53 protein-coding genes and 1 pseudogene (1 of these 54 running past the window's edge) are annotated in these 57,671 nt (G+C 69.0%); 50 read left to right on the top strand and 4 right to left on the bottom strand.

All coding sequences use genetic code 11. The annotated features are described in order from the left end of the window. From rpoB to tuf, 6 genes are all read left to right on the top strand, one after another. Nucleotides 1–1,029: the final stretch of a DNA-directed RNA polymerase subunit beta gene (gene rpoB / locus R2S09_RS30195; protein ID WP_306190394.1), read on the top strand. 2,457 nt of this gene lie to the left of the window's left edge; 1,029 of the gene's 3,486 nt are visible here — the last part of the coding sequence; its start codon lies beyond the left edge, outside the window; the stop codon is at nucleotides 1,027–1,029. A 100-nt stretch (nucleotides 1,030–1,129) separates the two neighbouring features. Further along, the gene (locus tag R2S09_RS30190; RefSeq protein WP_306190395.1) at nucleotides 1,130–5,029 is read left to right on the top strand and encodes a DNA-directed RNA polymerase subunit beta'; all 3,900 of its coding nucleotides are present in this window, start codon (nucleotides 1,130–1,132) and stop codon (nucleotides 5,027–5,029) included. Between the two features lie 669 nt (nucleotides 5,030–5,698). Next, nucleotides 5,699–6,070: a 30S ribosomal protein S12 gene (gene rpsL / locus R2S09_RS30185; RefSeq protein ID WP_003948652.1), complete on the top strand. Its 372-nt coding sequence runs from the start codon at nucleotides 5,699–5,701 to the stop codon at nucleotides 6,068–6,070. A 2-nt stretch (nucleotides 6,071–6,072) separates the two neighbouring features. After that, entirely contained in the window at nucleotides 6,073–6,543 is a 471-nt protein-coding gene (rpsG, locus tag R2S09_RS30180) for a 30S ribosomal protein S7 (protein WP_003992340.1), read from the top strand. A gap of 39 nt (nucleotides 6,544–6,582) precedes the next feature. Beyond that, on the top strand, nucleotides 6,583–8,709 hold the full coding sequence (fusA, locus tag R2S09_RS30175; RefSeq protein WP_306190396.1) for an elongation factor G: 2,127 nt from the start codon (nucleotides 6,583–6,585) through the stop codon (nucleotides 8,707–8,709). Nucleotides 8,710–8,874: 165 nt separating this feature from the next. Then, the gene (gene tuf, locus R2S09_RS30170; RefSeq protein WP_086726249.1) at nucleotides 8,875–10,068 is read left to right on the top strand and encodes an elongation factor Tu; all 1,194 of its coding nucleotides are present in this window, start codon (nucleotides 8,875–8,877) and stop codon (nucleotides 10,066–10,068) included. 273 nt (nucleotides 10,069–10,341) lie between these two features. Here the strand turns inward: tuf and R2S09_RS30165 are convergent. After that, nucleotides 10,342–10,635, bottom strand: a pseudogene (locus R2S09_RS30165) (S1 family peptidase); the annotation flags it as partial. A gap of 224 nt (nucleotides 10,636–10,859) precedes the next feature. Here R2S09_RS30165 and R2S09_RS30160 point away from each other — a divergent pair. The 3 genes from R2S09_RS30160 (at nucleotide 10,860) to mycP (ending at nucleotide 17,958) form a co-directional block, all read left to right on the top strand. After that, nucleotides 10,860–14,009 carry a glycosyl hydrolase 115 family protein gene (locus R2S09_RS30160; protein WP_316744449.1) on the top strand — a complete coding sequence of 1,050 codons (3,150 nt, stop codon included), beginning with the start codon at nucleotides 10,860–10,862 and terminating at the stop codon, nucleotides 14,007–14,009. Between the two features lie 229 nt (nucleotides 14,010–14,238). After that, the gene (locus tag R2S09_RS30155) at nucleotides 14,239–14,748 is read left to right on the top strand and encodes a hypothetical protein (protein ID WP_316744448.1); all 510 of its coding nucleotides are present in this window, start codon (nucleotides 14,239–14,241) and stop codon (nucleotides 14,746–14,748) included. A 1,761-nt stretch (nucleotides 14,749–16,509) separates the two neighbouring features. Beyond that, on the top strand, nucleotides 16,510–17,958 hold the full coding sequence (gene mycP / locus R2S09_RS30150) for a type VII secretion-associated serine protease mycosin (RefSeq protein ID WP_316744447.1): 1,449 nt from the start codon (nucleotides 16,510–16,512) through the stop codon (nucleotides 17,956–17,958). A gap of 216 nt (nucleotides 17,959–18,174) precedes the next feature. On the opposite strand, the gene R2S09_RS30145 is transcribed toward mycP, so the two are convergent. Continuing rightward, nucleotides 18,175–19,743: an FG-GAP repeat protein gene (locus R2S09_RS30145; RefSeq protein ID WP_316744445.1), complete on the bottom strand. Its 1,569-nt coding sequence runs from the start codon at nucleotides 19,741–19,743 to the stop codon at nucleotides 18,175–18,177. 442 nt (nucleotides 19,744–20,185) lie between these two features. Here R2S09_RS30145 and R2S09_RS30140 point away from each other — a divergent pair, with 442 nt between their 5' ends. From R2S09_RS30140 to R2S09_RS30125, 4 genes are all read left to right on the top strand, one after another. Further along, entirely contained in the window at nucleotides 20,186–29,404 is a 9,219-nt protein-coding gene (locus R2S09_RS30140; RefSeq protein WP_316744444.1) for a DNRLRE domain-containing protein, read from the top strand. Next, nucleotides 29,401–29,988 (top strand): SMI1/KNR4 family protein, encoded by a 588-nt coding sequence (locus R2S09_RS30135; protein WP_316744443.1) that lies wholly within the window; start codon nucleotides 29,401–29,403, stop codon nucleotides 29,986–29,988. Before R2S09_RS30140 ends, R2S09_RS30135 begins: the two co-directional genes overlap by 4 nt. 130 nt (nucleotides 29,989–30,118) lie before the next feature. Then, a complete protein-coding gene (locus R2S09_RS30130) occupies nucleotides 30,119–30,712 on the top strand; it encodes an SMI1/KNR4 family protein (protein WP_316744441.1) in 594 nt (197 codons plus the stop codon). Nucleotides 30,713–30,980: 268 nt separating this feature from the next. Then, nucleotides 30,981–32,228: a hypothetical protein gene (locus tag R2S09_RS30125; protein ID WP_316744438.1), complete on the top strand. Its 1,248-nt coding sequence runs from the start codon at nucleotides 30,981–30,983 to the stop codon at nucleotides 32,226–32,228. Between the two features lie 113 nt (nucleotides 32,229–32,341). Here the strand turns inward: R2S09_RS30125 and R2S09_RS30120 are convergent, their stop codons facing one another. Beyond that, nucleotides 32,342–32,806 (bottom strand): ATP-binding protein, encoded by a 465-nt coding sequence (locus R2S09_RS30120; protein WP_316744437.1) that lies wholly within the window; start codon nucleotides 32,804–32,806, stop codon nucleotides 32,342–32,344. A gap of 138 nt (nucleotides 32,807–32,944) precedes the next feature. Between R2S09_RS30120 and R2S09_RS30115 the strand changes: the two genes are divergently transcribed. The 34 genes from R2S09_RS30115 to R2S09_RS29950 all read left to right on the top strand — a co-directional run bounded on the left by R2S09_RS30115 (nucleotide 32,945) and on the right by R2S09_RS29950 (nucleotide 53,739). Beyond that, nucleotides 32,945–33,790, top strand: a complete 846-nt coding sequence (locus R2S09_RS30115) for a helix-turn-helix transcriptional regulator (protein WP_316744436.1) — start codon at nucleotides 32,945–32,947, stop codon at nucleotides 33,788–33,790. Continuing rightward, nucleotides 33,787–33,978, top strand: coding sequence for a DUF397 domain-containing protein (locus R2S09_RS30110; RefSeq protein ID WP_316744435.1), 192 nt, complete (start codon nucleotides 33,787–33,789; stop codon nucleotides 33,976–33,978). Before R2S09_RS30115 ends, R2S09_RS30110 begins: the two co-directional genes overlap by 4 nt. A gap of 1,037 nt (nucleotides 33,979–35,015) precedes the next feature. Beyond that, nucleotides 35,016–35,324, top strand: coding sequence for a 30S ribosomal protein S10 (gene rpsJ / locus R2S09_RS30105; RefSeq protein WP_003948644.1), 309 nt, complete (start codon nucleotides 35,016–35,018; stop codon nucleotides 35,322–35,324). 16 nt (nucleotides 35,325–35,340) lie between these two features. After that, nucleotides 35,341–35,985 (top strand): 50S ribosomal protein L3, encoded by a 645-nt coding sequence (rplC, locus tag R2S09_RS30100; RefSeq protein WP_306190413.1) that lies wholly within the window; start codon nucleotides 35,341–35,343, stop codon nucleotides 35,983–35,985. An 8-nt stretch (nucleotides 35,986–35,993) separates the two neighbouring features. Continuing rightward, entirely contained in the window at nucleotides 35,994–36,653 is a 660-nt protein-coding gene (gene rplD / locus R2S09_RS30095) for a 50S ribosomal protein L4 (RefSeq protein WP_306190414.1), read from the top strand. Then, entirely contained in the window at nucleotides 36,653–37,072 is a 420-nt protein-coding gene (gene rplW / locus R2S09_RS30090; protein WP_306190415.1) for a 50S ribosomal protein L23, read from the top strand. The genes rplD and rplW overlap by 1 nt, the downstream gene beginning before the upstream one ends. Nucleotides 37,073–37,112: 40 nt before the next feature. Continuing rightward, a complete protein-coding gene (rplB, locus tag R2S09_RS30085) occupies nucleotides 37,113–37,949 on the top strand; it encodes a 50S ribosomal protein L2 (protein WP_306190416.1) in 837 nt (278 codons plus the stop codon). A 12-nt stretch (nucleotides 37,950–37,961) separates the two neighbouring features. Then, nucleotides 37,962–38,243, top strand: a complete 282-nt coding sequence (gene rpsS / locus R2S09_RS30080) for a 30S ribosomal protein S19 (RefSeq protein WP_030233885.1) — start codon at nucleotides 37,962–37,964, stop codon at nucleotides 38,241–38,243. A gap of 43 nt (nucleotides 38,244–38,286) precedes the next feature. Beyond that, complete coding sequence (rplV, locus tag R2S09_RS30075) at nucleotides 38,287–38,634, top strand: 50S ribosomal protein L22 (RefSeq protein WP_019329637.1); 348 nt, start codon at nucleotides 38,287–38,289, stop codon at nucleotides 38,632–38,634. Continuing rightward, a complete protein-coding gene (rpsC, locus tag R2S09_RS30070) occupies nucleotides 38,634–39,461 on the top strand; it encodes a 30S ribosomal protein S3 (RefSeq protein ID WP_316744431.1) in 828 nt (275 codons plus the stop codon). Before rplV ends, rpsC begins: the two co-directional genes overlap by 1 nt. Before the next feature lie 5 nt (nucleotides 39,462–39,466). Beyond that, complete coding sequence (gene rplP / locus R2S09_RS30065; RefSeq protein ID WP_030174541.1) at nucleotides 39,467–39,886, top strand: 50S ribosomal protein L16; 420 nt, start codon at nucleotides 39,467–39,469, stop codon at nucleotides 39,884–39,886. Next, the gene (gene rpmC / locus R2S09_RS30060; RefSeq protein WP_018564811.1) at nucleotides 39,886–40,110 is read left to right on the top strand and encodes a 50S ribosomal protein L29; all 225 of its coding nucleotides are present in this window, start codon (nucleotides 39,886–39,888) and stop codon (nucleotides 40,108–40,110) included. The genes rplP and rpmC overlap by 1 nt, the downstream gene beginning before the upstream one ends. After that, nucleotides 40,110–40,394 (top strand): 30S ribosomal protein S17, encoded by a 285-nt coding sequence (rpsQ, locus tag R2S09_RS30055; protein ID WP_039656223.1) that lies wholly within the window; start codon nucleotides 40,110–40,112, stop codon nucleotides 40,392–40,394. The genes rpmC and rpsQ overlap by 1 nt, the downstream gene beginning before the upstream one ends. A 100-nt stretch (nucleotides 40,395–40,494) precedes the next feature. Further along, nucleotides 40,495–40,863, top strand: coding sequence for a 50S ribosomal protein L14 (gene rplN / locus R2S09_RS30050; RefSeq protein WP_030174545.1), 369 nt, complete (start codon nucleotides 40,495–40,497; stop codon nucleotides 40,861–40,863). A 2-nt stretch (nucleotides 40,864–40,865) separates the two neighbouring features. Then, nucleotides 40,866–41,189: a 50S ribosomal protein L24 gene (rplX, locus tag R2S09_RS30045; protein ID WP_306190417.1), complete on the top strand. Its 324-nt coding sequence runs from the start codon at nucleotides 40,866–40,868 to the stop codon at nucleotides 41,187–41,189. Next, on the top strand, nucleotides 41,189–41,746 hold the full coding sequence (rplE, locus tag R2S09_RS30040) for a 50S ribosomal protein L5 (RefSeq protein WP_030174550.1): 558 nt from the start codon (nucleotides 41,189–41,191) through the stop codon (nucleotides 41,744–41,746). Before rplX ends, rplE begins: the two co-directional genes overlap by 1 nt. Nucleotides 41,747–41,751: 5 nt before the next feature. After that, nucleotides 41,752–41,937 carry a type Z 30S ribosomal protein S14 gene (locus tag R2S09_RS30035; RefSeq protein WP_003948630.1) on the top strand — a complete coding sequence of 62 codons (186 nt, stop codon included), beginning with the start codon at nucleotides 41,752–41,754 and terminating at the stop codon, nucleotides 41,935–41,937. Nucleotides 41,938–42,150: 213 nt separating this feature from the next. Continuing rightward, nucleotides 42,151–42,549 (top strand): 30S ribosomal protein S8, encoded by a 399-nt coding sequence (gene rpsH / locus R2S09_RS30030; protein ID WP_009190141.1) that lies wholly within the window; start codon nucleotides 42,151–42,153, stop codon nucleotides 42,547–42,549. 24 nt (nucleotides 42,550–42,573) lie between these two features. Continuing rightward, entirely contained in the window at nucleotides 42,574–43,113 is a 540-nt protein-coding gene (rplF, locus tag R2S09_RS30025; protein WP_306190418.1) for a 50S ribosomal protein L6, read from the top strand. A gap of 3 nt (nucleotides 43,114–43,116) precedes the next feature. Next, nucleotides 43,117–43,500 carry a 50S ribosomal protein L18 gene (gene rplR, locus R2S09_RS30020; RefSeq protein WP_030174556.1) on the top strand — a complete coding sequence of 128 codons (384 nt, stop codon included), beginning with the start codon at nucleotides 43,117–43,119 and terminating at the stop codon, nucleotides 43,498–43,500. 40 nt (nucleotides 43,501–43,540) lie between these two features. Beyond that, nucleotides 43,541–44,146, top strand: coding sequence for a 30S ribosomal protein S5 (rpsE, locus tag R2S09_RS30015; RefSeq protein WP_015658456.1), 606 nt, complete (start codon nucleotides 43,541–43,543; stop codon nucleotides 44,144–44,146). Nucleotides 44,147–44,148: 2 nt separating this feature from the next. Beyond that, complete coding sequence (rpmD, locus tag R2S09_RS30010) at nucleotides 44,149–44,331, top strand: 50S ribosomal protein L30 (protein ID WP_009190145.1); 183 nt, start codon at nucleotides 44,149–44,151, stop codon at nucleotides 44,329–44,331. Nucleotides 44,332–44,333: 2 nt separating this feature from the next. Further along, a complete protein-coding gene (gene rplO, locus R2S09_RS30005; RefSeq protein ID WP_030174562.1) occupies nucleotides 44,334–44,789 on the top strand; it encodes a 50S ribosomal protein L15 in 456 nt (151 codons plus the stop codon). Nucleotides 44,790–44,971: 182 nt separating this feature from the next. Further along, entirely contained in the window at nucleotides 44,972–46,285 is a 1,314-nt protein-coding gene (gene secY / locus R2S09_RS30000) for a preprotein translocase subunit SecY (protein WP_306190421.1), read from the top strand. Further along, complete coding sequence (locus R2S09_RS29995) at nucleotides 46,285–46,947, top strand: adenylate kinase (RefSeq protein WP_316744425.1); 663 nt, start codon at nucleotides 46,285–46,287, stop codon at nucleotides 46,945–46,947. The genes secY and R2S09_RS29995 overlap by 1 nt, the downstream gene beginning before the upstream one ends. Before the next feature lie 123 nt (nucleotides 46,948–47,070). Continuing rightward, nucleotides 47,071–47,907, top strand: coding sequence for a type I methionyl aminopeptidase (gene map / locus R2S09_RS29990; RefSeq protein ID WP_306190424.1), 837 nt, complete (start codon nucleotides 47,071–47,073; stop codon nucleotides 47,905–47,907). A 203-nt stretch (nucleotides 47,908–48,110) separates the two neighbouring features. Beyond that, nucleotides 48,111–48,332 carry a translation initiation factor IF-1 gene (gene infA / locus R2S09_RS29985; RefSeq protein WP_003948620.1) on the top strand — a complete coding sequence of 74 codons (222 nt, stop codon included), beginning with the start codon at nucleotides 48,111–48,113 and terminating at the stop codon, nucleotides 48,330–48,332. Between the two features lie 71 nt (nucleotides 48,333–48,403). Further along, entirely contained in the window at nucleotides 48,404–48,517 is a 114-nt protein-coding gene (gene rpmJ, locus R2S09_RS29980; RefSeq protein WP_003998809.1) for a 50S ribosomal protein L36, read from the top strand. A 197-nt stretch (nucleotides 48,518–48,714) separates the two neighbouring features. Then, nucleotides 48,715–49,095 carry a 30S ribosomal protein S13 gene (gene rpsM, locus R2S09_RS29975; RefSeq protein WP_286064073.1) on the top strand — a complete coding sequence of 127 codons (381 nt, stop codon included), beginning with the start codon at nucleotides 48,715–48,717 and terminating at the stop codon, nucleotides 49,093–49,095. Nucleotides 49,096–49,164: 69 nt separating this feature from the next. Beyond that, nucleotides 49,165–49,569, top strand: a complete 405-nt coding sequence (gene rpsK, locus R2S09_RS29970) for a 30S ribosomal protein S11 (protein WP_003956432.1) — start codon at nucleotides 49,165–49,167, stop codon at nucleotides 49,567–49,569. A 146-nt stretch (nucleotides 49,570–49,715) separates the two neighbouring features. After that, complete coding sequence (locus tag R2S09_RS29965) at nucleotides 49,716–50,738, top strand: DNA-directed RNA polymerase subunit alpha (protein ID WP_003966937.1); 1,023 nt, start codon at nucleotides 49,716–49,718, stop codon at nucleotides 50,736–50,738. A gap of 167 nt (nucleotides 50,739–50,905) precedes the next feature. After that, a complete protein-coding gene (gene rplQ, locus R2S09_RS29960) occupies nucleotides 50,906–51,397 on the top strand; it encodes a 50S ribosomal protein L17 (RefSeq protein WP_306190427.1) in 492 nt (163 codons plus the stop codon). 91 nt (nucleotides 51,398–51,488) lie between these two features. After that, entirely contained in the window at nucleotides 51,489–52,343 is an 855-nt protein-coding gene (gene truA, locus R2S09_RS29955; protein ID WP_316744424.1) for a tRNA pseudouridine(38-40) synthase TruA, read from the top strand. A 64-nt stretch (nucleotides 52,344–52,407) separates the two neighbouring features. Next, the gene (locus R2S09_RS29950) at nucleotides 52,408–53,739 is read left to right on the top strand and encodes a UDP-glucose/GDP-mannose dehydrogenase family protein (RefSeq protein ID WP_316744423.1); all 1,332 of its coding nucleotides are present in this window, start codon (nucleotides 52,408–52,410) and stop codon (nucleotides 53,737–53,739) included. A 6-nt stretch (nucleotides 53,740–53,745) separates the two neighbouring features. Here R2S09_RS29950 and R2S09_RS29945 read toward each other — a convergent pair whose 3' ends face one another. Beyond that, complete coding sequence (locus R2S09_RS29945; protein WP_306190430.1) at nucleotides 53,746–54,627, bottom strand: hypothetical protein; 882 nt, start codon at nucleotides 54,625–54,627, stop codon at nucleotides 53,746–53,748. A 402-nt stretch (nucleotides 54,628–55,029) separates the two neighbouring features. On the opposite strand from R2S09_RS29945, the gene rplM reads away from it, so the two are divergent. From rplM to glmM, 3 genes are all read left to right on the top strand, one after another. Next, nucleotides 55,030–55,473 carry a 50S ribosomal protein L13 gene (rplM, locus tag R2S09_RS29940; protein WP_030173943.1) on the top strand — a complete coding sequence of 148 codons (444 nt, stop codon included), beginning with the start codon at nucleotides 55,030–55,032 and terminating at the stop codon, nucleotides 55,471–55,473. Nucleotides 55,474–55,515: 42 nt separating this feature from the next. After that, nucleotides 55,516–56,028 carry a 30S ribosomal protein S9 gene (gene rpsI / locus R2S09_RS29935; RefSeq protein WP_030173946.1) on the top strand — a complete coding sequence of 171 codons (513 nt, stop codon included), beginning with the start codon at nucleotides 55,516–55,518 and terminating at the stop codon, nucleotides 56,026–56,028. 171 nt (nucleotides 56,029–56,199) lie between these two features. After that, nucleotides 56,200–57,558, top strand: coding sequence for a phosphoglucosamine mutase (gene glmM, locus R2S09_RS29930; RefSeq protein WP_306190431.1), 1,359 nt, complete (start codon nucleotides 56,200–56,202; stop codon nucleotides 57,556–57,558). Nucleotides 57,559–57,671 lie beyond the last annotated feature (113 nt).

Below are 57,671 nucleotides of genomic sequence, written 5' to 3'. Positions count from 1 at the left end.
GACACCTCGCTGAAGGTGCCGCACGGCGAGATCGGCAAGATCATCGGCGTGCGCGTCTTCGACCGCGAGGAGGGCGACGAGCTGCCGCCGGGCGTGAACCAGCTGGTCCGCGTCTACGTGGCGCAGAAGCGCAAGATCACTGACGGTGACAAGCTCGCCGGCCGCCACGGCAACAAGGGTGTCATCTCCAAGATCCTGCCGATCGAGGACATGCCGTTCCTGGAGGACGGCACCCCGGTCGACATCATCCTCAACCCGCTGGGTGTCCCGTCCCGAATGAACCCGGGACAGGTCCTGGAGATCCACCTCGGCTGGCTCGCCAGCCAGGGCTGGGATGTCTCCGGCCTGGCGGACGAGTGGGCGCAGCGCCTCCAGGCGATCGGCGCGGACCAGGTCGACCCGCGGACCAACGTGGCGACCCCGGTCTTCGACGGCGCCCGCGAGGACGAGCTGGCCGGTCTGCTGGAGAACACGCTGCCCAACCGCGACGGCGACCGCATGGTCCTCCCGTCCGGCAAGGCCCGGCTGTTCGACGGCCGCTCCGGTGAGCCGTTCCCGGACCCGATCTCGGTCGGCTACATGTACATCCTGAAGCTGCACCACCTGGTCGACGACAAGCTGCACGCCCGCTCGACCGGTCCGTACTCGATGATCACCCAGCAGCCGCTGGGTGGTAAGGCCCAGTTCGGTGGCCAGCGGTTCGGTGAGATGGAGGTGTGGGCACTCGAGGCATACGGTGCCGCCTACGCCCTCCAGGAGCTGCTGACCATCAAGTCCGACGACGTCACCGGCCGTGTGAAGGTCTACGAGGCGATCGTCAAGGGCGAGAACATCCCCGAGCCCGGCATCCCCGAGTCCTTCAAGGTGCTCATCAAGGAGATGCAGTCCCTGTGCCTGAACGTGGAGGTGCTGTCCAGCGACGGTATGTCCATCGAGATGCGCGACACCGACGAGGATGTCTTCCGCGCTGCGGAGGAGCTCGGCATCGACCTGTCCCGGCGCGAGCCGAGCAGCGTCGAAGAGGTCTGACGGGAGTCCGGCCGGGGCCCTGACCCACAAGGGCCCCGCCGACCCCCAGGCCCCCGTTTCAGACCAAAGACTTAACGACCCTGAGAGGGATTGACGCATAGTGCTCGACGTCAACTTCTTCGACGAGCTCCGGATCGGCCTGGCCACCGCTGACGACATCCGTCAGTGGAGCCACGGCGAGGTCAAGAAGCCCGAGACCATCAACTACCGCACCCTCAAGCCCGAGAAGGACGGCCTCTTCTGCGAGAAGATCTTCGGCCCCACCCGGGACTGGGAGTGCTACTGCGGCAAGTACAAGCGCGTCCGCTTCAAGGGCATCATCTGTGAGCGCTGCGGTGTCGAGGTCACCCGCGCCAAGGTGCGCCGTGAGCGGATGGGCCACATCGAGCTGGCCGCGCCCGTCACGCACATCTGGTACTTCAAGGGCGTCCCGTCGCGCCTGGGCTACCTGCTCGACCTGGCTCCGAAGGACCTGGAGAAGGTCATCTACTTCGCGGCGTACATGATCACGTACGTCGACGAGGAGCGCCGCACCCGCGACCTGCCCTCGCTGGAGGCCCATGTCTCCGTCGAGCGCCAGCAGATCGAGCAGCGCCGCGACGCCGACCTGGAGGCCCGCGCCAAGAAGCTCGAGTCCGACCTGGCCGAGCTGGAGGCCGAGGGCGCCAAGGCCGACGTGCGCCGCAAGGTGCGCGAGGGTGCCGAGCGCGAGATGAAGCAGCTGCGCGACCGTGCGCAGCGCGAGATCGACCGCCTCGACGAGGTGTGGACCCGGTTCAAGAACCTCAAGGTCCAGGACCTCGAGGGCGACGAGCTGCTCTACCGCGAGCTGCGTGACCGCTTCGGCACGTACTTCGACGGTTCGATGGGTGCCGCGGCGCTGCAGAAGCGCCTGGAGTCCTTCGACCTGGAGGAGGAGGCGGAGAAGCTCCGCGAGATCATCCGCACCGGCAAGGGCCAGAAGAAGACCCGTGCCCTGAAGCGGCTGAAGGTCGTCTCCGCGTTCCTGCAGACCTCCAACAGCCCCAAGGGCATGGTCCTGGACTGCGTCCCGGTCATCCCGCCGGACCTGCGTCCGATGGTGCAGCTGGACGGTGGCCGCTTCGCGACCTCCGACCTGAACGACCTGTACCGCCGTGTCATCAACCGCAACAACCGCCTGAAGCGGCTTCTCGACCTCGGCGCGCCCGAGATCATCGTGAACAACGAGAAGCGCATGCTCCAGGAGGCCGTCGACGCGCTCTTCGACAACGGCCGCCGCGGCCGCCCGGTCACGGGTCCCGGCAACCGTCCGCTGAAGTCGCTGTCCGACATGCTCAAGGGCAAGCAGGGCCGCTTCCGCCAGAACCTGCTCGGCAAGCGAGTCGACTACTCGGCCCGTTCCGTGATCGTCGTCGGTCCGCAGCTGAAGCTGCACCAGTGCGGTCTGCCGAAGGCGATGGCGCTGGAGCTGTTCAAGCCGTTCGTGATGAAGCGCCTGGTCGACCTGAACCACGCGCAGAACATCAAGAGCGCCAAGCGCATGGTCGAGCGCGGCCGCACGGTCGTGTACGACGTGCTGGAAGAGGTCATCGCGGAGCACCCGGTTCTGCTGAACCGTGCGCCCACGCTGCACCGCCTCGGCATCCAGGCCTTCGAGCCGCAGCTGGTCGAGGGCAAGGCCATCCAGATCCACCCGCTCGTCTGCACCGCGTTCAACGCGGACTTCGACGGTGACCAGATGGCCGTGCACCTGCCGCTGTCCGCGGAGGCGCAGGCCGAGGCCCGCATCCTGATGCTGTCCTCGAACAACATCCTCAAGCCCGCCGACGGCCGTCCGGTGACGATGCCGACCCAGGACATGGTCCTCGGTCTGTTCTTCCTGACCACCGACGGCGAGATGCGGGACGTCAAGGGCGAGGGCCGTTCGTTCGCGTCGGTCGCCGAGGCGATCATGGCGTTCGACGCCGGCGAGCTGTCCCTGCAGTCCAAGGTGGACATCCGCTTCCCGGTGGGCACCATCCCGCCGCGCGGCTGGACCCCGCCGGTGGCCGAGGAGGGCGAGCCGGAGTACCAGACCGGCGACAGCTTCCGTCTGAGGACCACGCTGGGCCGCGCGCTCTTCAACGAGCTGCTGCCCGAGGACTACCCGTTCGTCGACTACGAGGTCGGCAAGAAGCAGCTCTCCGAGATCGTCAACGACCTCGCCGAGCGCTACCCGAAGGTCATCGTGGCGGCGACGCTCGACAACCTGAAGGCGTCCGGCTTCTACTGGGCGACCCGTTCCGGTGTCACCGTGGCCATCTCCGACGTCGTCGTTCCCGAGGCGAAGAAGGAGATCGTCCGCGGCTACGAGGCGCAGGACGAGAAGGTCCAGAAGCAGTACGAGCGCGGTCTGATCACCAAGGACGAGCGCACGCAGGAGCTCATCGCGATCTGGACCAAGGCGACCAACGAGGTCGCCGAGGCGATGAACGACAACTTCCCGAAGACCAACCCGATCTTCATGATGGTGAACTCGGGTGCACGAGGCAACATGATGCAGATGCGTCAGATTGCCGGTATGCGTGGTCTGGTGTCGAACGCGAAGAACGAGACCATCCCGCGTCCGATCAAGGCGTCCTTCCGCGAGGGTCTGTCCGTGCTGGAGTACTTCATCTCCACGCACGGTGCCCGTAAGGGTCTGGCGGACACCGCTCTGCGTACCGCCGATTCGGGTTACCTCACCCGTCGTCTGGTGGACGTCTCGCAGGACGTCATCATCCGCGAGGAGGACTGCGGCACCGACCGCGGTCTCAAGCTCCACATCGCGGAGCGCGGCGCGGACGGCGTGCTGCGCAAGGCGGACAACGTCGAGACGTCCGTGTACGCGCGCTGCCTCGCCGAGGACATCGTGGTCGACGGCCAGGTGCTGGCTCCGGCCGGCACCGACCTGGGCGACGTGCTCATCGAGGAGCTGGTCTCCCGCGGTGTCGAGGAGGTCAAGACCCGCTCGGTCCTGACCTGCGAGTCCGCCGTCGGTACCTGCGCGATGTGCTACGGCCGTTCGCTGGCCACCGGCAAGCTGGTCGACATCGGTGAGGCGGTCGGCATCATCGCCGCCCAGTCCATCGGTGAGCCCGGTACCCAGCTGACGATGCGTACCTTCCACACCGGTGGTGTGGCCGGTGACGACATCACCCAGGGTCTGCCCCGTGTCGTCGAGCTCTTCGAGGCCCGTACCCCGAAGGGTGTCGCCCCGATCTCCGAGGCCTCCGGCCGCGTGCGGATCGAGGAGACCGAGAAGACCAAGAAGCTCGTCGTCACCCCGGACGACGGCAGCGACGAGACGGCGTACCCGATCTCGAAGCGCGCCCGTCTGAAGGTCGAGGAGGGCGACCACGTCGAGGTGGGCCAGCAGCTCACCGTGGGTACCCAGAACCCGCACGACGTGCTGCGCATCCTGGGGCAGCGTGCCGTCCAGGTCCACCTGGTCGGCGAGGTCCAGAAGGTGTACAACTCGCAGGGCGTGTCGATCCACGACAAGCACATCGAGATCATCATCCGGCAGATGCTCCGCCGGGTGACGATCATCGAGTCCGGCGACGCCGAGCTGCTGCCCGGCGAGCTGGTCGAGCGCTCGAAGTTCGAGACCGAGAACCGTCGTGTGGTCCAGGAGGGCGGTCACCCGGCCTCCGGTCGTCCGCAGCTGATGGGTATCACCAAGGCCTCGCTGGCGACGGAGTCCTGGCTGTCGGCCGCCTCCTTCCAGGAGACGACCCGAGTCCTGACGGACGCGGCGATCAACGCCAAGTCCGACAGCCTCATCGGCCTCAAGGAGAACGTCATCATCGGTAAGCTCATCCCGGCCGGTACGGGCCTGTCCCGCTACCGCAACATCCGGGTCGAGCCGACCGAGGAGGCCAAGGCCGCGATGTACTCGGCCGTCGGCTACGACGACATCGACTACTCGCCGTTCGGCACCGGCTCCGGCCAGGCCGTTCCGCTGGAGGACTACGACTACGGTCCGTACAACCAGTAAGCGAGCAGCATGACCGAAGGGCGGCCACCCCGACGGGGTTGCCGCCCTTCGGCCTTTCGGCCGTATGCCGAGCCGTACCGCCGCTCGTAGGCCGTAGGCCATAGGGAGCCGGCCGACGACGGCCGGCCGGCCGACCTGATCCCGGGCCGCCGACGGCCCAGGAGACGGGCGCCGCTCCCTCACGTGCCCCACTGCCTCGGTGCACCCCGCAGACGCCCACAGCGCCCGGTGGGGGCACGGCAGCGCCGCACGGCGCGGCACGCCCCGTACGACGCGAGAACGGGCTCGTGGCCGCCGTACGGCGCGCTCCTGGCTCGCATCGCGCCGTCACCTGTGATAGTGAGGTGAGGATGGGAGCAACCGCAGGCAGGGCGGCGAAGCCGACGCGCGGAGAGTCCCGGCGCGCCGGTGGTGCCGCCTGTGTTCGGGCCGCAGGGCGCTTCTGTTTTGACCGGAGTGAGTGTGCTGGGTACGCTCAGACCTTGTGCCTGGGGTGTGCCCTGGCTTCCGCGCGTGCCTTCAACCGCCAGGGAGCCGTCACCGGCCACCGCAATCTGCGCTTCTTTCTGCCTTGCGGCGGGAGTCCGCGGGATTCGACACACCCGACCGCGTGGGTCGGCGAAGTTCCAGGTTAGCTGTACCCATCGGCACACAGAAACCGGAGAAGTAGTGCCTACGATCCAGCAGCTGGTCCGCAAGGGCCGGCAGGACAAGGTCGAGAAGAACAAGACGCCCGCACTCGAGGGTTCGCCCCAGCGCCGTGGCGTCTGCACGCGTGTGTTCACGACCACCCCGAAGAAGCCGAACTCGGCCCTCCGCAAGGTCGCGCGTGTGCGTCTGACCAGCGGCATCGAGGTCACCGCTTACATTCCGGGTGAGGGACACAACCTGCAGGAGCACTCCATCGTGCTCGTGCGCGGCGGCCGTGTGAAGGACCTGCCGGGTGTTCGCTACAAGATCATCCGCGGCTCGCTCGACACCCAGGGTGTCAAGAACCGCAAGCAGGCTCGCAGCCGTTACGGCGCCAAGAAGGAGAAGTAAGAATGCCTCGTAAGGGCCCCGCCCCGAAGCGCCCGGTCATCATCGACCCGGTCTACGGTTCTCCTCTGGTGACCTCGCTGATCAACAAGGTGCTGCTGAACGGCAAGCGCTCCACCGCCGAGCGCATCGTCTACGGTGCCATGGAGGGTCTGCGTGAGAAGACGGGCAACGACCCGATCATCACGCTGAAGCGCGCGCTGGAGAACATCAAGCCGACCCTCGAGGTCAAGTCCCGCCGTGTCGGTGGCGCCACCTACCAGGTCCCGATCGAGGTCAAGCCCGGTCGTGCCAACACCCTGGCGCTGCGCTGGCTGGTCGGTTACTCCCGCGCCCGTCGCGAGAAGACCATGACCGAGCGTCTGCTCAACGAGCTCCTCGACGCCTCCAACGGCCTCGGTGCCGCTGTGAAGAAGCGCGAGGACACGCACAAGATGGCCGAGTCCAACAAGGCCTTCGCGCACTACCGCTGGTAGTCGCTACCCACATCGAGACCGAGAGAAGACTGAAGCCTTATGGCTACCACTTCACTTGACCTGGCCAAGGTCCGCAACATCGGGATCATGGCCCACATCGACGCGGGCAAGACGACCACCACCGAGCGGATCCTGTTCTACACCGGCGTTTCGTACAAGATCGGTGAGGTCCACGACGGCGCTGCCACCATGGACTGGATGGAGCAGGAGCAGGAGCGTGGCATCACGATCACCTCTGCTGCCACCACCTGCCACTGGCCGCTGGAAGACGTCGACCACACCATCAACATCATCGACACGCCGGGCCACGTCGACTTCACCGTCGAGGTGGAGCGCTCCCTGCGCGTGCTCGACGGTGCCGTGACGGTGTTCGACGGCGTCGCCGGCGTCGAGCCCCAGTCCGAGACGGTGTGGCGTCAGGCGGACCGCTACGGCGTTCCGCGCATCTGCTTCGTCAACAAGCTCGACCGCACCGGTGCCGAGTTCCACCGCTGTGTCGACATGATCTCCGACCGCCTGGGTGCCCAGCCGCTCGTCATGCAGCTGCCGATCGGCGCCGAGGCGGACTTCAAGGGTGTCGTCGACCTGGTGAAGATGAAGGCCCTGGTGTGGTCCGCCGAGGCCACCAAGGGCGAGATGTACGACACCGTCGACATCCCGGCCACGCACACCGAGGCCGCCGAGGAGTGGCGCGGCAAGCTGCTCGAGGCCGTCGCGGAGAACGACGAAGAGCTGATGGAGCTGTACCTGGAGGGCGAGGAGCCCACCGAGGAGCAGCTGTACGCGGCGATCCGTCGTATCACCATCGCCTCCGGCAAGGGCACCGGCACCACGGTCACCCCCGTGTTCTGCGGCACCGCCTTCAAGAACAAGGGTGTCCAGCCGCTGCTCGACGCGGTCGTGCGCTACCTGCCGTCCCCGGTCGACATCGAGGCCATCGAGGGCCACGACGTCAAGGACCCGGAGACGGTCGTCAGGCGCAAGCCGTCCGACGACGAGCCGCTGTCGGCGCTGGCGTTCAAGATCATGAGCGACCCGCACCTCGGCAAGCTCACCTTCGTCCGCGTGTACTCCGGCCGCCTGGAATCCGGCAGCTCCGTGCTGAACTCGGTGAAGGGCAAGAAGGAGCGCATCGGCAAGATCTACCGCATGCACGCCAACAAGCGTGAGGAGATCGACTCGGTGGGCGCCGGCGACATCGTCGCCGTCATGGGCCTGAAGCAGACCACCACCGGTGAGACGCTGTCCGACGACAAGCAGCCGGTGATCCTGGAGTCCATGGACTTCCCGGCGCCGGTCATCCAGGTCGCCATCGAGCCCAAGTCGAAGGGTGACCAGGAGAAGCTGGGCGTCGCGATCCAGCGCCTGGCCGAGGAGGACCCGTCCTTCCAGGTCCACTCGGACGAGGAGACCGGCCAGACCATCATCGGCGGCATGGGCGAGCTGCACCTCGAGGTGCTGGTCGACCGTATGCGCCGTGAGTTCAAGGTCGAGGCCAACGTCGGCAAGCCGCAGGTCGCCTACCGCGAGACGATCCGCAAGTCCGTCGAGAAGGTCGAGTACACCCACAAGAAGCAGACGGGTGGTACCGGCCAGTTCGCCCGCGTCATCATCGCGATCGAGCCGATCGAGGGCGGCGACGCCTCGTACGAGTTCATCAACAAGGTGACCGGTGGCCGTGTGCCGAAGGAGTACATCCCTTCGGTGGACGCCGGTGCGCAGGAGGCCATGCAGTTCGGCATCCTCGCCGGTTACGAGATGACCGGCGTCCGCGTGACGCTGCTCGACGGTGCCTACCACGAGGTCGACTCCTCCGAGCTCGCGTTCAAGATCGCCGGTTCGCAGGCCTTCAAGGAGGCCGCGCGCAAGGCCAGCCCCGTGCTGCTCGAGCCGATGATGGCCGTCGAGGTCACCACGCCCGAGGACTACATGGGTGAGGTCATCGGCGACATCAACTCCCGCCGTGGCCAGATCCAGGCCATGGAGGAGCGGGCGGGTGCCCGCGTCGTGAAGGGCCTCGTGCCCCTCTCGGAGATGTTCGGCTACGTCGGCGACCTGCGCAGCAAGACGTCCGGCCGGGCCAGCTACTCCATGCAGTTCGACTCCTACGCCGAGGTTCCGCGGAACGTCGCCGAGGAGATCATCGCGAAGGCCAAGGGCGAGTAACTCTCCCGAGTTCCAGCCTTTAGGCTTGACTCCGGAGCCTCGTGGGGCATTCCGCCCCTTCCGCAGTGAAGCGGGAGGAATGCCCCGGGGATCCGGGCCATCCAGCAAAGATCACCTGGCGCCGATGAAGTAAGGCGTACAGAACCACTCCACAGGAGGACCCCAGTGGCGAAGGCGAAGTTCGAGCGGACTAAGCCGCACGTCAACATCGGCACCATCGGTCACATCGACCACGGTAAGACGACCCTCACGGCCGCCATTACCAAGGTGCTGCACGACGCGTACCCGGAGCTGAACGAGGCCACCCCGTTCGACAACATCGACAAGGCTCCCGAGGAGCGCCAGCGCGGTATCACCATCTCCATCGCGCACGTCGAGTACCAGACCGAGGCGCGTCACTACGCCCACGTCGACTGCCCGGGTCACGCGGACTACATCAAGAACATGATCACCGGTGCCGCGCAGATGGACGGCGCGATCCTGGTGGTCGCCGCCACCGACGGCCCGATGCCGCAGACCAAGGAGCACGTGCTCCTGGCCCGCCAGGTCGGCGTTCCGTACATCGTGGTCGCCCTCAACAAGTCCGACATGGTGGACGACGAGGAGATCATGGAGCTCGTCGAGCTCGAGGTCCGTGAGCTCCTCTCCGAGTACGAGTTCCCGGGCGACGACCTGCCGGTCGTCCGTGTCTCCGCTCTGAAGGCGCTCGAGGGCGACGAGAAGTGGACCCAGTCCGTGCTCGACCTCATGAACGCCGTCGACACCGCGATCCCGGAGCCGGAGCGCGACGTCGACAAGCCGTTCCTGATGCCGATCGAGGACGTCTTCACCATCACCGGTCGCGGTACGGTCGTCACCGGCCGTATCGAGCGTGGTGTCCTCAAGGTCAACGAGACCGTCGACATCATCGGCATCAAGACCGAGAAGACCTCCACCACGGTCACCGGCATCGAGATGTTCCGCAAGCTGCTCGACGAGGGCCAGGCCGGTGAGAACGTCGGTCTGCTGCTCCGCGGCATCAAGCGCGAGGACGTCGAGCGCGGCCAGGTCATCATCAAGCCGGGCTCGGTCACCCCGCACACCGAGTTCGAGGCGCAGGCCTACATCCTCTCCAAGGACGAGGGTGGCCGCCACACGCCGTTCTTCAACAACTACCGCCCGCAGTTCTACTTCCGTACGACGGACGTGACCGGCGTGGTGACCCTCCCCGAGGGCACCGAGATGGTCATGCCGGGTGACAACACCGAGATGAAGGTGGAGCTCATCCAGCCCGTCGCCATGGAGGAGGGCCTGAAGTTCGCCATCCGTGAGGGTGGCCGGACCGTCGGCGCCGGCCAGGTCACCAAGATCGTCAAGTAACTCCTGACGACCTGACCTGGTAGCTCCTGCGAGCACCCGAGAGGGCCCGTACGACTTCGGTCGTACGGGCCCTTTCGCATGCCTGCGCGATCTTCCGGCCGGGCCGGGCCGCAGCGGGTGACGGCAGCGGCAGGCCCGGGCGGGCCGGTACGGCGGCGGCGGCACGCCCGGGCGGGTCGCAGCGGGGACAGCGGGGACATCGGCGCGCCCGGGTGCCCACCACGGCGCACCCGAGCCCGCCCCCCTGGCGGTCAGCGGCGTATGCCGCGGTTCAAGGTCGTACAGCGGACTGGGCCGCTCGGTGGTCTCCTTCACCCGCACGAGGCCGCGGTCCACCCCGGCGGCCTCCATCAGCGCCCGTGCCGCGGCCGGCCGTACGGCCTCGATCACCACACGGTTGGTGCGCACGTCGACGTACCAGGCCGGGGCGTCGGCGGTCGGGCTGTGCCGGGCCGCCCGGTCCAGGCGGGCCTTGGCGGCGTCCAGTGCGGCCAGGGAGTGCCGTACGACCACGGGCTCGGCACCGCGCGCCCTGATCGCCGGCGCGTCGGTGGCGTCGGTGGTCGCCCGGAGGGTCCTGAGGTGCCGCAACTCCAGCTCCATGGGGGGAGCTTGCTGTGCGGGCGGCGGACGGGCAAGGGGTTGGTCCGGACCATCGGAGGCACGGCGGGCGCGTCCACGCCACCCTTGTTCGAAACTATTCGGCGCGCACGACCCCTGTTCCCCAGGAACCACTCGTCCCACTATTTGTCATGCCGCTAACCAAATTCGAGTGGGAGGGGTGTGGCAGCATGTCTGCGCACGTCAGCCGCAGAGCCGTACTCGGGGCCGGTCTGGCCGCGGTACCGGTGGTGTCGTCGTCGGGAGCCGCCTGGGCGGCGGGAGACGCGGGGAACAAGGACGCGGAGGCGGCCGGCGGCGCAAGCGGCGGGCTGCGGCGGACGGACCCGGGCGAGTACGTCTCCTTCTCGCCCACGCCCCCGGCACCCGGAGCCTTCTCCCTGATCGGCGCCCCCGTCCTGGTCAGCGACGACGACCACCCGGGCGTCGTACGGGCCGCGGCGGACCTGCGCGGCGACATCGAGCGGGTCACGGGCGTACGCCCCGGCAGCACCATCGCCCGCTACGCCGTGCTCGTCGGGACCATCGGCCGCAGCCCGCTGATCGACGGCCTGGTGAAGTCCGGCAAGCTGGACGTCACCGGCGTCCGGGACCGCTGGGAGACCTCCCTCCAGACCGTGGTGGACCACCCGATGCCGGGTGTGGAGCGCGCTCTTGTCATCGCGGGCAGCGACCCGCGCGGCACCATCTTCGGCGCCTACGACGTCTCCTACGGCATCGGAGTCTCCCCCTGGTACTGGTGGGACGACGTGCCGCCGGTGCGCAGGAACCGCGTGTGGATCCTGCCGGGCCGGTTCACGCAGGGCACGCCGACGGTGAAGTACCGGGGCGTGTTCATCAACGACGAGAACCCGGCGCTCGGCACCTGGGCCCCGGAGTACTTCGGACCGGGCAAGGCGGAGGGCTACCCCGGCGGTTTCAACGCCGGCTTCTACGCGAAGGTCTTCGAGCTGCTGCTCCGCCTGAAGGGCAACTACCTCTGGCCGGCGGTGTGGGGCCGTGCCTTCGCCGAGGACGACCCGGACAACCACCGGCGGGCCGCCGAGTACGGCATCGTCATGGGCACCTCCCACGAGGCCCCGATGATGCGCGGCATCGAGGAGTGGAACCGCCACGCGACCGCCGCCGTGCGGGACTCCTCCGGCGCGATCGTCACCCCGGGCCACGACCCCTACGGCGGCACGGGCGAGTGGTCGTACGTACGCAACGCGGAAGCCCTCAAGAAGTACTGGCGGGCCGGCGTCCAGCGCATGGCCGACCAGGGCTTCGAGGGCGTGGTCACCCTCGGGATGCGCGGCAACGGCGACACCAGCCTGCCCGACGGCGACGGCATCGAGCTGATGCGGGAGATCATCGCGGCGCAGCGCCAGATCATCGAGGAGGTCACCGGCAAGGCGGCCGCCGAGACCCCGCAGGTGTGGACGCTGTACAAGGAGGTGCAGCGCTACTGGGACCGCGGACTGAGAGCACCCGACGACGTCACGGTGGTCCTCACGGACGACAACTGGGGCAACATCCGCAAGCACCCGGACCCGGCCGAGGCCGCACGCGGCGGCGGCTACGGCCTGTACTACCACTTCGACTACGTGGGCGCGGGCCGCAACTACAAGTGGGTCGACACGGCCAACATCCGCAACACCTGGGACCAGCTCCACCAGGCCCACGCCTACGGCAACCACGGCCTGTGGGTGGCGAACGTCGGCGACCTGAAGGGCAACGAACTCCCCACGGAGTTCTTCCTCAACTACGCCTGGAACCCGGAGGCCTGGCCGCAGGAACGCCTGCCGGAGTGGGAGCGGCGCTACGCCCGCCAGAACTTCGGCGAGGAGCACTCCGCGGCGATCGCGGACGTACTCGCGGCCTACGGGCGGCTCCAGGCCCGCCGCAAGCCGGAACTGCTCAACCGCCGTATCACGGTCCGGGACGGCAAGCCGGTGAACGACGACCAGCAGACCCCGTACTACTTCGCCCACCGCGAGCTGGAGCGGGTCACCGAGGAGTGGCAGACCCTGGCGAAGAAGGCGGACAGGATCGCCCGCGCGCTGCCCGCCGGCACCCGGGACGCGTGGTTCGAGCTGGTGGGCTACGAGGTGGAGGCCACGGCGAACCTGTACGAGCTGCGTCAGGCGGAGTTCACGAACCTCCTGTACGCGGGACAGGGCCGAGCCGCGACGAACGCCCGCGCGGCGCAGGCGGAGGCCGGCCTCGCCAAGGACCTGTCCCTGGCCGGCCGCTTCAACACGCAGGTGGCGAACGGAAAGTGGAAGGGCTTCCAGACCCAGCCCCACATCGACTACGGAGACGTGGACCGCTACGGCCCGAACGCCCCCTGGCAGCAGCCGGAGAAGGACAACGTCGCGCTCCCGGACGTGCTGTTCCCCGCGGTGAAGCGGATCGACGTGCCGGAGGCGGCCGCGCTGGGCGTGTCGGTGGACGGCGCCGAGGACGCGGGCACGTGGTGGCCGGGCGGTGCGGGCACCGAGGAGGCGAGGCTCCCCGAGTTCAGCCCGTACCAGACCCGCCCGCAGCAGTACGTGGAGATCTTCAACCGGGGCCGTACGTCCTTCGACTACCGCGTCGAGACCTCCGCCCCATGGCTGAAGGCCGACCGCACGAAGGGCCGGGTGGACCAGCAGGTGCGCCTGGAGGTGCGGGCGGACTGGTCGAAGGTCCCGGCCGACGGGGCGACCGGCACACTGACGATCACGGGCGCGGGCAGCACGGTGACCGTCTCCTGCACGGCGAGCAAGCCGTCCACGCGGGTGGCGCGCGGCCTGCGCGGCTTCGTGGAGGCCGGCGGCTACGTCGCGATCGACGCCGAGCACTACGACCGTGCGGTGGGCGAGTGGCGCCGCTTGGACGACATCGGCCGTACGACGTCGGGCATGACTCCGTGGCCGGTGACGGCCCCCCGGCACACCCCCGGCGGCTCCTCCCCCCGCCTGGAGTACGGGGTGACCCTGCTCACCCCGGCCCCGGGCGAGGTGACGGTCTGGGCCGAACTCTCCCCGCGCAACCCCGCACTCGCGGGCGGCCAGGGCGGCCTGCGCTACGCCGTCTCCTTCGACGACCAGACCCCGCAGACGGTCGACATCATCGCGGCCACCGGCTCGGACGACGGCACGATGAACAACCAGTGGGCCAGGAACACCTCGGACAACATCAACCGCACGGCCACCAAGCACACCCTCACGAGCGCGGGCGTCCACCGCCTGAAGTTCTGGATGGTCGACCCGACGGTGGTGGTGCAGCGCCTGCTGATCGACGTGGGCGGGCTGCCGGAGACGTATCTGGGGCCGGTGGAGAGCAGGAGGGCGTGACGCGGGGCGCGTGACGCAGGGCGCCTGACCCCCCTTTTGCCGGAGCCTGTGCCGCTGTGCGGCACAGGCTCCTTTCGCTTCGGGCGCACAGCCCGACTCGGGACTGTCACTGGATGTAGCTAGAGTTGTCCCCAAGGCTTCCGCTTACGAACTCACGGGGGAGGACGTTGTGTTGCCGAGCGATGCCGGTTCCGGGGCGGGCGATGAGCCGTCGCCTTTGCTGTCGGGTATGGCGGGGATGTTCGCGGCGACCGGGGCCGCGGCCGTCGGGGCCGCTGCGGCCCTGGCAGCGGAGTACACCTCGTTCACCGAGTTCAAGAAGAGAGTGGACGCCCTGATCCACGATCTGAAGGGCTCCGAGGCCGGCCCCGGCAAGGTCGGCAAGGGCCGGCTCGCGCGCCACGAGTTCGGCGGTGGAGGAGGGGAGTGGTCGGAGGCGGCCGGCCTCCACACGGCCTACGAGACGGTCATCAGCGAACTCGAGACGCTGTCCAAGCTGCTGTCCGACTCCATGGAGGGCATGGGTATCGCGGTCGTGGCCTCGCACAAGGGCTACCGGAACATCGACATCGACGTCCGCAGGCGGATGGCGGCGATCAGCGCGGAGACGACCGAGCACTACGGCGGGACCTACGACCCCTCCCTGCCCAGGAAGACCCACGGTGGCGGCGATGCCGGGGCGAATCCGGACCACCAGGCCGGCCGGGCGCCGGCGGGCGACTCGGGTGGCACGATCTGATGGCGACGGCTGTCTTGCGTACGGCGACGACGGGGGAGGCCTGATGGCAGGGGCAGGCAAGGGGAACGGCGGCGGTACGTCCTTCGAGAGCATGAGCCACGAGCAGATGCTCGCGTGGCTGGACCAGGCGAACGCCGGAGAGGTGCAGGCCGCGGCCGACCGTCTGACCGCGGCCGCCAAGGAGATCCGCAAGATCGCGGACGAGTTGAAGGTCCGCCCGCAGTGGGTGGCCTGGAAGGGCGACGGCGCGGAGGCGTTCCGCACCTGGGCCGACGACCTCGCCAACTCCACCCATCGGCTGGGCGACTTCAGCGAGGACGCCGGGAAGTGGCTGGGCCACGCCTCGGGCGCGATCGCCACCGCCCAGGCGTCGACGCCCCGCGACACCAAGAGCGCCCAGGCCAACCTCGACGCGGCGAACGCCGCCCACAACGACCCGGACGCCGCCGCCGTCCGCACCAAGTCCGCCGGCGAACTCGCCGCCCTCAAGGCCGACCGCGAGAAGGTCCGCCTGGAGGCGGCGGCCCAGATGCGCAAGCTGGGGCAGTCCTACGATCAGTCCGCGACGCAGATGAACTCGCTGGAACGACCGAAGTTCCCGCCGCCGCCGGAAGCATTGGGCTTTTACGCCCCCGACGAGAGCACTGACCTGGCCCGGCCGCAGGGATCGACTTCCGGCGCAGCGAGCGGGAGCGTGCGCGGTGGTAGCCGTCCCAGCACCGTTGGAACCGAGGGCGCGACGCACGACCGCCTGCTGAGGTCTTCGGATCGTGCCGGAACCCCCTCGCCCGCCGGCCCGGTCTCCACCGCACACCACCTACCGCCCGGCGAACCGCGTCCGACCGCGACCGAGCCGGCGAAGGCGCATGTCGCCATTGACTCAGTGAGTGCCCCGCCCGAGGTTCATCAGCACCCCACGAGCCCAACGGGTGCACCTCCCACGACCGTCCGCCCGGACGTAGAGGCACTGCCGCCGACGAGTGGCCCGGTTGCGCCGGTGTCACGCGGGTCCGTACGCATGCCGACGGCACGCGGCGAAGTCGGGAGGACGACCAGCGAGGGGCGCCTGCCAACCCGGCCCGGGCAAGGCCCCGTCGGACCCGGTTCCGGCCGTGGAGTCACCGGTGCCAACCCTTCGCCGAGTCGAAAGCTGCCTGTTTCCGGTGGTCCAGTCGGCCGTGGCCTCCCAGGCGGTACAGGCCCGGCTCCCGGCCGAGGCTCATCGTCCGGTTCTGGAATCTCCGGTGGGCGCCCGACGACCCCCTCCGCAAGTGGCAGGTCGATGGGACGAGTTCCTGGTGGGGTGTTCGGCGGCGAGCCCGCGGGGACTGGCGGCGCGAGCCGCCGCGTGCCGACCGCAGGACCACGAGAGCAGTCGGCTGCCCATGCAACGGGGCCGACCGCTGGGCGGCCCGGGTCTTCCGGGCGCGACGGCATTGTCGGGGGTACGCCACAGCGGGTAGGCCGTGTGCCGGCGCGCCCTGGTTCACCGGTGCCCTCCGCGCCGTCGCGGGGAGGTATCTCCGGTGGCGTGCCCAGCGATGCCGGTCCTCGGGGCGTGCGGGACGCTCCTCGAGACTCGGCTGCTGCTCGGCAACGACGGGAGAAGCAGCGCAAGGACCGTCGCGAGGAACCCCCGACAGCCGACTGAGGACCGGAGGACACGAAAGCATGCACATGCCCATCAGCAGAACACCGCACGGGGTATTCCGAGCCGCTGCCTCGGCGGCCGTAGCCCTCTTGCTGGTGGGAGGGGCGGCCATGCAAGCTCACGCTGACTCCACCCGCTCCAAGCAGTGGTTTCTGGATGCCATGCACGCCGAGGAGATGTGGCGGACGAGTACCGGCAGGGGCATCACCGTCGCAGTGATCGACACCGGGGTCGATCCGACGAACCCCGATCTCAAAGGCCGGGTCCTCGACGGCAAGGACTTTGCACCCACAAGCCGTGCCGGTGATGAGCACACGGACTACGAGGGGCACGGCACAGGGATGGCCGGGCTCATAGCCGGAACAGGTGCCTACGGGGGCGGGAACGGAGCGTTCGGCCTTGCCCCTGGGGTGAAGATCCTCCCGATACGCATGCCGGGTCCCAACGACGTCAACCCGTTCGCCATCTCGGCATCCTTCGGCAAGGCCATTCGCTACGCAGCCGATTCCGGTGCCAAGGTCATCAACATCTCAATGGGTGGCGCGACCAACTCCCCAGATCTGACCGAAGCAGTCACATATGCCCTACGCAAGGGATCATTGGTCTTCGCGGGCGTAGGAAACAAGGGGGACAAGGGAAACCCTGTCGAGTACCCGGGGGCGACGCCCGGGGTGGTCGGTGTGGCAGCGGTCGGCAAGGACCTCAAGCGAGCTGCCTTTTCTGAGTACGGCCCCCAAGTGGACGTCTCGGCCCCGGGCACGGACATGGTCCATGCGTGCGGCGGCAAGACGGGCCTCTGCAAGACCGGGGGCACCAGTGACGCCACCGCCCTCGCCTCCGCCAGTGCCGCTCTCATCTGGTCCAAGCACCCGGCCTGGACCAACAACCAGGTCCTCCGCGTCATGCTCAACACCATCGGCGCGCCCACCGACGGCGCCAAGCGCAACGACTCCATCGGCTACGGGATCGTGCGGCCGCGGATCGCGCTGCAGGACCCGGGCGATCCGGGGCCGGCGGACGTCTATCCGCTGCCGGACCTGGCGGCGGAGTCGTCGGCGCCGGCCGAGCCCTCGTCCGCACCGTCGGGCAAGGACTCCGGCGCCGCACAGGACCGAGGTGTCGCGGCGGGCGCGTCCTCCGGGGACGACGGCGGCAACGGCATGCTGTGGATCGGGCTGGGTGCCGGCGCGGTCGTGGTCGTGGGAGGAGCCGTGGCGGCCGCCGCTGTCGCCAGGCGCCGGCGTTCCGGCGGGAGGATGAGCAGAAAGGACGCGGTGGCCGCGGCCTCCCGCTATCTGAACACCACCGCGTACCCGGAGAAGGCCGGTTCCGTGGTCGTCTTCCCGGACTCGGGAACCGACTTCGCCTACGGCTGGACGTTCCGCTTCGATTTCAGGGAGCACATGGAGACCGGCGACGCGTCGAAGGCTCCGTTCAGCGCTGTCGTCGTGGTGCCCCACGACTCGACGGCGGTCCACCTCGCTCCCACCTTCCCGGCGACGGAGCAGTACATGGCGATGCGGGCAGCAGGCACTTGGCCTCCGGTCCAAGCACACTGATCGACGCAGCGGTTCTGTTCGATCGGCGTCCACGAGGAGCAGGTCCCGGCCCGGCTCGGTCACCGCGGTGGGGCGTCGCGGTGGAAGGGGCGGCCCCGCGGCGCCCGACCGGAGGCCCGACGGTGAGGCGCCGCCAGCTCGAAGGTGTCCGGGCATCATCCCCGGCACCGTTCTCATGCCTGCGAAGCTGACGGCGTCCGCCCGCACGTTCCCGTCTCAGTGGGCCAGCGCGATACCGAAGGCGTCGCCGTCGCTGCCGGCCGAGAAGCCGAGGTCTCCCTCGGCGAGGGCGGTGGCCGATTCGAGCGTGCCCGGCTTGACCTTGAGGACCGTGACCGTGCCGGCCGCGTTGCCGGGGGCGCCGATCAGGGGTTCGACGCGGCCGTTGCCGTCGGTGTCCAGGGCGCCGACGGTCCAGCCGAAGTGGTCGCCCTCGGCCACTGTGCCGGGCACTCCGGCGGTGTCCTGGTCGATCCACATCGCGCCCTTGGTGGTGAGGCCGCCGGTGGCGTTGCCGAAGAGGATCATGGAGGCGCCGGCGCCCTTGGCCGAGCCGACCGCCTCGCTGCGCATGCCGACGACCAGGTCGTCCACGCCGTCGCCGTCGAAGTCGCCCGCGGCGAGGGAGGCGGCGAAGTAGTCCTCGGTCTCGGGGCCGCCGGAGATGCCGGGGGAGTCCTGGTCGAACAGTTTGACGCGGCTGGTGGCGGACAGGCCCTGGGCGCTGCCGTAGAACACCGCGAACCGGCCGGCGGCTCCCTTGTCGCTCACCTCCTCGTCGGAGACGCCGACGGCCACGTCCGCGTACGCGTCGTCGTTGAAGTGGCCGACGGTCAGCGCGCTGCCCACGAACTCGCCGATGTCGGTGACGTTGCCGGCGTCGACGTATCCGCCGGAGGCCGGGACGCCGTTCTTGATGGGCCCGTACATGATGTGCAGCGAGCCCCGGTCGGAGCTGCCGGGGATCTGCTCGCCGATGGTCGCGGAGATCAGATCGCCTACGCCGTCGCCGTTGACGTCGGCGACGGCGAGCTGTTCGCCGAAGCGGTCCTCGGCCTCGGGACCGCCGGGGACGTTCTGCGTGGACTGGTCGATCTCGATGGTGTCGGCGGCGTTGAGGCCGGTGGGTGTGCCGAACATGATCTTGATGGTGCCGGCGTTGGGCTGGCCGCCCGCGTTGTCGAGGGGCTGGCCGACGGCGAGGTCGCAGTAGCCGTCGCCGTTGACGTCTCCCGTGGCCAGGGAGTAGGCGAAGATCTCGTCCTTGGCGACTGTGCCGGGGTAGTTGGCGGTGTCCTCGTCGAAGCTCTCGGTCGTTGAGTTGTAGATGCCGCCGGAGCTGCCGTAGTGCACGGTGAGCATGCCGGCGCCCTCGGTGGTGCCGATGGCCTCCAGTGGGGAGGAGACCGCGAGGTCGGCGTAGCCGTTGTTGTCGAAGTCGCAGCTGGCCACCGACTGGCCGAAGCTGTCGTCGGTCTCCGGGTCGCCCGGCACGCCGGGTGAGGCCTGGTCGATGCGGACGGCGGTGCTCGCCGGGCCGGTGGAGGTGCCGTTGGCGATGACGACCGAGCCTGCGCGTGCGGCGCCGCTGACGGTGTTGCCGGGCAGGCCGACGGTGAGGTCGGGTATGCCGTCGCCGTTGAAGTCGTAGGGCTTGGCGGCACCTCCGGATCCGGCCACGAGGGCGACCGTGGTCACCACACCCGCGCAGACGAGCAGGGCGATGGCCGCCGGCCATGCCCGCAGACGGCGCTTGGTTGCCTTCTCGGCCTTCTCTTCGGCCATGACTGCCTTTCAATCCTTCGCGGCCGGGGGCGATTCCGTGACGGGAAACCGACATGCCGGCTCCCATGACGGAAGGCGGACCACTGCCGTGGCGACCTTGGTCCGCGTGAACGAGCCGCAGGTTATCCCGCTGATCGTCTCGAAATGATCACGGTCGGCGGGGCCTTTCGGGAGGTTGTCAGGGGGTGGCCGAATTCGTTTGCCCCAGGTCGCATGGGGTAGCAGGCCGGTTGAAGGCTCTGTGGCGACCCTGTGAGCAGTGGACGTATCGGCGCATCTCGTTATCAATCCGTTGTCATGTGCATGGTCTTGGGTGTACTGGATCATTTACCGTGTACGCCGCCCGGGTGCACCCACCGTGCTTGCCGAGTGCATCCGGCTCCCTGCTTCCGGCCGATCGCCCCGCACGCGGGCGATCGGCCTTGTGGTGTGAAGGAGTTCCGTGTCCCGCCGCCTCCGCCTCCGCTCGCTCGCGGGCTTCCGGCGCCCCCGGCCCGGTCGGCCCGGGCGCCCCGCTCGTGCCGTCGCCCTGACGTCAGGCGGTGTGCTCCTGGCGCTGTGCGCGACCCTGCTGCCGGCGCCCGCGCTGACGCCTTTCGTCCAGACCGCCGAGGCCGCGCCCTGGCCGGACGGGAAGGCTCCGGCACAGCGCTCCGGCACCGCGGCGGGCAGGAAGCACGAGGTCGGCGCCGGCCGTACCGACGCCACCGGCCGCAACAAGCTCGATGCCGGTGACCTGAAGGCGGGCAAAGGCGCCCTGCCGCTGCACAAGAGCGGCACCGGCTTCACACCCGTCCAGCCGAAGGTGAGGAAGACGCCCCTGCGGCCGCACACCACGGGCGGCGGGCAGGCGGCACTCAGCGGCTACGATCCCAAGCGCAGCGTCGAGCTCGCCGGCGAACGCACCGCCACGACCAAGGAGTTCCGCAACCCCGACGGGACCCGCACCACCCGCGTCTACACCGAACCGGTGCACTACCGGGGTGCGGACGGCACCTGGAAGGCGATCGACACCTCCCTGGTCCCGGCGGCCGAGGCCAAGGGGGCACCCGGGGCGGCGAAGGACGGCGACCGGCTCGCCGCCGCCTCCGACGACACCGGACTCACCCTGGCCGAGCGCGGCGACGATCCCACGCTGGCCGAACTCGAGGTCGACGACGGCCGGCACCGGGTCGGCTTCGGTGTCGCCGGGGCCACCGGCACCACCGCCGAGGTCCACGACGACGCCGCCCGCTACGACGGCGTGCGCCGCGACTCCGACATCGTCCTGCGGGCCGTGCACGGCGCGGTCAAGGAGACCATCGTCCTCGACTCGGCCCGCGCGCCGCACGAGTGGACGTTCCCCCTCCACCTCGACGGGCTCACCCCGTCCCTCGACACGCACGGCGCCGTCCTGCTGAAGGACGCCAAGGGCGCGGTGCAGGCCGTCATCCCCAAGGGGTGGATGGAGGACTCGGCCCACGATGCGAAGACCGGCGGCCCGGCCCTGTCCGACGACGTGGACTACCAGCTGGTCAGGACCGGCGGGAACTGGTCGCTGAAGGTCCGGCTCGACGACGCCTGGCTGAACTCGCCGGAGCGTGGGTTCCCGGTGCGGGTGGATCCCAGCGTCGACGACATCGACGACAACGGCGACTCCTTCGTCCAGGACACCTACGCCGACACGAACTTCGCCGGCGACGACGAGCTGAAGATCGGCAGCTATGACGCCGGGACCAACAGGGCCATCAGCTACCTGAAGTTCGACAACGTCACCAGCCAGCTGAAGGACCGTTACATCCTCAACGCGGACCTCGGCCTCTACAACGTGTGGTCCTCCAGCTGCTCCGCCCAGGACATGACGGTGCGACAGGTCACCGGCTCGTGGAGCTCCACCACGGTCACCTGGAACAACCGCCCGGCGAGCTACGACGACCTCATCGCCACCGACTCCTTCGCCTACGGCGAGAACTGCGGCGGCTCCAAGTGGCGCGTCATCGATCTGGGCAACAAGGGCGTCGACTTGGTCCAGGGATGGGTCGACGGCTCGGTCAAGAACTACGGACTCGCCCTGTGGGCCGACTTCGCCACCTCCGGCCCCTGGAAGCGCTTCGGCAGCGCCAACTCCGCGAACAAGCCCTATCTGGCCATCACCCACAGCGCCTACGGCGCGAAGTACACCGTCGGCTCCCAGACCGCCCCGCTGACCGGCGGCCAGAGCGGTGAGGTCAGCGTCAACGTCAAGAACCTCGGCGACTTCACCTGGGAACCGCTCGGCTGGAACGAGGTCCGCCTCGGCACCCGCGTGCGCGACTACGACACCGGCGCCCTGATGGGCCAAGAGGCCTTCACCCGCCTCAACGAGCGCCTCACGCCCGGCGACGACGCCACCCTCAGTGCCCGAATACCCCCGCTGCCGCCGGGCAAGTACAAGATCAACTTCGATATGCAGCGGCTGCGGGACCAGAAGTGGTTCTCCAGCGAGAGCGTGCCCGTCGCCACGGTGACCGTCACCTCGCAGGACGTCGGCCCGCGCATCACCGACGTCTACCCCAGCCCGGGCGGCCAGGTCGGCAGCCTCACCCCGGCCCTGTTCATGGACACCGAGTCCATCGACCACTATCCGGCCGGCGCGGCCATCGAGCACTACTTCGAGGTCTGCTCCGGCACGGCCGACGCCCCCACCGGCTGCGTCAACTCCGGCTGGCAGACCAAGCGCACCTGGAACGTTCCGGCGTCCACGCTGACCTGGGGCAAGCAGTACATCTGGCGCGTCAAGGCGCGTGAGAACGGCCTGGAGACCCCACTCAGCTCCTTCTACACCTTCACCACCGCCGTGGAGCAGCCCGCGATCACCTCGCACCTCGGCGGTCAGGGCCCCGGCGCCGACGGCCGCGAGGTCGATCCCGCCGTCGGCAACTACACCACCACCGACACCGACGCGACCGTCGCCACGGCCGGCCCCGGCCTGACCGTCACCCGCACCTACAACAGCCGCGACCCGCGCTCCGACAACGCCTTCGGTGCCGGCTGGTCCACCCGCTACGACATGCGGATCGAGCCCGACGACGACGGCACCGGCAACGTCGTGGCCACCCTGCCCACCGGGCGCCAGGTCCGCTTCGGCAAGAACCCCGACGGCAGCTACGCGCCCCCCTACGGCAGCTTCTCCACGCTGACCGCGGTCACCGGCGGCGGCTGGAAGCTGGCCGACAAGGACCAGACGACGTACGTCTTCGACGGCGGCGGCCGGCTCACCCAGGTCACCGACTACCGGGGCCGCGAGCAGACCCTCTCCTACGACTCCTCCGGCGCGCTCACCACGGTCACCGCCACCGGCGGCCGCGCCCTGCACCTGACCTGGACCGGCGGCCATGTCGCCACCGTCACCACCGATGCCCCCACGTCCGGTGCCACCCCGCTGACCTGGAAGTACACCTACGACGGCGACCGGCTGACCCTGGTCTGCGGGCCCGAGGACGCCCTCGGCCACTGCACGGCGTACGGCTACGGCGACGGCTCGCACCACCGCACCGTCGTCCACGACGCCGGGCCGTTCTCCTACTGGCGTCTGGACGAGAAGGACGGCGCCACCGACGCGGCCAGCGACCTGCCGCTCGACCGCGACGAGCACGCCGGCACCTACAACGACGTCCAGCTCGGCACCGCCGGCGCTCTCGCCGGCAGCCCCGACACGGCGGCGACCTTCAACGGCACCACGTCCTACGTCCAACTGCCGGACCAGCTCATATCCGACACCCCGTACCTGACCGCCGAGCTGTGGTTCCGCACCACAGGCAGCGGCGTCCTCCTCAGCTACCAGGACCACACCCTGGAGGAGGCCACACCCGTCAAGCTGACCCCCGCCCTGTACGTGGGCACGGACGGCAAGCTGCGCGGAGAGTTCTGGAACGGCACCGCCGCCCCCATCACCTCCTCCGCCACCGTCAACGACGGCACCTGGCACCAGGCGGCCCTGACCGCCGCCGGCAACACCCAGACGCTGTACCTGGACGGCGCGGAGGTCGGCAGCCTCTCCGGCGACATCACCCAGTACGACCAGCGCTTCGTCTACCTCGGCGCCGGCTACTGGAACAACTGGCCCGCCACCACGGGCACCACCGGTCACCTCGCCGGTGACATCGACGAGGCCGCCGTCTACACCCGCCCCCTCGGCGCCCGCACGATCGCCGAGCAGCACGCCTCCGCCGCCGTCGCCCAGCAGCTCACCAAGGTGACGCTGCCCAGCGGCCGGGTGCACTCCACGGTCGCCTACGACACCGTGCACGACCGGGTGTCCTCCTACACGGACGCCGACGGCGGCACGTACCGGCTCTCCGACCTCGCCCTGACCGGTACCGAGGCCAAGCCCGCCACCGACGACCAGCCGGCCGTCGCCGGGACCACCACGCTCACCGTCACGGTCACCGACCCCGACCAGCGCACGTCCAGCTACACCTACGACCCGCTGCAGGGCGACCGGCTCATCGGCCAGACCGACGCGGCGGGCAACAGGGGCACCTTCACCTACGACACCGGCGGCTACCTGGCGGCCACCACGGGCCCCGACGGCTCCGTCACCCGCTTCGGCAACGACGTGCGCGGCAACAAGGTCTCGCAGACGACGTGCCGCGACGCGGCGGACGAGAGCACCTGCCACACCTCCTACTACAGCTACTACCTGAACCCGGACGACCCGCTCGACCCGCGCAACGACCAGCTCACCGCCGAACGCGACGCCCGCTCGGCGACCGCGACCGACGACACCTACAAGACGTCCTACGGCTACGACACCCACGGCGACCGGACCTCCACCACCACCCCGGCCACCGCGGACTTCCCCTCCGGCCGCACCGAGTCGTTCACCTACACCGACGGCACGGAGACCGCGGTCGGCGGCGGCACGGTCCCGGCGGGCCTGCTCGCCACCAGCACCGACCCGCGCGGCGCGGTGACCCAGCGGTCCTACACCGCGGCCGGCGACCTGGCGCAGGTCACCGACCCTGCGGGCGTCGTCACCGACTACACCTACGACGCGCTCGGCCGCGAGACCAGCAGCACGGTCACCTCGGACGCGTATCCGGACGGCGTCACCACGACCACCGCCTACGACGGCGAGTCCCGCCCGCTCACGGTCACCGGCCCGGCCACCACCAACAAGGTCACCGGTGCCGGCCACCAGGCGCGCACCACGTACACCTACGACGAGGACGGCAACACCCTGACCGAGTCCGTCGCCGACCTCCTCGGCGGCGACACCACCCGCACCACCACGCGGGCCTACGACACCCACGGCCGCCTGGCCACCCTCACCGACCCCGAGGGCGGCCAGGAGACGTACACCTACGACGTCCACGGCCACCAGACCACCCGCACCATGCCCGGCCAGGGCACCTTCCGGTACGCCTACACGGCGCTCGGCCAACTGGCCACGGTGACGCTCACCGGATACACCGGCGACCCGAACAATCCGTCGACCGCCGCGGACGTCGTCCTCGACTCCTACGCGTACGACCCGGCCGGCCGCCTCGCCGAGCACACCGACGCGATGGGCCGCACCACCCGGACCACGTACTACGACGACGGCCTCCAGGCGCAGCAGATCCTGACCGGCTTCCACGACCCGGACGGCTCGACGCGCGACCTGGTGCTGAGCGACCGGACGTACGACGCCGCCGGGAACCTGGTGAGCGAGACCACCGGCAACGGCAAGGTCACCACGGCGTACGAGATCGACGCCGCCGGCCGCACCACCGCCGAGGTCCTCGACCCCTCCGGCCTGGCCCGCCGTACCGCGTACACCTACGACGCGGGCGGCGCGGTGCTCACCGAGACCCGCACCGGCGCGGGCGGCACCCGCGCCGAGCAGGTCACCTACCAGCGCAACACCAACGGTGACGTCACCCGGCAGACGGTCGAGAACGGCACGGACGACCTGGTCACCACCTACCAGGTCGACGACCGCGGCCTCGTGGTCTCCGAGACCTCCCCGCGCGGCAACGTCTCGGGCGCCGACCCGGCCTCGTACACCAGCGACTACACCTACGACGCCCTCGGCCGCCTGGTCGAGACCCGCCAGGCCCCGGTGACGGCCGAGACGCAGCAGTCGTCGGCCTCCGTCCGCCCGACGGCCACCGTCGGCTACGACACCTTCGGCGAGCCGACCGACGCCCGCGACCCCAACGGCGACGTCACGCACACCGCGTACGACCGGCTGGGCCGCACGACGGACACGACCCTGCCGGACTACACCCCGCCGGGCGCCTCGACCCCGCTGACCAGCACCGTCTCCCGCACCTACGACGCGGCGGGCAACCTGGCGAGCGAGACCGACGCCCTCGGCAAGGTCACCACCTACACCTACGACCAGCTCGGCAACCTCGCCAAGGCGGAGGAACCGGCCCCCGAGGACGGCGCCGCCGCCCCGGTGTCCACGTTCACCTACGACCTGCTGGGCGAGCGGCTGTCCGCGACCGACCCGACGGGTGCCCGCACCGAGGCGACCTACGACGACCTCGGCCGCCAGGTCACCTCGACCGTGCTCGAACGCCGCCCGGCGCCGGGCGCGTTCACCACGACGCTCACCTACGACGACGCGGGCAACCTGCTGTCGACGAAGAGCCCGACCGGCCTGACCACGTCCGGCACCTTCAACGCGGCGGGCGACCCGCTCACCGTGACGGACACCGCGGGCGGCGTCACGTCGTACACCTACGGCCCCACCGGCCTGCCCGCCTCCGTCACGACCCCGCAGGGCCGCACCACCCGCACCACGTACGACCTGGCGGGCCGGACCACCCAGGTCACGGACGAGGACAGCACCGGCACGCAGCTGCGGACGACGAGCTCGACGTACGACGCGGACGGCAACCCGGTCACGGTCACCGACGCCCTCGGCCACACGGACCATCAGACGTTCGACGCGCTCGGCCGGCTGACGAAACTGGTCGAACCGGTCGACGCCGACACGTCGATCACGACGACGTACGGCTACGACGCGGCCGGCGACCGCACCCGCATGACGGACGGCCGCTCGAACACCACCTGGTACACCTTCACCAGCCGCGGCACGCCGGAGTCGGTGGTGGAGCCGTCCACCACGGCCTACCCGGACGCCGCGGACCGCACCTGGACGATGGTGTACGACAAGGCCGGCCGGGCGGTGAAGGAGCTGAAGCCGGGCGGTGTGACGGTGCAGCGCACCTTCGACGCGCTGGGCCGTGTCACCGGGACCACCGGCTCGGGCGCCGAGGCGTCGACCACCTCCGACACCTACGGCTACGACGCGGCCGGCCGCCTGACCTCGGCGAGCGCACCCGGTGGCACGGACACCTTCACGTACGACGACCGGGGTGACCTGCTGTCGTCCGACGGCCCGTCGGGCAGCGCCACGTTCACGTACGACGAGGAGGGCCGTCTCACCGGCCGCACCGACGCGGCGGGCCGGGCCGCCTTCGGCTACGACGCCGCGGGCCGGCTGGACTCGGCGGCGGACCCGCTGACGCAGACCACGCAGACGTACGGTTACGACTCGGCCTCGCGGCTGACGTCGGTGGCGTACGGCTCCGGCGGCGCGACCCGCACGCTGGGGTACGACACCCTGGACCGCCTGACCTCGGACGAGATGAAGTCCCCGTCCGGCACGACGACGGCGTCGACGACCTACGGCTACGACAAGGCGTCCCGTCTGAAGACCAGGACCTCGACGGGCACGGCCGGTTCGGGCACCCAGTCCTACGACTACGACTGGGCGGGCCGCCTGACCAGCTGGACCGGCGTCGACGGCACGGTCACGTCCTACACCTGGGACGCGGCGGGCAACCGCACCGGTGCCGGCGGCGTGACGGCGACGTACGACGAGCGCAACCGGCTGCTGTCGGCCGGGGGCACGGCCTACACGTACTCGGCGCGCGGCGGCCGGACCGGCAGCACGGACGCGAACGGTTCGCACACCGCGGCGTTCGACGCCCTGGACCGGATGGTCTCGGCGGACGGTACGGCGTACGCGTACGACGCGCTGGGCCGCCTGACCGAGCAGGGCGCGGCGACGCTGACGTACGCGGACCAGTCGAACAGCCCGGTGGCGGCCGGCGGCCGGTTGATCGCGCGTGACCCCTCCGGTTCCGCGCTGTCGACGGCGAACACGGACGGCACCGGCGCGGCCTCGGTCCTGGCGGATCTGCTGCACGGCGACGTGACCGGCTCGTTCGACCCGGCCACGGGCACGCTGGACGACTCCACAGGCTACGACCCGTTCGGCCAGGTCACGGCCCAGTCGGGCACCAAGGGCGCGCTGGGCTACCAGGGTGCGTACACCGACCCGGACACGGGCCAGGTGAACATGCACACCCGCTGGTACGACCCGGCGACGGGCGGCTTCTCGGCCCGCGACTCCTGGACGCTGAGCCCAGTGCCCTCCGGCAACGCCAACCGCTACGCCTACGGCAACGGCGACCCGCTGACCAGCACGGACCCGAGCGGCCACTGCATCGAGGACGCCTGCATCGGCGAAAGCATCCTGCTGGTCGGACTGCTCGGTTCGCTGAGCTCCTCAGCCGCCTACCAGCAGAGCCACCCCATCCACCTCGACTGGAGCTGGGACTGGCACTGGCCGTGGAGCCACAGTTCGTCCTCCAGCGCCACGTCCTCCTACAGCCTGTCGCTGCCGCATGTGAACGTGTCGTCGCTCGCGGACGCGATCGAGGCACAGGCGGCGCGGTTCGCGGACACGGACACCGCTCCCCGATGCCGCAGCGGGTGCGGCCATCGTGGCCCCGGCACCCGCCCGTACCGGGAGCCGTACCGCAATCCCTGGCGGGACCCGACGCGCGCCCCCCGGGGCCCGCGCGGCCCGCAGAAGCCCCCGCCGCCCCCGCCTCCGCCGTGGGCCGCGCTCATCAAGGCCGCCCTGAACCATGTCGCCGCCCGGCTGCTCTCGCACGCGGACGAGGACACGGAGCACAAGCAGTACGTCGACGATTCGCTCACGAAGTCCCAGAAGGACCTGAACCTCACCGACAAGGAACTGCACAAGTACTTCAAGTACTTCCCGACCCTGAAGGACGACAGGAAGTTCCGCGAGGAGTTCAAGAACTTCATCACGAGCACCACGGAGAACAACAAGAACCGCTGCTACAACGGCAGTGGGACGGCCTGGGTCTACTACATGCCGTTGGACTCGGCGAACGGCAACCGGGCCACTGGCGTCGTGGGCTGTCTCAGGGCCAGGGGCATCGACTACCGCGGCCGGGGACGCAAGCTCGACTCCAAGAAGAACACCGAGATCGTCGGCGGTGACACCAACCGCAGCAACAAGCGGCTGCCCTCCGACCCCGCCGGCTGGCAGGACGGCGACGGCACCCTCGGCTTCCAGCGGGGCCACCTCCTCGCCCGCGAACTGGGTGGGCGTGGCCGAGAGCCGCGGAACCTGGTCAAGCTGTACAAGACGGCCAACAGCCCGATCATGCAGACCTTCGAGGGCAAGGTGAGGGCCCGCCTCGATGCGGGGGAGACCGTCTTCTACACGGCCATCCCCACATACGCGAAGAACGGCCAGACCGTGCCCGACACGGTGCAGTTGGTGGCCCTGGGAGACCAGGGATATGTTGGCCACTGCACGGTGTACAACACAGTGAACGGGCTCCCCAAGGGCGGGGGCGGACTGGACCCTGGCTGTAAATGAGCATTCCCGAACTGGCGCGCGACGCCGGGCTGACGGAGCCCCGGCGGTACGTCGTCGACTGGGCGCGTGTCGAGGCCGAACTCGGCACGCGCCTGCCGGCGGACTACAAGGAGTACGTCTACTGGTTCGGCCCGGGGCGCTTCGACGACTACTTCTTCGTGAGCGTCCCCGGCGTCGAGAACTCGAACATCGAGTTCATGTCGAACCTGCGTGACGAGGCCGAGGCCTACCGCTACCGCAACGGTTCGGCCGAGTTGCCGCCCGTGCCCGTGCCGTTCTTCCCGGAGCCGGGTGGCTGGCTGCCGTTCCTGGTCACTACGGAGGGCTCCACCGTCTTCTGGGTCACTGCCGGCGACGATCCGGACCGGTGGACGATCGGCAGCCGGAACGGGCTGTGGGACCTGCAGCGCTTCGACGGCGGTTTCGCGGAGTTCCTCCGCCAGGCCGTCTGGGACACCGTCGAGCTCGAAGCCATCCCGGAGTACGACGACGAGCCGCCCCTGGTGTTCCACCCCGACGACGGTTCGTGGCGGGGTGGCGCGGGCGGGCGCCTGGAGGCGTACGGGCGTTTCGAGACCACCTGAGCGCGGGTCCCGGCAGTATGGAGCGTCGGGTTCCGGCGGCGGTGCGGCGTGAGAGAGACCAGCGGGCCGTCTCCGACGCGACGAGTGCGATTCCGGGTGGCGGCGGTGGATCGGATCAGGAGTGTCGGAAGTGAGTGTCGAAAGACTGGCCCGTGACGTCGGCATCGAGGCGCCTCGGCGTTTCGTGGTCGACTGGCAGCGGGCCGAGTCCGAGATCGGGACGCGACTTCCCCGGGACTACAAGGAGTACGTCTACTGGTTCGGCCCCGGCAGCTTCGATGATTACCTGATCATCTGCGTGCCCGGTGTCAGTAACAGCCACACCGAACTGGCAGCCCGACTCGCGAGGGAGCGGAGTTGGGAGGCCGCGCTGACCACACCCCGGCGCAGGGCGAAGGGTCTCGTTTCGCCGTTCTTCCCGGAGCCCGGCGGATTCCTGCCCTTCGGGTTCACCGTCGATGGTGACGGACTGTACTGGGTCACGTCCGGTGACGACCCCGACCGGTGGATCGTCGCCGGCCGCGGGCGCGGTTTTGAACCCACCTGTACCAGCGGGGGTTTCGTCGACTTCCTTCACACCTTTGTCTGGGACACCGTGGAGATGATGTTCATCGCCGAGACGGAAGGCGACGTGCCGATCCCCTTCGAACCGGACACCGGAGAATTCCCGGAGGGCGGTACGGGTGAGCGTCTGGAGGCGTACGGGCGTTTCGAGGACGCCTGACGGCGGCGCCGGCCGAGCGGACGAAGAAGCGGCCGGTCCGCCGTCAAAGTGACGTCCGGTGCAGGTGGGGCCGCGCGCCGACCGGGGCATGGCTCAGCCCCGTACCGGTTCGATCACGGCTTTCACACGGTCCTGTTCACCACGCGTAGTTGGCGAAAACAATGCCATTCGGCGATCTTGTCCGGCCGTCCGGCCGCCCCTCCGGCCGCGCGCCCGCCGCCGCTGTGTCCCGCATCCCCTGTGCGTCCTTCTCGATGAGAGCGAGCCCGTGAGCACCGTCCCCCCTCCCGAACACCCCGACGAGCGGCCCGGTGAGGGGTCCTCGATACCCGACGAGCAGTGGGAGGCGTTCCTGCGCGACGCCGCCGAGGAGGGTGGCCGAAACGCGCCGAAGGAGCCGTCCGCGCGGGCGCGGATGGTGACTCGGCGGCTGCGGGAGCGGGACGAGGCGGTGCAGGCCCGGGCGGGCAAGGGCGGCGGTCGGCGGTGGTGGCGGAAGCGGCAGCCGGAGCCGCAGCCCTGGACGCCGCCGGGGTGGCGGACCGGGCCGGCCTGGCAGGAGATGAACGGGCGGAGCCGTCGGCGCCGCACGGTGGGTTCCGCGATCGCGGTGTTGCTGGCCGCGGCGCTCGCCGTGGTCGCCGTACGCCCGTCCCTGCTGCTGGACCGATTCCCCGGCCACGAGTCGGACGCGTCCGCGGCGGCCGAGTCCTCGTCGCCGCTTCCGGCCGAGACATCGCTGCCGACCGGCGCGCCGGCCGCGGTCGCCGCCTCCGGACTACCCACCCGCGCACACCCGTTCCGCGGTTCGCCCGCCGTCCGGTGGGGCGACGGTGCCGACGCCATCGAACTGCCGCCCGCGAAGGCCGTTCCGGGGCTGAGCAAGGACGAAGTGGCGCTGGCGTTGCGCCGCACCAAGGAGTTCCTCGTCGCGGCCAATCTCGATCCGGCCGTTCTGCGCGGCGGTCGTCCCGACAAGGCACTGGCGCTGCTCGACCCGAAGAACCAGGATCTGCTGTCCGATCTGCGGAAGTGGCTGCACGAGCCGTCGCATGACAATGACCCCACCGTCCTCTTCAGCCGCTTCGACCCCGACGAGGCGGTCCTGGCCGGTGATGCGATCAAGGTCCGCGGGCACATGACGTTCGAAGCCGCCCGACGCGGTGAGGTGCGGGTGCACGCCGACTACACCTTCGTCTACCCGCTGGTGCGGGCACATGGGGGCAGCGATGTCGTGGCCCGCAGCATCATCCGCCGTTCCCTCACCGTGACCATGGCGGACCCGCGCCGGTGGACGGCTACCGCGGGCAAGCTCTGGGTCGAGGGCTGGAACGGGAGTTACGGCAACGACGCGTGCGGGGTCGACGACGGCTACTTCCACCCGGGCTTTCCCGACGACGGTCCGACGGGTGCACCTCCCACCGGTCCCACCGAGGACCCGTACGACCGCAGCCACCCTCTGGACGACGACTCCGACTCCGGGGCCGGGGAGTGCGGTACGGTCACGCGGACGTGACGCGAGCACCGTACCGGCGCGTCCTCGCCCCTCTCCGGGTCAGTCATGCCGTTCGGCCGGCCTTCTCCCGAGACCCTCTGAAGCGTTGATCACACGCTGCGCCGCTTCGTGGCTCACCGGCGCGGGACGGTCCGCGATCCGGTGGGCCCGGTCGTCGTCACCTCGGCCCAGACGGTCTTGCGCGGGGGCGGGCCGGGGATGACGCCCCAGCGGTCGGCGAGGGCGTCCACGAGGAGCAGGCCACGGCCGGACTCGGATTCGGCGTCGGCGGCAACGGGGTGCGCGTGCGGCAACCGGTCACCCCGCGTGTCGGTGACCTCGATACGGAGGGTGTCACCGACGACGTACAGCAGCAGCGCGAAGTCTCGGCCGGGGACGCGGCCGTGGGTGGCGGCGTTGGCCGCCAGCTCGGCGACGAGGTGCTCCGCCGGGTGCAACGGCAGCCCCCAGACGCGCAGTTGCTCGGCGGCGAGGAGACGGGCGAGACGTGCGCCGCGAGGTGTGGGAGACAGCTGAAGTCTGAAGTTCCTGACGGGGGACGCGCGATGGATTTCAGGGACACTCGTTTCCTGGTTCACGTCACTCAGCGTGGCGGGACCTGCTTCCGTTGGTGAGTGACAACACCTGTACGTACCGTCACTGTCCCGGCTTTTGTCTCGGCTGTCTCGGCTGTCTCGGGCGTTGTAGAGGCAGGAGTACGCGCCGAAGGAGGAGTCGTGGGCGAGGGTGCCGACGAGGCGGGCTGGGATGTTGAGCCGGGCGACGAGATCGAGCCCGTGGTGCAGGCGGTGGGGCGCCTGCTCAAGGTGTGCCGGGAGGCGGCCGGTATGAGAGTCGCAGAGCTGGGGGCAGCCCTCGGCTACGGCGAGGACATGATCCGCAAGATCGAGCGCGGGGCGCGTATTCCCCGGCCGGAGCTCCTGGACAGGGCGGACCGGATCCTGAAGGCGCAAGGGCATCTGAGGGCCTTCATGGAGGACATGAAGAAGGCCCGGTATCCGAAGAAGGTGCGGCAGCTGGCGGAGATGGAGGAGCGGGCCGTGGAGATGCTGCTCTACAGCAACCACAACATCCACGGCCTGTTGCAGACGGAGGAGTACGCGCGAGCGCTGCTTCGCACCTGGCGTCCGGCCTACTCGCCGGACGAGCTGGAGCGCATGGTGGCCGCGCGGATCGCCCGGAAGACCGTCTTCGAGCGCTCACCCGCACCGGAGTTGAGCTTCGTCCTGGAAGAGGTGACGCTGCGCCGCCCGATCGGGGACACAATGGTGTTGCGCCGGCAGCTCGAACACATGGTGGAGGTGGCGCGGTTGCCGTTCGTGGAGCTCCAGGTGATGCCCACCGCCCGCGCGAACCACCCAGGGACAGGTGGGCTTGTCGAAATGTTGAAGTTCGCAGATGGTACGGCGGTAGGCCGTACCGACGGTGACTTCGGGGGCCGCCCTGTCTCTCACCCCAGGCAGCTCCGCGTCCTCGATCTGCGCTATGGCATCATCCGGGCTCAGGCGCTCACGCCAGAGGAGTCTCTGGTGTTCATCGAGCAAGCGCTGGGAGAACTATGAGCACCCCGGAACTTCGCTGGTTCAAGAGCAGCTACAGCAGCAGCAGCAATGGCAACGACTGCCTCGAAGTCGCCCCCACCCCCACCACCATCCACATCCGCGACTCCAAGAACACCGACGGCCCCCGGCTCGCCGTCCCCCCGGCAGCCTGGGCGCACTTCATCGCGTACGCCTCGCGGAGCGTCTAGACAGCCACGCACGGCGCTGGGCGGCAGCTACCGCTCCGGGACGAGCTGTGCCGAGCTGGGGCGGTGACGCGCAGCACGCTGCTCCGCGTCCCGCGCGGTGTCTCGGAGGATCCCGCGGCCTACGTCACGGTGCGTGCGGCCTCGTCCCGGTACGCCGCCGAGCAGCCGGCCGCCGTACCACGCTGCGCCACCGGCTACGGCCTCACCGTTCCACCCGCCCGGACCTCGTGCGTGTTCGGCGTCTCTGGACGCCGTCACCACCCGCGTCCGCAGAGACCTCGGTGATGCGGAGGCGGACGGAATGGCGATGCCACGGTCTGATCCCGGTGCCGGCGGGGATACGGCCGGGACCAATACCGCGGACGACGCGGCCACCGCCGGTGCGCCCGCCGGTCCGGCAGCGGCCGGCGGTCCTTGCCGCAGAACGGATCAAGCAGGTCGACGAGACGATGCGCGAGACGCCGTACGGTGCTGTCTCCACCACGACACGGCCGGAACCCGGCACCCCCGCTCGCCGCGGTGCAGGCAGAGTGCCACGAGCATTCTGTTCCCTTCGGGACCGGCCGGGCGCTCAAGATCGATACCCCGCCCCGCCCCCGTTTGACCTCTGCCCCGCTCGGAGTATTGTCTCCGGCCCGATTGGCATCCGCCCCGCCCGCTATGGCAGACTGTCCGAGTTGCTCGGTCGAGTGTTGATGCTGCACGCCTCCCGCCGGGAGGACCGGAAGCGAGTCCCACAGTACTCGTCGCCCTAACTGCCTCACGGCAGCGCTGGGGCGGACGTACGGGAATCTTCCGGGAAGTGTGGGCGCGGCACCGGCCAGGCGCCCGGTGGGCCACGCGTCGGCATGACGGACGCGCACTCCCGGTCCTGCGGTTCCGGACGGGCCGCACTCCCATGCAGGGATGTTCGAACAAGGGGCATCTGTGTCAGCGGGAGCGCGACACGCCCGACCGCGTGGGTCGGAGAAAGCCAAGGGAAACCAGGGAAACACCGGGTTCCAGAGCGTGAGAAGAGACAGGACTACGAAGTAGCCATGGCGGGACAGAAGATCCGCATCCGGCTCAAGGCCTACGACCACGAGGTCATCGACTCCTCGGCGAAGAAGATCGTCGAGACGGTGACCCGTACCGGTGCGTCGGTCGCGGGCCCGGTGCCGCTGCCCACTGAGAAGAACGTGTACTGCGTCATCAAGTCGCCGCACAAGTACAAGGACTCGCGCGAGCACTTCGAGATGCGCACGCACAAGCGCCTGATCGACATCCTCGACCCGACCCCCAAGACCGTTGACTCTCTGATGCGACTCGACCTGCCGGCCGGTGTCGACATCGAGATCAAGCTCTGAGGCTGGTGGGCTGAGAATGGCTAAGCAGATCAAGGGCATCCTGGGCGAGAAGCTCGGCATGACGCAGGTGTGGGACGAGAACAACCGTGTTGTTCCGGTCACCGTCGTCAAGGCCAGCCCCAACGTCGTGACCCAGGTTCGTACGAACGACGTCGACGGCTACGAGTCGGTCCAGATCGCCTTCGGCGAGATCGACCCGCGCAAGGTGAACAAGCCCCTCAAGGGTCACTTCGCCAAGGCCGACGTCACCCCCCGTCGTCACCTCGTCGAGATCCGCACCGCGGACGCCTCCGAGTACACGCTGGGCCAGGAGATCACCGCCGAGGTGTTCGAGGCCGGCGTGAAGGTCGACGTCACCGGCAAGAGCAAGGGCAAGGGCTTCGCCGGTGTCATGAAGCGTCACAACTTCGGTGGCCTCGGCGCCGGTCACGGCACCCAGCGCAAGCACCGCTCTCCCGGTTCCATCGGTGGCTGCGCCACCCCGGGCCGTGTGTTCAAGGGCCTCCGCATGGCGGGTCGCATGGGCAACGAGCGGGTCACCACCCAGAACCTGACCGTCCACGCCGTTGACGCGGAGAAGGGTCTGCTGCTCATCAAGGGCGCGGTTCCCGGTCCGAACGGCGGCCTCGTCCTGGTCCGCACCGCGGCCAAGGGGGCCTGAGGTAACCGATGAGCACTGTTGACATCCTTTCGCCGGCGGGCGAGAAGGCCGGTTCCGTCGAGCTCCCCGCGGAGATCTTCGGCGTTGAGAAGGTCAGCGTTCCGCTGATCCACCAGGTCGTCGTCGCGCAGCTGGCCGCCGCCCGTCAGGGCACGCACAAGACCAAGACCCGCGGCGAGGTCCGCGGCGGTGGCAAGAAGCCGTACCGCCAGAAGGGCACCGGTCGCGCCCGCCAGGGTTCGACCCGCGCGCCGCAGTTCGCCGGTGGTGGCGTCGTGCACGGTCCCGTGCCGCGCGACTACTCGCAGCGGACCCCGAAGAAGATGAAGGCCGCGGCCCTGCGCCACGCCCTCACCGACCGGGCCCGCCACAACCGCATCCACGTCGTCACCGGCGTGGTCGAGGGTGAGACCGCCTCCACCAAGGCCGCCCGGACGCTGTTCGGCAAGATCTCGGAGCGCAAGAACCTGCTCCTGGTCGTCGACCGCGCCGACGAGGCCGCGTGGCTGTCCGCCCGCAACCTGCCCCAGGTCCACATCCTGGAGCCGGGCCAGCTGAACACGTACGACGTTCTCGTCTCGGACGACGTGGTCTTCACCAAGGCCGCTTTCGAGTCCTTCGTCGCCGGCCCGAACAAGGCCAACGACACCGAAGGGAGCGAGGCCTGATGGCTACGCGTCACCCCTCCATCGCCTCGAAGGCCGCCAAGGCCGCCAAGGCCGCGCGCGTCGCCAAGGCGCGTCGCCACGCCGCCGAGGGCAAGAACACCGTCGAGACCCCGCTGAGCAAGTCGTACACGGACCCCCGTGACGTCCTGCTCAAGCCGGTCGTCTCGGAGAAGAGCTACGCGCTCCTCGACGAGAACAAGTACACGTTCATCGTCGACCCGCGTGCCAACAAGACCCAGATCAAGGAGGCCGTCCAGGCGGTCTTCGAGGTCAAGGTCACCGGGGTCAACACGATCAACCGCCAGGGCAAGCGCAAGCGGACCCGCACCGGCTTCGGCCAGCGTGCCGCCACCAAGCGCGCGATCGTGACCCTCGCCGAGGGCGACCGTATCGACATCTTCGGCGGTCCGACCGCCTGACGGCGGTCCGGATCGTCCGATATCGGACGAGGACTGAGAAATGGGTATCCGCAAGTACAAGCCGACGACTCCTGGCCGTCGTGGCGCCAGCGTCGCCGACTTCGTCGAGGTCACGCGGTCCACGCCGGAGAAGTCGCTGGTCCGTCCCCTGCACAGCAAGGGCGGCCGTAACAATTCCGGTCGTGTGACCGTTCGCCACCAGGGTGGCGGACACAAGCGCGCCTACCGCGTGATCGACTTCCGTCGTCACGACAAGGACGGCGTGCCGGCGAAGGTCGCGCACATCGAGTACGACCCCAACCGCACCGCGCGCATCGCGCTGCTGCACTACGCGGACGGCGAGAAGCGCTACATCCTCGCGCCGCGTGGCCTGTCGCAGGGCGACCGCGTCGAGAACGGTCCCGGGGCCGACATCAAGCCGGGCAACAACCTGGCCCTCCGCAACATCCCGGTCGGTACGACGCTGCACGCGATCGAGCTCCGTCCGGGCGGCGGCGCCAAGTTCGCCCGCTCCGCCGGTGCCTCCGTGCAGCTGCTCGCGAAGGAGGGCTCGATGGCCCACCTCCGCATGCCCTCCGGTGAGATCCGCCTGGTCGACCAGCGCTGCCGCGCCACCGTCGGCGAGGTCGGCAACGCCGAGCAGAGCAACATCAACTGGGGCAAGGCCGGCCGCAAGCGCTGGCTGGGCGTCCGTCCGACCGTTCGCGGTGTGGCGATGAACCCGGTTGACCACCCCCACGGTGGTGGTGAGGGCAAGACCTCGGGTGGCCGCCACCCGGTCAGCCCCTGGGGTCAGAAGGAAGGTCGTACTCGTGCTCCCAAGAAGGCGAGCAACAAGTACATCGTCCGCCGCCGCAAGACGAACAAGAAGCGCTAAGGACGGGTTGAGATGCCTCGTAGCCTGAAGAAGGGGCCCTTCGTCGACGACCACCTGATGAAGAAGGTGGACGCCCAGAACGAAGCCGGCACCAAGAACGTCATCAAGACCTGGTCCCGCCGCTCGATGATCGTCCCGGCCATGCTGGGCCACACGCTCGCGGTGCACAACGGCAAGACCCACATCCCGGTGTTCGTCACCGAGTCCATGGTCGGCCACAAGCTCGGCGAGTTCTCGCCGACGCGCACCTTCCGGGGTCACGTCAAGGAAGACCGGAAGTCGAAGCGCCGCTAGCAGCGGATCGCATTCAGACACGTAAGTAACTGAAGGGACAACCATGGAAGCCAGGGCCCAGGCGCGGTACATCCGCGTCACGCCCATGAAGGCCCGCCGCGTGGTGGACCTCATCCGTGGCATGGACGCCACGGAGGCCCAGGCTGTTCTGCGATTCGCTCCGCAGGCAGCCTCCGTGCCGGTCGGCAAGGTGCTCGACAGCGCCATCGCCAACGCCGCGCACAACTACGACCACACCGACGCCGACAGCCTCTACATCTCCGAGGCCTACGTCGACGAGGGCCCGACCCTGAAGCGGTTCCGTCCGCGTGCCCAGGGCCGTGCCTACCGGATCCGCAAGCGGACCAGCCACATCACCGTGGTCGTCAGCAGCAAGGAAGGAACCCGGTAATGGGCCAGAAGGTAAACCCGCACGGGTTCCGGCTCGGTGTCACGACCGACTTCAAGTCGCGTTGGTACGCCGACAAGCTCTACAAGGACTACGTCAAGGAAGACGTCGCCATCCGTCGGATGATGACGTCCGGCATGGAGCGCGCCGGCATCTCCAAGGTCGAGATCGAGCGCACCCGTGACCGTGTGCGTGTGGACATCCACACCGCGCGTCCGGGCATCGTCATCGGCCGCCGTGGCGCCGAGGCCGACCGCATCCGCGGCGACCTCGAGAAGCTCACCGGCAAGCAGGTCCAGCTGAACATCCTCGAGGTCAAGAACCCCGAGACCGACGCTCAGCTCGTGGCCCAGGCCGTCGCCGAGCAGCTCTCCTCCCGCGTCTCCTTCCGCCGTGCCATGCGCAAGAGCATGCAGTCGGCGATGAAGGCGGGCGCCAAGGGCATCAAGATCCAGTGCGGTGGCCGCCTCGGCGGCGCCGAGATGTCCCGCTCGGAGTTCTACCGCGAGGGCCGTGTGCCCCTGCACACGCTCCGTGCGAACGTGGACTACGGCTTCTTCGAGGCCAAGACGACCTTCGGCCGCATCGGTGTGAAGGTCTGGATCTACAAGGGCGACGTCAAGAACATCGCCGAGGTCCGCGCCGAGAACGCCGCCGCCCGAGCGGGTCAGCGCCCGTCGCGCGGCGCCGGCGAGCGCCCGGCCCGTGGTGGCCGTGGTGGCGAACGGCGCGGTCGCAAGCCGCAGCAGCAGGCTCCGGCCGCCGAGGCCCCCAAGGCCGAGGCTCCGGCCGCTGCCGCTCCGGCTGAGAGCACCGGAACGGAGGCCTGACCGACATGCTGATCCCCCGTAGGGTCAAGCACCGCAAGCAGCACCACCCGAAGCGCAACGGTATGTCCAAGGGTGGGACGCAGGTTGCGTTCGGCGAGTACGGCATCCAGGCGCTGACCCCGGCCTACGTCACGAACCGCCAGATCGAGGCGGCTCGTATCGCGATGACCCGCCACATCAAGCGTGGCGGCAAGGTCTGGATCAACATCTACCCGGACCGTCCCCTCACCAAGAAGCCGGCCGAGACCCGCATGGGTTCCGGTAAGGGTTCCCCGGAGTGGTGGATCGCGAACGTCAAGCCCGGACGCGTGATGTTCGAGCTGTCGTACCCCAACGAGAAGATCGCCCGTGAGGCGCTGCTTCGTGCGGCCCACAAGCTGCCGATGAAGTGCCGGATCGTCAAGCGCGAGGCAGGTGAAGCGTGATGTCGGCCGGTACCAAGGCGTCCGAGCTGCGCGAGCTGGGCAACGAGGAGCTTCTGGGCAAGCTCCGCGAGGCCAAGGAAGAGCTGTTCAACCTCCGCTTCCAGGCGGCGACGGGCCAGCTCGAGAACCACGGCCGTCTCAAGGCGGTCCGCAAGGACATCGCCCGGATCTACACCCTCATGCGTGAGCGTGAGCTCGGCATCGAGACGGTGGAGAACGCCTGATGAGCGAGAGCAACGTGACTGAGAACAAGGAAGCTCGCGGTTTCCGCAAGACCCGTGAGGGTCTGGTCGTCAGCGACAAGATGGACAAGACCGTCGTCGTCGCCGTCGAGGACCGCGTCAAGCACGCGCTGTACGGCAAGGTCATCCGCCGTACCAACAAGCTCAAGGCGCACGACGAGCAGAACGCCGCGGGTGTCGGCGACCGCGTCCTCCTGATGGAGACCCGGCCGCTGTCCGCGACGAAGCGCTGGCGCGTCGTCGAGATCCTCGAGAAGGCCAAGTAATTCTCCTGCGAGGCACCCCTCGCAGGACAGTTCCGCCAGGCTCCGGGGGCCGCTCGCGTAAGCGGCCCCCGGGGAACCGGCAGACAAACAGGAGATAGACGTGATCCAGCAGGAGTCGCGACTGCGTGTCGCCGACAACACTGGTGCGAAGGAGATCCTTTGCATCCGTGTGCTCGGTGGCTCCGGTCGCCGCTACGCGGGCATCGGTGACGTCATCGTCGCCACCGTCAAGGACGCGATCCCCGGTGGCAACGTGAAGAAGGGTGACGTCGTCAAGGCGGTCATCGTTCGCACCGTCAAGGAGCGCCGCCGTCCGGACGGCTCGTACATCCGCTTCGACGAGAACGCCGCCGTCATCCTCAAGGGCGACGGCGACCCTCGTGGCACCCGTATCTTCGGCCCCGTCGGCCGTGAGCTGCGCGAGAAGAAGTTCATGAAGATCATCTCCCTCGCGCCGGAGGTGCTGTGAGCATGAAGATCAAGAAGGGCGACCTGGTCCAGGTCATCACCGGCAAGGACAAGGGCAAGCAGGGCAAGGTCATTGCCGCTTACCCGCGCGAGGAGCGTGTCCTGGTCGAGGGTGTCAACCGGGTCAAGAAGCACACCAAGGCCGGGCCGACCGCCAGCGGTTCGCAGGCCGGCGGCATCGTCACCACCGAGGCGCCGATCCACGTCTCCAACGTCCAGCTGGTCGTGGAGAAGGACGGTCAGAAGGTCGTGACCCGCGTCGGTTACCGCTTCGACGAGAACGGCAACAAGATCCGCGTTGCCAAGCGGACGGGTGAGGACATCTGATGGCTACCACCACTGCTCCGCGTCTGAAGCAGAAGTACCGCGACGAGATCGCCCCGAAGCTGCGTGACGAGTTCAAGTACGAGAACGTCATGCAGATCCCGGGCCTCGTCAAGATCGTGGTCAACATGGGTGTGGGCGACGCCGCCCGCGACTCCAAGCTGATCGAGGGCGCCATCCGCGACCTCACCACGATCACCGGCCAGAAGCCGGCGGTCACCAAGGCCCGCAAGTCCATCGCGCAGTTCAAGCTGCGTGAGGGTCAGCCGATCGGTGCCCACGTCACGCTCCGTGGCGACCGCATGTGGGAGTTCCTGGACCGCACCCTGTCGCTCGCGCTGCCGCGCATCCGCGACTTCCGCGGCCTGTCCCCCAAGCAGTTCGACGGCCGTGGCAACTACACCTTCGGTCTCACGGAGCAGGTCATGTTCCACGAGATCGACCAGGACAAGATCGACCGCGTCCGGGGTATGGACATCACCGTGGTCACCACGGCGACCAACGACGCTGAGGGCCGCGCGCTCCTTCGTCACCTCGGCTTCCCGTTCAAGGAGGCGTGAGCGAGATGGCGAAGAAGGCTCTGATCGCTAAGGCTGCTCGCAAGCCCAAGTTCGGTGTGCGTGGCTACACCCGCTGCCAGCGCTGCGGCCGTCCGCACTCCGTGTACCGCAAGTTCGGCCTGTGCCGCGTGTGCCTTCGTGAGATGGCTCACCGTGGCGAGCTGCCGGGCGTGACCAAGAGCTCCTGGTAATCCCCCGTTTGAGGGGTTCCGGAAGCTCTCGGTAAGTAGATAGGGCGGACAGACGCCCAGCTCACATGCCTTAGGCTTGTGGGGTTGGGCGTCTGTCGCCGCCCATACGACTTACTACGCCGTAGGTCCACCGCGCCGCACCCGTCCCGTCTCGGATCGGGGAGAGGGATGGCGCACCAGGAAACCCCGGCGAGAGAGGCCGAAGGCCAATTCATGACCATGACTGATCCGATCGCAGACATGCTCACGCGTCTGCGGAACGCGAACTCGGCATACCACGACACCGTGACCATGCCGCACTCGAAGATCAAGTCGCACATCGCGGAGATCCTCCAGCAGGAGGGCTTCATCACGGGCTGGAAGACCGAGGACGCCGAGGTCGGCAAGAACCTCGTCCTCGAGCTGAAGTACGGCCCGAACCGTGAGCGCTCCATCGCGGGCATCAAGCGGATCTCCAAGCCCGGTCTCCGGGTGTACGCGAAGTCCACCAACCTGCCGAAGGTGCTCGGCGGCCTCGGCGTGGCGATCATCTCCACGTCGCACGGGCTCCTCACCGACAAGCAGGCCGGCAAGAAGGGCGTGGGTGGGGAAGTCCTCGCCTACGTCTGGTAACGGAAGGGAACGGAGGAAACAGCTATGTCGCGCATCGGCAAGCTCCCCATCGCGGTTCCCGCCGGCGTGGACGTCACCATCGACGGCCGTACGGTCAAGGTCAAGGGCCCCAAGGGCGAACTGACCCACACCGTTGCGGCGCCGATCGAGGTCGTCAAGGGCGAGGACGGCACCCTGCAGGTGACCCGCCCCAACGACGAGCGTCAGAACAAGGCTCTCCACGGCCTGTCCCGCACGCTGGTGGCGAACATGATCACCGGCGTGACCCAGGGTTACGTGAAGAAGCTCGAGATCAGCGGTGTCGGTTACCGCGTGACGGCCAAGGGCTCGAACCTGGAGTTCGCGCTCGGCTACAGCCACCCGATCACCGTCGAGGCGCCCGAGGGCATCACCTTCAAGGTGGAGGCCCCGACCCGCTTCTCGGTCGAGGGCATCGACAAGCAGAAGGTCGGCGAGGTCGCGGCCAACATCCGCAAGCTGCGCAAGCCGGACCCGTACAAGGCCAAGGGCGTCAAGTACGAGGGCGAAGTCATCCGCCGCAAGGTCGGAAAGGCGGGTAAGTAAGCCATGGCATACGGGCAGAAGATCCTCAAGGGCGACGCCTACAAGCGCGCCGCGATCAAGCGCCGTCACATCCGGATCCGCAAGCGGATCGCCGGTACGGCGGAGCGTCCCCGTCTGGTCGTGACCCGCTCCAACCGCCACATCGTGGCGCAGGTGATCGACGACCTCAAGGGCCACACCCTGGCGTCGGCGTCCACGCTGGACACGTCGATCCGCGGTGGCGAGGGCGACAAGTCCGCGCAGGCCAAGCAGGTCGGCGCCCTGGTCGCCGAGCGTGCCAAGGCCGCCGGTGTCGAGGCCGTCGTGTTCGACCGTGGTGGCAACCAGTACGCCGGGCGCATCGCCGCCCTGGCGGACGCCGCCCGCGAAGCCGGCCTGAAGTTCTGAGCCGGTTCCGAGCTAGCGGAAACAGAGAGAGGTAATTCCAATGGCTGGACCCCAGCGCCGCGGTGGCGGTGCCGGTGGCGGCGAGCGGCGGGACCGGAAGGGCCGTGACGGCGGCGCAGCTGCCGCCGAGAAGACCGCGTACGTTGAGCGCGTCGTCGCGATCAACCGCGTCGCCAAGGTTGTGAAGGGTGGTCGTCGCTTCAGCTTCACCGCGCTGGTCGTGGTGGGCGACGGTGACGGCACCGTGGGTGTCGGATACGGCAAGGCCAAGGAGGTGCCGGCCGCCATCGCCAAGGGCGTTGAGGAGGCCAAGAAGCACTTCTTCAAGGTCCCCCGGATCCAGGGCACCATCCCGCACCCGATCCAGGGTGAGAAGGCTGCCGGCGTCGTGCTGCTCAAGCCCGCGTCCCCCGGTACCGGTGTCATCGCCGGTGGTCCGGTGCGTGCGGTGCTCGAGTGCGCCGGTATCCACGACATCCTGTCGAAGTCGCTCGGCTCCGACAACGCCATCAACATCGTGCACGCGACCGTGGAGGCCCTCAAGGGCCTGCAGCGTCCCGAGGAGGTCGCGGCCCGCCGTGGTCTGCCGCTCGAGGACGTCGCCCCCGCGGCTCTCCTGCGTGCGCGTGCCGGGGCGGGTGCGTAATCATGGCGCAGCTCAAGATCACGCAGACGAAGTCCTACATCGGCAGCAAGCAGAACCACCGCGACACCCTGCGTTCCCTGGGCCTCAAGCGCCTGGGTGACGTGGTCGTCAAGGAGGACCGTCCCGAGTTCCGCGGCATGGTGCACACCGTCCGCCACCTCGTGACGGTCGAGGAGGTCGACTGATCATGGCGGAGCAGAACCCGCTGAAGATCCACAACCTCCGTCCGGCCCCCGGCGCCAAGACCGCCAAGACCCGTGTCGGTCGTGGTGAGGCGTCGAAGGGTAAGACGGCCGGTCGTGGTACGAAGGGCACGAAGGCCCGTTACCAGGTTCCGGAGCGCTTCGAGGGCGGCCAGATGCCGCTGCACATGCGCCTCCCGAAGCTGAAGGGCTTCAAGAACCCGTTCAAGACCGAGTACCAGGTCGTGAACCTCGACAAGCTGGCCGCGCTGTACCCGCAGGGTGGCGAGGTCACGGTCGAGGACCTGGTGGCCAAGGGTGCCGTTCGCAAGAACAGCCTGGTCAAGGTCCTGGGCCAGGGCGAGGTCTCCGTGGCGCTGCAGGTGACGGTGGACGCCGTCTCCGGCTCCGCCAAGGAGAAGATCACCGCCGCCGGCGGTTCCGTCACCGAGCTCGTCTGAGTTCCTTGGACGTCTCCTCGATGACGTAAGCATCCCGACCGGGGATACCTCACAATGAGGTATCCCCGGTTGGTCGTTCCAAGGGGGGCAGTGTCGCCGGTAAGGTGGCCTGCACTGTTCTTTTCATCGAACCTCAAGACCGTCACCCTTGACGCACTGGCGCGGGGGTCGCAGGAGGCACCGTGCTCACCGGCTTCGCCCGGGCGTTCAGGACGCCCGACCTGCGCAAGAAGCTGCTCTTCACACTCGGCATCATCGTGGTGTACCGCGTCGGTACCCACATCCCGATCCCGGGCGTCAACTACAAGGCCGTCCAGCAGTGTGTGACCGAGGCCTCCGGCAATCAGGGGCTCTTCGGCCTGGTCAACATGTTCAGCGGCGGCGCGCTGCTCCAGATCACGGTCTTCGCCCTCGGGATCATGCCGTACATCACGGCGAGCATCATCCTGCAGCTGCTGACCGTGGTGATCCCGCGCCTGGAAGCCCTCAAGAAGGAGGGCCAGGCCGGCACGGCCAAGATCACCCAGTACACCCGTTACCTGACGGTGGCGCTGGCCATCCTGCAGGGCACCGGTCTGGTGGCCACCGCCCGCAGCGGCGCCCTGTTCTCCGGGTGCACGGTCGCGGCCAACATCGTGCCCGAGCGGGCGATCTTCAACACGATCGTCATGGTGGTCTGCATGACCGCCGGTACGGCCGTGGTCATGTGGCTCGGTGAGCTCATCACCGACCGCGGCATCGGCAACGGCATGTCGATCCTGATGTTCATCTCGATCGCCGCGACGTTCCCGTCCGCGCTGTGGGCCATCAAGAAGCAGGGCACCCTGGCCGGCGGCTGGATCGAGTTCGGCACCGTGATCCTGGTCGGCCTGATCATGGTCGGTCTGGTCGTCTTCGTCGAGCAGGCCCAGCGCCGTATCCCGGTGCAGTACGCGAAGCGCATGATCGGCCGGCGCTCCTACGGCGGTACGTCCACGTACATCCCGCTCAAGGTGAACCAGGCCGGTGTGATTCCGGTCATCTTCGCCTCGTCGCTGCTGTACATTCCGGCGCTCATCGCTCAGTTCGCGGGGGGCAACTCGGGCTGGAAGACCTGGGTTCAGCAGAACCTGACCAAGGGTGATCACCCGCTTTACATCACTATGTACTTCTTGCTCATCGTGTTCTTCGCGTTCTTCTACGTGGCGATCTCCTTCAACCCCGAGGAAGTCGCGGACAACATGAAGAAGTATGGTGGCTTCATCCCGGGTATCCGGGCTGGCCGACCGACCGCTGAGTACCTTTCGTACGTGCTCAACCGGATCACCTGGCCGGGTTCGCTGTATCTGGGTCTGATCGCTCTCGTACCGACAATGGCGTTGGTCGGGTTCCACGCGAACCAGAACTTCCCCTTCGGCGGGACCAGCATCCTGATCATCGTGGGTGTCGGCCTCGAGACGGTGAAGCAGATCGAGAGCCAGCTCCAGCAGCGCAATTACGAAGGGTTCCTCCGCTGATGCGAATCGTCCTCGTCGGGCCGCCTGGTGCCGGTAAGGGAACGCAGGCTGTGCGCCTTGCCGAGAAGCTGCGCATCCCGCACATCTCCACGGGCGACCTGTTCCGCGCCAACATCAGCCGTCAGACGGAGCTCGGCAAGCTCGCGAAGTCCTACATGGACGCCGGCAACCTCGTGCCGGACGAGGTCACCATCGCCATGGCCAAGGACCGCATGGAGCAGCCCGACGCGGCCGGAGGCTTCCTGCTGGACGGCTTCCCGCGCAACGTCCCCCAGGCCGAGGCTCTGGACGCGCTGCTGCAGGAGGAGAGGATCAACCTCGACGCGGTGCTCGACCTGGAGGTCCCCGAGGACGAGGTCGTCAAGCGGATCGCCGGCCGGCGGATCTGCCGCAAGGACTCCAGCCACGTCTTCCACGTGACGTACAGCCCGGCGAAGAAGGAGGGCGTCTGCGACGTCTGCGGCGGTGAGCTGTACCAGCGGGACGACGACTCCGAGGACACCGTCCGCAAGCGGCTGGAGGTCTACCACACGCAGACCGAGCCGATCATCGACTACTACAAGGCCCAGGGCCTGGTGGTGACGATCTCCTCGCTCGGCCCGGTGGACGAGATCACGCGGCGCGCGCTGGAGGCGCTGAAGCGCGAGGACGCCACGAAGTAGGCGTCACGTCGGGTGCAGCCGCGGTTCCTTCCGGAGGGGCCGCGGCTGTGCTGTGGGCGCGGCGGCGCCCGTATGGTTGACACAGTCGGCCCTGTTTCCGGTCCCAGAAAGGCCCTTCTTCCCATGGTGCAGATCAAGAGCCCCGAGCAGATCGCCAAGATGCGTGCGGCGGGGCTGGTCGTCGCCGCGATCCACGCGGCCACCCGGGAGGCGGCCGTGCCGGGGGCGAGCACCAAGGACCTGGACGAGGTGGCCCGCAAGGTGCTCGCCGAGCACAACGCCAAGCCGAACTTCCTCGGCTACGGCGGCTTCCCGGCGACGATCTGCACCTCGGTCAACGAGGTCGTCGTCCACGGCATCCCCTCGGAGGACGTCGTCCTGAAGGACGGGGACATCATCTCCATCGACTGCGGCGCGATCATCGACGGCTGGCACGGCGACGCCGCGTACACCGCGTTCGTCGGGTCCGGTCACGCCCCGGAGCTGGTCGAGCTCTCGCGGGTGACCGAGGGGTCGATGTGGGCCGGGATCGCCGCCATGAAGCAGGGCAACCGGCTGGTGGACATCTCCCGTGCCGTCGAGACCTACATCCGCCGCCAGCCCAGGCCCGGGGGCGGCCGCTACGGGATCATCGAGGACTACGGCGGCCACGGCATCGGCACCGAGATGCACATGGACCCGCACCTGCTGAACTACGTCGACCGGCGGCGCGGCAAGGGCCCCAAGCTGGTCCCCGGCTTCTGCCTGGCCATCGAGCCGATGGTCTCCCTGGGCACGGCGAAGACCCGGGTCCTCGAGGACGACTGGACGGTCATCACCACGGACGGCACGTGGTCCTCCCACTGGGAGCACTCGGTGGCCCTGACCGAGCAGGGTCCCTTGGTCCTGACGGCCCCGGACGGTGGTAAGGCCAAGCTGGCGGAGTTCGGGATCACGACGGCGCCTGACCCGCTAGGCTGACGGGCGGCCTGGGTGAGGGCCGCCTGCGTGAGTTCCGGTGTGGCGGCATGGTGATCTCCGGTGCCGGGCAGGCTTCCTCGATTCGTGTTTCCGGGTGCGCTGACGTAGACTGACTCGTCGGCTCTCGTGCACCCGCATGTCCGCATGCGCCCGCAAGGGAAGCAGAGAGAGTCGATCAAGGTAGTCGATTCGAAGGGCAAAGCGTGGCCAAGAAGCAAGGTGCCATCGAGATCGAGGGCACTGTCGTCGAGTCTCTGCCGAACGCCATGTTCAAGGTCGAGCTCCAGAACGGCCACCAGGTCCTGGCACACATCAGCGGCAAGATGCGTATGCACTACATCCGCATCCTCCCTGACGACCGGGTCGTGGTGGAGCTTTCTCCGTACGACCTGACGCGTGGCCGGATCGTTTACCGATACAAGTAGATCTTGCCCACGTCCCGTGCCCTCCCTGTGCACGGGGCCGCCGGCAACTGACCCGGAGAACCTCACATCCCATGAAGGTCAAGCCGAGCGTCAAGAAGATCTGCGACAAGTGCAGGGTGATCCGCCGTCACGGGCGGGTCATGGTCATCTGCGAGAACCCGCGCCACAAGCAGCGCCAGGGCTGACGCACGACCGACCGCACCCTCTGCACCTCCATCGCAGAGATTCGCGCGACGCGAGCTGAATATGTTCATACGCAGGGCCCGAGCCGCGACGCGGCTTGACACCCCCGGTTCGGAGGCCGGGGACCCGGTTCGTACCTCGTACGGCGGCCGGGAGCCGGTCCTGCGGAAGACCTCCGAAGATCACCAGGAGCCATTGAATGGCACGCGTTTCCGGTGTTGACATCCCGCGCGAAAAGCGTGTGGAGATCGCCCTCACCTACGTGTTCGGCATCGGCCGGACCCTTTCGCAGCAGACGCTGGCAGCGACCGACGTCGACCCGAACACCCGCGTTCGCGACCTCTCCGAGGAGCAGCTCGTCGCGATCCGCGAGTACGTCGACAACAACATCAAGACCGAGGGTGACCTCCGTCGCGAGATCCAGGCCGACATCCGCCGCAAGGTCGAGATCGGCACGTACCAGGGTCTGCGGCACCGCCGCGGTCTGCCTGTCCGCGGTCAGCGCACCAGCACCAACGCCCGTACCCGCAAGGGCCCGCGTCGCGCCATCGCCGGCAAGAAGAAGCCGGGCAAGAAGTAGTCCGCAGCGACACTCGCCGTCCAGCGGTCTTCGCTGTAGGACCGACCACCTCCCGTAGGAGTTTTCGACATGCCCCCCAAGGGACGTCAGGGCGCTGCCAAGAAGGTGCGCCGCAAGGAAAAGAAGAACGTCGCTCACGGCCACGCGCACATCAAGAGCACGTTCAACAACACCATCGTTTCGATCACCGACCCGAGCGGCAACGTGATCTCCTGGGCCTCCGCCGGCCACGTCGGCTTCAAGGGCTCCCGGAAGTCCACGCCGTTCGCCGCGCAGATGGCCGCCGAGTCGGCCGCCCGCCGCGCCCAGGAGCACGGCATGCGCAAGGTCGACGTGTTCGTCAAGGGCCCGGGCTCCGGTCGTGAGACCGCGATCCGCTCCCTGCAGGCCACGGGCCTCGAGGTCGGCTCCATCCAGGACGTCACCCCGACCCCGCACAACGGCTGCCGTCCGCCGAAGCGTCGTCGCGTCTGACGTACGCCTCACGGGCAGCGGGTCCGGGCGGTACGGCTCTTTCGGGTCGTACCGCCCGTACCCTTGCAGTACCCCGTGTTTTTCGGGCACGGGTTCCGTCGGGCGTCATATAGCGGGCGCCCACGACTGAAGGATCTGATCCACACATGCTGATCGCTCAGCGTCCCTCGTTGACCGAAGAGGTCGTCGACGAGTTCCGCTCCCGGTTCGTGATCGAGCCGCTGGAGCCGGGCTTCGGCTACACCCTCGGCAACTCCCTGCGCCGCACCCTCCTGTCGTCGATCCCCGGTGCCGCTGTCACCAGCATCCGCATCGACGGCGTCCTGCACGAGTTCACCACCGTGCCGGGCGTCAAGGAGGACGTCACCGACCTGATCCTCAACATCAAGCAGCTGGTCGTCTCCTCGGAGCACGACGAGCCGGTCGTGATGTACCTGCGCAAGCAGGGCCCGGGTCTGGTCACCGCCGCCGACATCGCGCCCCCGGCCGGTGTCGAGGTACACAACCCCGACCTCGTCCTCGCCACGCTCAACGGCAAGGGCAAGCTGGAGATGGAGCTGACCGTCGAGCGCGGTCGCGGTTACGTCTCCGCCGTGCAGAACAAGCAGGTGGGCCAGGAGATCGGCCGTATCCCGGTCGACTCGATCTACTCGCCGGTGCTGAAGGTCACGTACAAGGTCGAGGCCACCCGTGTCGAGCAGCGCACCGACTTCGACAAGCTGATCGTCGACGTCGAGACGAAGCAGGCCATGCGTCCGCGTGACGCCATGGCGTCGGCCGGCAAGACCCTGGTCGAGCTGTTCGGTCTCGCCCGCGAGCTGAACATCGACGCCGAGGGCATCGACATGGGCCCGTCCCCGACGGACGCCGCCCTGGCCGCCGACCTGGCCCTGCCGATCGAGGAGCTGGAGCTCACGGTCCGCTCCTACAACTGCCTCAAGCGCGAGGGCATCCACTCCGTGGGTGAGCTCGTCGCCCGCTCGGAGGCCGACCTGCTGGACATCCGCAACTTCGGTGCGAAGTCCATCGACGAGGTCAAGGCGAAGCTGGCCGGCATGGGCCTGGCGCTCAAGGACAGCCCGCCCGGATTCGACCCGACCGCCGCCGCGGACGCCTTCGGCGCCGACGACGACGCGGATGCGGGTTTCGTGGAGACCGAGCAGTACTGACGTACTGAGGATCTCGACGTGGAGACCGAGCAGTACTGATCCGGTGCTGAGCGTGTTCCACTTCCGGGGGTCTCGCCGAGACCCCCGGATCTCCGACAGGCGACCGCCTGCTCGGATACTGACCCCGGTACCTGACACGGCCGGGGCAGACACACAGGAGAAGAACAATGCCGAAGCCCACCAAGGGTGCCCGTCTGGGCGGCAGCGCCGCGCACGAGAAGCTGCTCCTCGCGAACCTCGCGAAGTCGCTGTTCGAGCACGGCCGTATCACCACCACCGAGGCGAAGGCCCGCCGCCTGCGCCCGTACGCCGAGCGTCTGATCACCAAGGCGAAGAAGGGCGACCTTCACAACCGCCGCCAGGTGCTCCAGGTCATCACGGACAAGGGCGTCGTCCACACGCTCTTCACCGAGATCGGCCCGCGCTACGAGAACCGTCCGGGTGGCTACACCCGCATCACCAAGGTCGGTAACCGCCGTGGCGACAACGCGCCCATGGCCGTCATCGAGCTGGTCGAGGCGCTGACGGTGCAGCAGAAGGCCGTGGGTGAGGCCGAGGCCGCCACCAAGCGCGCGGTCAAGGAGGACGAGGCCAAGGCCGCCGAGACCACCGAGGCGCCGGCCGAGGAGGCCGCTGCCGAGGAGTCGAAGGAAGCCTGAGGCTCCGCCTGACGCTGGAAGCGGGTTCGCCCTTCGGGGCGGGCCCGCTTTCGCGTACCGGAGGAGCCGGCGGCCCTGAGAGGATCTGCACGTGAGTGACGAAGTACAGCCCGGCCATGTCCGCATCCGTCTCGACCTGTCCTACGACGGCACCGGCTTCCACGGCTGGGCCAAGCAGGCCGGCGGCAGGCGGACCGTGCAAGGGGAGATCGAGGACGCGCTGCGCACGGTCACCCGCTCCGTTGAGACGTACGAGCTGACCGTCGCCGGGCGGACCGACGCCGGGGTGCACGCGCGGGGCCAGGTGGCGCATGTGGACCTGCCCGAGCAGGTCTGGCGCGAGCACCACGAGAAGCTGCTGAAGCGGCTCGCCGGGCGGCTGCCCAGGGATGTGCGCGTCTGGGCCCTCAGGCCCGCGCCGAGCGGCTTCAACGCCCGTTTCTCCGCCGTCTGGCGCCGCTACGCCTACCGCGTCACCGACAACCCCGGCGGTGTGGACCCGCTGTTGCGGGGCCATGTGCTGTGGCACGACTGGCCGCTCGACGTGGACGCCATGAACGAGGCCGCCCGGCGGCTCATCGGCGAGCACGACTTCGCCGCGTACTGCAAGAGGCGTGAGGGCGCGACCACCATCCGTACGCTCCAGGAGCTGAGTCTGGCGCGGGGCGACGACGGGATCATCACCGCGACCGTCCGCGCCGACGCCTTCTGCCACAACATGGTCCGCTCGCTCATCGGCGCGCTGCTGTTCGTCGGCGACGGCCACCGTCCGCCGGACTGGCCGGGAAAGGTGCTGGCCGCGGGCGTGCGGGACTCCGCCGTGCACGTCGTACGGCCGCATGGGCTGACCCTGGAGGAGGTCGGCTACCCGGCGGACGAGCTGCTGGCGGCGCGCAGCCGCGAGGCCCGCAACAAGCGGTCGCTGCCGGCGGCAGGCTGCTGCTGAGGGCCAGGGCCACGCTCACCTCGGGTGACGGTACGGTTGCGGTCTGGCGGGAACTCGCGGACCCATGCGGCTCACCGTCATCGGCACCGGTTATCTGGGTGCCACGCATGCCGCCTGCATGGCGGAGCTGGGACACGAGGTGGTCGGCGTCGACGTCGACGCGGGCAGGATCGCCGCGCTGCGCGCGGGCCGGGCACCGTTCCACGAGCCGGGGCTGTCCGCGCTGCTCGCCCGGCACACGGCGAGCGGGCGGCTGCGGTTCACGACCGCCTACGAGGAGGCCGGCGCCTTCGGGCAGGTGCACTTCGTGTGCGTCGGCACCCCGCAGCGCAGGGACTGCGACGGCGCGGACCTGACCTGTGTGGAGTCGGCGTTCGCGGGGATCGCCCGGCACGCGCGCAAGGGTGCCCTGCTGGTGGGCAAGTCGACCGTGCCGGTCGGCACCGCGGCGCGGCTCGCCGGAGAGCACGGCGCCGAGATCGCGTGGAACCCGGAGTTCCTGCGCGAGGGCTTCGCCGTCGAGGACACCCTGCGGCCGGACCGGCTGGTGTTCGGGGTGCGCAGCGGGCGCGCCGAGCGGCTGCTGCGCCAGGTCTACGGTTCTGTCCTCGCCGCCGGGACGCCTCTGGTCGTCACCGACTTCGCCACCGCCGAACTGGCCAAGACCGCCGCGAACTCCTTCCTCGCCACCAAGATCTCCTTCATCAACGCGATGGCCGAGGTCTGCGAGGCCGCAGGCGGTGACGTGCGGAAACTGTCCGAGGCGCTGGGGTGCGACGGCCGGATCGGGCATGCGTACCTGCGGGCCGGAGTCGGGTTCGGCGGCGGTTGCCTGCCCAAGGACATCCGGGCCTTCGCGCACCGGGCCGCCGAGCTGGGCGTGGACCTGGGATTCCTGCACGCGGTGGACACGATCAACATGCGGCGCCGGGACCGGACGGTCGCGCTGGCCCGGGAGCTGTGCGGGGGATCCGTCCTCGGGGCGCGGGTGGCGGTGCTGGGCGCCGCCTTCAAACCGGACTCGGACGACGTCCGCGACTCGCCCGCACTGAACGTGGCCGCGCGCCTCGGCCTCGACGGCGCCGACGTCACGGTCTACGACCCCGAGGCACTGGACAACGCGCGCAAGGCGTTCCCGCTGCTCGGCTACGCGCTGTCCGTCCCGGAGGCGCTGCGCGGGGCCGAACTGGTGCTGCTGCTGACCGAGTGGCCGCGGTTCCGGGAGATCGACCCGCGCTGGGCGGCGCGGCTGGTGTCCCGGCCGCGCATCGTGGACGGCCGGGGCGTCCTCGACCCGGACCACTGGGCGGCGGCGGGCTGGCGGTTCCGCGCGCTGGGGATGACCTGGCCGGCGATGTCCCGGCCGGGGATGCCGGACGGCCCTGGCGGTGCCTAGCGGTGCCTAGCGGTTGGCCGCCGCCGAGGCCTGGGCCACGCCGCGCCGGCGGATCTGCTGGAAGGCGAACTCGGCGAGGTCGTTGCCGGCGCGGAACACCGTGGTGTCCTTGGCCGTCACGTCCTTGCCGCTGGGGAAGCCGGCGAGGGTGAAGTAGGCGTAGCGGCCGTAGGAGTTGGTGGTGGAGCGGCAGACCGCGCCGTCGCAGAAGGCCTTGACGCCGCCGCCGGAGAGCGGCTTGACGATGCTCTTCTTGTCGGCCTGGCCCCTGGCCTTGAGGGCCTGGGCCTCGGTGTCGAAGACGGCGACGCCGACGGTGGCCGCGATGCCGTCCTTCGTGTAGGTCGCGCGGATCAGGCGGGTGCAGCCGTTGTCGGTGAGGACCTTGCCGAGGGTGCCCTGGACGGCAGTGGCACAGCTCTTGGTGTCGGCCGTGGGTCCCTTCTTGTACACGTTCTCGCCCATGGTCAGCCGGGCGCCCGGGAAGAGCGTGTTCGCGCTGAGCGGGGCGGTGTCCTTCTGCGCGCTGGATATGAAGTCCTTGGGGTCCAGCGGGGGCGGGGCGCTGGTGGGCGCGAAGGAGGGGCCCGTGGCCGAGCCGCTCGGCAGTGCGGCGGTGGCGGGCAGCTGGGAGGCGGGCTGCTTCGAGGCGTTGTCGTCGCTGTCGGCGGACGTCACCGCCATGGCGACGGCCGCGCCCACGGCGACGGTGGCCAGCACGCCACCGCCGACGAACAGCAGTCGTCGCCGCTTGTTGCGGGTCTCGGACGCCTCGGCGAGCGCGGCCCAGTCCGGGGTCCGGCTGTCGCTCCCGCTGTTCCACGACTGCTGAGATTGTGGTTTCCAGGGATCCCACTGGGACTGCGAGCCCCGCTGCCCATGACTCATGGGGCGCATCTTAGACGGGGCCCGGGACGTGCGGGCGCCGCCCACGGACCCCCTCCGGGCACCTTCGGCGCAGGCCGGTACAAAGCGGAGCACGCCGCCGCCGAAGCGGGCCGGGCCACCGAAGAGCGGGGGAGTGGGGGTGGGCGGGCCTACACTGGGGCGGAACACGCTGGAGCGGTGCGGGCAACCCGTTTTGACCCCCGGAGGGCCGCACGGGTATCCTGCATGTTCGTTGTGTATTGGCTTGCTCATTCTCACGGGACGGGCCCTTACACCGGTCCACCGGGCCGATGACCAGCGACCAGCACGCGGTTTGCGTCACCGCGGTGCGGTCAGGGCTGTCGTGATCGTCTTCGGTGACCTTGTCAGGACCACTCACTGAAGAAGCGAAGGCTACGAACCGTGCGTACGTACAGCCCCAAGCCCGGCGACATCACGCGCCAGTGGCACGTCATTGACGCCCAGGACGTCGTCCTGGGCCGCCTGGCGTCCACCGCCGCCACCCTTCTGCGGGGCAAGCACAAGCCGATCTACGCGCCGCACGTCGACGCTGGTGACTTCGTCATCATCATCAACGCCGACAAGGTGCACCTCTCCGGCAACAAGCGGACCCAGAAGATGGCGTACCGCCACTCCGGCTACCCGGGTGGTCTGCGCTCCGTCCGTTACGACGAGCTGCTCGACAAGAACCCGGAGAAGGCCATCGAGAAGGCCGTCAAGGGCATGCTCCCCAAGAACTCCCTGGGCCGTCAGATGCTCTCGAAGCTGAAGGTCTACAAGGGTGACCAGCACCCGCACGGCGCCCAGCAGCCGGTGCCGTTCGAGATCACCCAGGTCGCGCAGTAAGTCCGGCCACCCCCTAAGACTGAAGAGAATCTGAGGAGAATCGTGGCCGAGACCACTGCCGAGCAGCCGCTCGAAGAGCTTGACATCGACAGCTACACCACCGAGTCCGAGGTTCCGGTGGAGGGTGAGTACACCTCCGAGTCCCTCGCCTCGCGCTTCGGTGAGCCCCAGCCCGCCGCCGGCCTGGGTCGCCGCAAGAACGCCATTGCCCGCGTCCGGATCGTTCCGGGCTCCGGCAAGTGGAAGATCAACGGCCGCACCCTCGAGGACTACTTCCCGAACAAGGTGCACCAGCAGGAAGTCAACGAGCCCTTCAAGGTGCTGGAGCTCGAGGGCCGTTACGACGTCATCGCCCGCATCGCCGGCGGCGGCGTCTCCGGCCAGGCCGGTGCCCTGCGTCTCGGTGTCGCCCGCGCCCTGAACGAGGCCGACGTCGACAACAACCGCGGCCCGCTCAAGAAGGCCGGTTTCCTCCGCCGCGACGACCGTGCGGTCGAGCGCAAGAAGGCCGGTCTGAAGAAGGCCCGCAAGGCGCCGCAGTACAGCAAGCGCTAATCAGCAGCTGCCTGCGGACAGGCCTACTCCGAACGCCCCGGCGGCACGCCACTGTGCCGTCGGGGCGTTCGTATATCGCAGGACTTGGGCGTATAACGGCACAAGGTGCTGACCGGCTGATGTGATCCGATGCCCGGCCCTTCAGGAACTGACGCTTCATCAGGAGGACAAGTGGGACGACTCTTCGGCACCGACGGCGTGCGTGGCGTCGCCAACGCGGACCTGACCGCCGAGATGGCGCTCGGCCTCTCCGTCGCCGCGGCGCACGTGCTGGCCGAGGCGGGCACTTTCGAGGGCCACCGTCCCAAGGCCGTGGTCGGCCGGGACCCGCGTGCCTCCGGGGAGTTCCTGGAGGCGGCCGTGGTCGCCGGGCTGGCGAGCGCGGGCGTGGACGTGCTGTGCGTCGGCGTGCTGCCGACGCCCGCCGTGGCGTATCTGACCGGCGCGCTCGGCGCCGACCTCGGCGTGATGCTCTCGGCGAGCCACAACGCGATGCCCGACAACGGCATCAAGTTCTTCGCCCGCGGCGGCCACAAACTCGCCGACGAGCTGGAGGACAGGATCGAGAAGGTCTACGAGGAGCACCGCACCGGCGCCCCCTGGGACCGTCCGACCGGCGGGGGCGTGGGCCGCGTCCGCGACTACGACGAGGGCTTCGACCAGTACGTCTCCCACCTCATCGGCGTCCTCCCCAACCGGCTCGACGGCCTGAAGATCGTCCTGGACGAGGCGCACGGCGCCGCCTCCCGGGTCTCGCCGGAGGCCTTCGCCCGGGCCGGTGCCGAGGTCGTCACCATCGGCGCGGAGCCCGACGGCCTGAACATCAACGACGGCTGCGGCTCCACGCACCTGGACCAGCTCAAGGCCGCCGTGGTCGAGCACGGCGCCCACCTGGGCATCGCGCACGACGGCGACGCCGACCGCTGCCTGGCCGTGGACCACACCGGCGAGGAGGTCGACGGCGACCAGATCCTGGCCGTGCTCGCGCTGGCGATGCGGGAGCGTTCCGCACTGCGCTCCGACACCGTCGTCGCGACCGTGATGTCGAACCTGGGCTTCAAGCTGGCCATGGAGCGCGAGGGCATCCACCTCGTGCAGACCGCCGTCGGCGACCGCTACGTCCTGGAGGAGATGAAGGACAAGGGGTACGCCCTCGGCGGCGAGCAGTCGGGCCACGTCATCGTCCTCGACCACGCCACCACCGGCGACGGCACGCTCACCGGCCTGTTGCTCGCGGCCCGCGTCGCCCAGACCGGCCGTGCGCTGCGCGACCTGGCCGCGGTCATGGAGCGACTGCCCCAGGTCCTGATCAACGTCCCCGACGTGGACAAGTCCCGTGTGAAGACCTCCGCGGACCTGGCCGCCGCGATCAGCGAGGCGGAGCGCGAGCTGGGCGAGACCGGCCGCGTCCTGCTGCGCCCCTCGGGCACCGAACCGCTGGTCCGCGTCATGGTCGAGGCCGCCGACATCGACCAGGCCCGCTCGGTGGCCGGCCGACTGGCCGACGCGGTGAAGTCGGCGCTCGGCTAGGGCGTGTTTCGAAAGTCCCTTCCCCAGCCTTCGGCCGGGAGGTGCCCCCAGGCCCGCGACGCCTGGCACGGCACCTCGCTGCGTTGTCGGGATCGTCCACGTACGCCCAGTAC

This window comes from Streptomyces sp. MK7, assembly GCF_032658145.1.
In the GTDB taxonomy this organism is placed as follows: Bacteria; Actinomycetota; Actinomycetes; order Streptomycetales; family Streptomycetaceae; genus Streptomyces; species Streptomyces spiralis.
Note: the sequence above shows the minus strand (reverse complement) of the source record. Positions and strands in the feature narration are given on the sequence as shown.

Bases quoted from the DNA above. Each gene is read 5' to 3' on its own strand.
- rpsG (WP_003992340.1), top strand. From the start codon at position 6,073: ATGCCTCGTAAGGGCCCCGCCCCGAAGCGCCCGGTCATCATCGACCCG.
- fusA (WP_306190396.1), top strand. From the start codon at position 6,583: ATGGCTACCACTTCACTTGACCTGGCCAAGGTCCGCAACATCGGGATC.
- R2S09_RS30160 (WP_316744449.1), top strand. From the start codon at position 10,860: ATGTCTGCGCACGTCAGCCGCAGAGCCGTACTCGGGGCCGGTCTGGCC.
- R2S09_RS30155 (WP_316744448.1), top strand. From the start codon at position 14,239: ATGGCGGGGATGTTCGCGGCGACCGGGGCCGCGGCCGTCGGGGCCGCT.
- mycP (WP_316744447.1), top strand. From the start codon at position 16,510: ATGCAAGCTCACGCTGACTCCACCCGCTCCAAGCAGTGGTTTCTGGAT.
- R2S09_RS30145 (WP_316744445.1), bottom strand. From the start codon at position 19,743: ATGGCCGAAGAGAAGGCCGAGAAGGCAACCAAGCGCCGTCTGCGGGCA.
- R2S09_RS30135 (WP_316744443.1), top strand. From the start codon at position 29,401: ATGAGCATTCCCGAACTGGCGCGCGACGCCGGGCTGACGGAGCCCCGG.
- R2S09_RS30110 (WP_316744435.1), top strand. From the start codon at position 33,787: ATGAGCACCCCGGAACTTCGCTGGTTCAAGAGCAGCTACAGCAGCAGC.
- rpsJ (WP_003948644.1), top strand. From the start codon at position 35,016: ATGGCGGGACAGAAGATCCGCATCCGGCTCAAGGCCTACGACCACGAG.
- rplC (WP_306190413.1), top strand. From the start codon at position 35,341: ATGGCTAAGCAGATCAAGGGCATCCTGGGCGAGAAGCTCGGCATGACG.
- rplD (WP_306190414.1), top strand. From the start codon at position 35,994: ATGAGCACTGTTGACATCCTTTCGCCGGCGGGCGAGAAGGCCGGTTCC.
- rplW (WP_306190415.1), top strand. From the start codon at position 36,653: ATGGCTACGCGTCACCCCTCCATCGCCTCGAAGGCCGCCAAGGCCGCC.
- rplB (WP_306190416.1), top strand. From the start codon at position 37,113: ATGGGTATCCGCAAGTACAAGCCGACGACTCCTGGCCGTCGTGGCGCC.
- rpsS (WP_030233885.1), top strand. From the start codon at position 37,962: ATGCCTCGTAGCCTGAAGAAGGGGCCCTTCGTCGACGACCACCTGATG.
- rplV (WP_019329637.1), top strand. From the start codon at position 38,287: ATGGAAGCCAGGGCCCAGGCGCGGTACATCCGCGTCACGCCCATGAAG.
- rpsC (WP_316744431.1), top strand. From the start codon at position 38,634: ATGGGCCAGAAGGTAAACCCGCACGGGTTCCGGCTCGGTGTCACGACC.
- rplP (WP_030174541.1), top strand. From the start codon at position 39,467: ATGCTGATCCCCCGTAGGGTCAAGCACCGCAAGCAGCACCACCCGAAG.
- rpmC (WP_018564811.1), top strand. From the start codon at position 39,886: ATGTCGGCCGGTACCAAGGCGTCCGAGCTGCGCGAGCTGGGCAACGAG.
- rpsQ (WP_039656223.1), top strand. From the start codon at position 40,110: ATGAGCGAGAGCAACGTGACTGAGAACAAGGAAGCTCGCGGTTTCCGC.
- rplX (WP_306190417.1), top strand. From the start codon at position 40,866: ATGAAGATCAAGAAGGGCGACCTGGTCCAGGTCATCACCGGCAAGGAC.
- rplE (WP_030174550.1), top strand. From the start codon at position 41,189: ATGGCTACCACCACTGCTCCGCGTCTGAAGCAGAAGTACCGCGACGAG.
- R2S09_RS30035 (WP_003948630.1), top strand. From the start codon at position 41,752: ATGGCGAAGAAGGCTCTGATCGCTAAGGCTGCTCGCAAGCCCAAGTTC.
- rpsH (WP_009190141.1), top strand. From the start codon at position 42,151: ATGACCATGACTGATCCGATCGCAGACATGCTCACGCGTCTGCGGAAC.
- rplF (WP_306190418.1), top strand. From the start codon at position 42,574: ATGTCGCGCATCGGCAAGCTCCCCATCGCGGTTCCCGCCGGCGTGGAC.
- rplR (WP_030174556.1), top strand. From the start codon at position 43,117: ATGGCATACGGGCAGAAGATCCTCAAGGGCGACGCCTACAAGCGCGCC.
- rpsE (WP_015658456.1), top strand. From the start codon at position 43,541: ATGGCTGGACCCCAGCGCCGCGGTGGCGGTGCCGGTGGCGGCGAGCGG.
- rpmD (WP_009190145.1), top strand. From the start codon at position 44,149: ATGGCGCAGCTCAAGATCACGCAGACGAAGTCCTACATCGGCAGCAAG.
- rplO (WP_030174562.1), top strand. From the start codon at position 44,334: ATGGCGGAGCAGAACCCGCTGAAGATCCACAACCTCCGTCCGGCCCCC.
- R2S09_RS29995 (WP_316744425.1), top strand. From the start codon at position 46,285: ATGCGAATCGTCCTCGTCGGGCCGCCTGGTGCCGGTAAGGGAACGCAG.
- map (WP_306190424.1), top strand. From the start codon at position 47,071: ATGGTGCAGATCAAGAGCCCCGAGCAGATCGCCAAGATGCGTGCGGCG.
- rpmJ (WP_003998809.1), top strand. From the start codon at position 48,404: ATGAAGGTCAAGCCGAGCGTCAAGAAGATCTGCGACAAGTGCAGGGTG.
- rpsM (WP_286064073.1), top strand. From the start codon at position 48,715: ATGGCACGCGTTTCCGGTGTTGACATCCCGCGCGAAAAGCGTGTGGAG.
- rpsK (WP_003956432.1), top strand. From the start codon at position 49,165: ATGCCCCCCAAGGGACGTCAGGGCGCTGCCAAGAAGGTGCGCCGCAAG.
- R2S09_RS29965 (WP_003966937.1), top strand. From the start codon at position 49,716: ATGCTGATCGCTCAGCGTCCCTCGTTGACCGAAGAGGTCGTCGACGAG.
- rplQ (WP_306190427.1), top strand. From the start codon at position 50,906: ATGCCGAAGCCCACCAAGGGTGCCCGTCTGGGCGGCAGCGCCGCGCAC.
- R2S09_RS29950 (WP_316744423.1), top strand. From the start codon at position 52,408: ATGCGGCTCACCGTCATCGGCACCGGTTATCTGGGTGCCACGCATGCC.
- R2S09_RS29945 (WP_306190430.1), bottom strand. From the start codon at position 54,627: ATGAGTCATGGGCAGCGGGGCTCGCAGTCCCAGTGGGATCCCTGGAAA.